Source organism: Photobacterium sp. 1_MG-2023, assembly GCF_030547945.1.
Lineage (GTDB): Bacteria > Pseudomonadota > Gammaproteobacteria > Enterobacterales > Vibrionaceae > Photobacterium.
The window spans coordinates 1-57,671 of the sequence record NZ_JAUORR010000024.1 but is presented as its reverse complement, the minus strand read 5'-3'; the positions used below and the strand labels follow the sequence as shown (position 1 = coordinate 57,671).

The 57,671-nt window shown below is 52.7% G+C and carries 49 protein-coding genes and 1 tRNA gene (1 of these 50 running past the window's edge); 20 read left to right on the top strand and 30 right to left on the bottom strand.

Annotation, left to right across the window (positions count from 1 at the left end):
- The 7 genes from Q4579_RS17995 to Q4579_RS17965 form a co-directional block, all read left to right on the top strand.
- On the top strand, positions 1 to 1,209 hold the 3' end of the coding sequence (locus tag Q4579_RS17995; protein WP_303566061.1) for a DUF4132 domain-containing protein. Its footprint begins 2,424 nt before the window's first position; 1,209 of the gene's 3,633 nt are visible here — the last part of the coding sequence; the start codon falls outside the window, past its left edge; its stop codon occupies positions 1,207 to 1,209.
- Between the two features lie 74 nt (positions 1,210 to 1,283).
- The gene (locus Q4579_RS17990) at positions 1,284 to 4,937 is read left to right on the top strand and encodes a DUF4132 domain-containing protein (RefSeq protein ID WP_303566060.1); all 3,654 of its coding nucleotides are present in this window, start codon (positions 1,284 to 1,286) and stop codon (positions 4,935 to 4,937) included.
- A 64-nt stretch (positions 4,938 to 5,001) separates the two neighbouring features.
- The gene (locus Q4579_RS17985) at positions 5,002 to 6,099 is read left to right on the top strand and encodes an AAA family ATPase (protein WP_303566059.1); all 1,098 of its coding nucleotides are present in this window, start codon (positions 5,002 to 5,004) and stop codon (positions 6,097 to 6,099) included.
- A complete protein-coding gene (locus tag Q4579_RS17980) occupies positions 6,092 to 8,506 on the top strand; it encodes a DUF5682 family protein (protein ID WP_303566058.1) in 2,415 nt (804 codons plus the stop codon). The genes Q4579_RS17985 and Q4579_RS17980 overlap by 8 nt, the downstream gene beginning before the upstream one ends.
- The gene (locus Q4579_RS17975) at positions 8,503 to 9,603 is read left to right on the top strand and encodes a VWA domain-containing protein (protein ID WP_303566057.1); all 1,101 of its coding nucleotides are present in this window, start codon (positions 8,503 to 8,505) and stop codon (positions 9,601 to 9,603) included. The genes Q4579_RS17980 and Q4579_RS17975 overlap by 4 nt, the downstream gene beginning before the upstream one ends.
- Positions 9,604 to 9,634: 31 nt before the next feature.
- The gene (locus Q4579_RS17970) at positions 9,635 to 11,272 is read left to right on the top strand and encodes a hypothetical protein (RefSeq protein WP_303566056.1); all 1,638 of its coding nucleotides are present in this window, start codon (positions 9,635 to 9,637) and stop codon (positions 11,270 to 11,272) included.
- The gene (locus tag Q4579_RS17965; RefSeq protein WP_303566055.1) at positions 11,265 to 11,576 is read left to right on the top strand and encodes a hypothetical protein; all 312 of its coding nucleotides are present in this window, start codon (positions 11,265 to 11,267) and stop codon (positions 11,574 to 11,576) included. The genes Q4579_RS17970 and Q4579_RS17965 overlap by 8 nt, the downstream gene beginning before the upstream one ends.
- On the opposite strand, the gene Q4579_RS17960 is transcribed toward Q4579_RS17965, so the two are convergent.
- Both Q4579_RS17960 and Q4579_RS17955 read right to left on the bottom strand, forming a co-directional pair.
- The gene (locus Q4579_RS17960; RefSeq protein WP_303566054.1) at positions 11,573 to 11,974 is read right to left on the bottom strand and encodes a DUF3597 domain-containing protein; all 402 of its coding nucleotides are present in this window, start codon (positions 11,972 to 11,974) and stop codon (positions 11,573 to 11,575) included. The genes Q4579_RS17965 and Q4579_RS17960 overlap by 4 nt on opposite strands.
- A 229-nt stretch (positions 11,975 to 12,203) precedes the next feature.
- A complete protein-coding gene (locus tag Q4579_RS17955; protein WP_303566053.1) occupies positions 12,204 to 13,784 on the bottom strand; it encodes a S8 family peptidase in 1,581 nt (526 codons plus the stop codon).
- 519 nt (positions 13,785 to 14,303) lie between these two features.
- On the opposite strand from Q4579_RS17955, the gene Q4579_RS17950 reads away from it, so the two are divergent.
- From Q4579_RS17950 to Q4579_RS17935, 4 genes are all read left to right on the top strand, one after another.
- The gene (locus Q4579_RS17950) at positions 14,304 to 15,194 is read left to right on the top strand and encodes a neutral zinc metallopeptidase (protein ID WP_303566052.1); all 891 of its coding nucleotides are present in this window, start codon (positions 14,304 to 14,306) and stop codon (positions 15,192 to 15,194) included.
- Positions 15,195 to 15,437: 243 nt separating this feature from the next.
- A complete protein-coding gene (zur, locus tag Q4579_RS17945) occupies positions 15,438 to 15,884 on the top strand; it encodes a zinc uptake transcriptional repressor Zur (RefSeq protein ID WP_303566051.1) in 447 nt (148 codons plus the stop codon).
- 36 nt (positions 15,885 to 15,920) lie between these two features.
- Positions 15,921 to 16,385: a chemotaxis protein CheX gene (locus Q4579_RS17940; RefSeq protein WP_211646921.1), complete on the top strand. Its 465-nt coding sequence runs from the start codon at positions 15,921 to 15,923 to the stop codon at positions 16,383 to 16,385.
- Between the two features lie 293 nt (positions 16,386 to 16,678).
- The gene (locus tag Q4579_RS17935; protein ID WP_211646920.1) at positions 16,679 to 16,888 is read left to right on the top strand and encodes a cold-shock protein; all 210 of its coding nucleotides are present in this window, start codon (positions 16,679 to 16,681) and stop codon (positions 16,886 to 16,888) included.
- Between the two features lie 71 nt (positions 16,889 to 16,959).
- Here the strand turns inward: Q4579_RS17935 and pgi are convergent, their stop codons facing one another.
- The 5 genes from pgi to Q4579_RS17910 form a co-directional block, all read right to left on the bottom strand.
- Entirely contained in the window at positions 16,960 to 18,612 is a 1,653-nt protein-coding gene (gene pgi, locus Q4579_RS17930) for a glucose-6-phosphate isomerase (RefSeq protein ID WP_303566050.1), read from the bottom strand.
- Positions 18,613 to 19,247: 635 nt separating this feature from the next.
- Positions 19,248 to 19,721: a MarR family winged helix-turn-helix transcriptional regulator gene (locus tag Q4579_RS17925; protein ID WP_303566049.1), complete on the bottom strand. Its 474-nt coding sequence runs from the start codon at positions 19,719 to 19,721 to the stop codon at positions 19,248 to 19,250.
- A gap of 244 nt (positions 19,722 to 19,965) precedes the next feature.
- Positions 19,966 to 20,901 carry a pseudouridine-5'-phosphate glycosidase gene (locus tag Q4579_RS17920; RefSeq protein ID WP_303566048.1) on the bottom strand — a complete coding sequence of 312 codons (936 nt, stop codon included), beginning with the start codon at positions 20,899 to 20,901 and terminating at the stop codon, positions 19,966 to 19,968.
- Positions 20,902 to 20,918: 17 nt separating this feature from the next.
- The gene (locus Q4579_RS17915; RefSeq protein ID WP_303566046.1) at positions 20,919 to 24,803 is read right to left on the bottom strand and encodes an amino acid adenylation domain-containing protein; all 3,885 of its coding nucleotides are present in this window, start codon (positions 24,801 to 24,803) and stop codon (positions 20,919 to 20,921) included.
- Positions 24,804 to 25,121: 318 nt separating this feature from the next.
- Positions 25,122 to 25,607, bottom strand: a complete 486-nt coding sequence (locus Q4579_RS17910; RefSeq protein WP_303566044.1) for a MarR family winged helix-turn-helix transcriptional regulator — start codon at positions 25,605 to 25,607, stop codon at positions 25,122 to 25,124.
- A gap of 157 nt (positions 25,608 to 25,764) precedes the next feature.
- Between Q4579_RS17910 and upp the strand changes: the two genes are divergently transcribed.
- From upp to Q4579_RS17880, 6 genes are all read left to right on the top strand, one after another.
- Positions 25,765 to 26,430, top strand: a complete 666-nt coding sequence (upp, locus tag Q4579_RS17905) for a uracil phosphoribosyltransferase (protein WP_303566043.1) — start codon at positions 25,765 to 25,767, stop codon at positions 26,428 to 26,430.
- On the top strand, positions 26,423 to 27,331 hold the full coding sequence (locus tag Q4579_RS17900) for an EamA family transporter (protein WP_303566042.1): 909 nt from the start codon (positions 26,423 to 26,425) through the stop codon (positions 27,329 to 27,331). The genes upp and Q4579_RS17900 overlap by 8 nt, the downstream gene beginning before the upstream one ends.
- A 12-nt stretch (positions 27,332 to 27,343) precedes the next feature.
- Positions 27,344 to 27,940: an NADPH-dependent FMN reductase gene (locus Q4579_RS17895; RefSeq protein WP_303566041.1), complete on the top strand. Its 597-nt coding sequence runs from the start codon at positions 27,344 to 27,346 to the stop codon at positions 27,938 to 27,940.
- 13 nt (positions 27,941 to 27,953) lie between these two features.
- Complete coding sequence (gene pptA / locus Q4579_RS17890; protein WP_303566040.1) at positions 27,954 to 28,178, top strand: tautomerase PptA; 225 nt, start codon at positions 27,954 to 27,956, stop codon at positions 28,176 to 28,178.
- A 54-nt stretch (positions 28,179 to 28,232) separates the two neighbouring features.
- Positions 28,233 to 28,907: an HAD family hydrolase gene (locus tag Q4579_RS17885; protein WP_303566039.1), complete on the top strand. Its 675-nt coding sequence runs from the start codon at positions 28,233 to 28,235 to the stop codon at positions 28,905 to 28,907.
- 96 nt (positions 28,908 to 29,003) lie between these two features.
- On the top strand, positions 29,004 to 29,264 hold the full coding sequence (locus Q4579_RS17880; protein ID WP_303566038.1) for a hypothetical protein: 261 nt from the start codon (positions 29,004 to 29,006) through the stop codon (positions 29,262 to 29,264).
- Between the two features lie 73 nt (positions 29,265 to 29,337).
- Here Q4579_RS17880 and Q4579_RS17875 read toward each other — a convergent pair whose 3' ends face one another.
- A complete protein-coding gene (locus Q4579_RS17875) occupies positions 29,338 to 30,423 on the bottom strand; it encodes a GNAT family N-acetyltransferase/peptidase C39 family protein (protein ID WP_303566037.1) in 1,086 nt (361 codons plus the stop codon).
- Between the two features lie 75 nt (positions 30,424 to 30,498).
- On the opposite strand from Q4579_RS17875, the gene Q4579_RS17870 reads away from it, so the two are divergent.
- Positions 30,499 to 31,965, top strand: a complete 1,467-nt coding sequence (locus Q4579_RS17870; protein ID WP_303566036.1) for a RimK family protein — start codon at positions 30,499 to 30,501, stop codon at positions 31,963 to 31,965.
- Between the two features lie 216 nt (positions 31,966 to 32,181).
- Here the strand turns inward: Q4579_RS17870 and Q4579_RS17865 are convergent, their stop codons facing one another.
- Genes Q4579_RS17865 through Q4579_RS17855 form a run of 3 tightly spaced genes read right to left on the bottom strand, consistent with a single transcriptional unit; the run spans position 32,182 to position 36,026 of the window.
- On the bottom strand, positions 32,182 to 33,510 hold the full coding sequence (locus Q4579_RS17865) for a hypothetical protein (protein ID WP_303566034.1): 1,329 nt from the start codon (positions 33,508 to 33,510) through the stop codon (positions 32,182 to 32,184).
- Between the two features lie 11 nt (positions 33,511 to 33,521).
- Positions 33,522 to 34,601 carry an alanine racemase gene (alr, locus tag Q4579_RS17860; RefSeq protein WP_303566033.1) on the bottom strand — a complete coding sequence of 360 codons (1,080 nt, stop codon included), beginning with the start codon at positions 34,599 to 34,601 and terminating at the stop codon, positions 33,522 to 33,524.
- Positions 34,602 to 34,625: 24 nt separating this feature from the next.
- Entirely contained in the window at positions 34,626 to 36,026 is a 1,401-nt protein-coding gene (locus Q4579_RS17855; RefSeq protein ID WP_303566032.1) for a replicative DNA helicase, read from the bottom strand.
- Positions 36,027 to 36,281: 255 nt separating this feature from the next.
- Here Q4579_RS17855 and Q4579_RS17850 point away from each other — a divergent pair, with 255 nt between their 5' ends.
- Positions 36,282 to 37,049: a YdiY family protein gene (locus Q4579_RS17850; protein ID WP_303566031.1), complete on the top strand. Its 768-nt coding sequence runs from the start codon at positions 36,282 to 36,284 to the stop codon at positions 37,047 to 37,049.
- Positions 37,050 to 37,137: 88 nt separating this feature from the next.
- Here Q4579_RS17850 and rplI read toward each other — a convergent pair whose 3' ends face one another.
- The 18 genes from rplI to Q4579_RS17760 all read right to left on the bottom strand — a co-directional run bounded on the left by rplI (position 37,138) and on the right by Q4579_RS17760 (position 55,409).
- Positions 37,138 to 37,590, bottom strand: a complete 453-nt coding sequence (rplI, locus tag Q4579_RS17845; RefSeq protein ID WP_303566030.1) for a 50S ribosomal protein L9 — start codon at positions 37,588 to 37,590, stop codon at positions 37,138 to 37,140.
- Positions 37,591 to 37,625: 35 nt separating this feature from the next.
- A complete protein-coding gene (gene rpsR, locus Q4579_RS17840; RefSeq protein ID WP_002539422.1) occupies positions 37,626 to 37,853 on the bottom strand; it encodes a 30S ribosomal protein S18 in 228 nt (75 codons plus the stop codon).
- Between the two features lie 16 nt (positions 37,854 to 37,869).
- Entirely contained in the window at positions 37,870 to 38,172 is a 303-nt protein-coding gene (gene priB / locus Q4579_RS17835) for a primosomal replication protein N (protein ID WP_303566029.1), read from the bottom strand.
- Between the two features lie 7 nt (positions 38,173 to 38,179).
- Positions 38,180 to 38,566 (bottom strand): 30S ribosomal protein S6, encoded by a 387-nt coding sequence (rpsF, locus tag Q4579_RS17830; RefSeq protein WP_303566028.1) that lies wholly within the window; start codon positions 38,564 to 38,566, stop codon positions 38,180 to 38,182.
- Between the two features lie 241 nt (positions 38,567 to 38,807).
- Positions 38,808 to 39,545, bottom strand: coding sequence for a 23S rRNA (guanosine(2251)-2'-O)-methyltransferase RlmB (gene rlmB, locus Q4579_RS17825; RefSeq protein ID WP_303566027.1), 738 nt, complete (start codon positions 39,543 to 39,545; stop codon positions 38,808 to 38,810).
- Positions 39,545 to 42,097, bottom strand: coding sequence for a ribonuclease R (rnr, locus tag Q4579_RS17820; RefSeq protein ID WP_303566026.1), 2,553 nt, complete (start codon positions 42,095 to 42,097; stop codon positions 39,545 to 39,547). The genes rlmB and rnr overlap by 1 nt, the downstream gene beginning before the upstream one ends.
- Before the next feature lie 258 nt (positions 42,098 to 42,355).
- On the bottom strand, positions 42,356 to 42,982 hold the full coding sequence (locus Q4579_RS17815; protein WP_303566025.1) for a tetratricopeptide repeat protein: 627 nt from the start codon (positions 42,980 to 42,982) through the stop codon (positions 42,356 to 42,358).
- A gap of 191 nt (positions 42,983 to 43,173) precedes the next feature.
- Positions 43,174 to 44,472 carry an adenylosuccinate synthase gene (locus tag Q4579_RS17810; RefSeq protein ID WP_303566024.1) on the bottom strand — a complete coding sequence of 433 codons (1,299 nt, stop codon included), beginning with the start codon at positions 44,470 to 44,472 and terminating at the stop codon, positions 43,174 to 43,176.
- Positions 44,473 to 44,595: 123 nt separating this feature from the next.
- Positions 44,596 to 44,787 carry a DUF2065 domain-containing protein gene (locus Q4579_RS17805; RefSeq protein WP_303566023.1) on the bottom strand — a complete coding sequence of 64 codons (192 nt, stop codon included), beginning with the start codon at positions 44,785 to 44,787 and terminating at the stop codon, positions 44,596 to 44,598.
- Positions 44,788 to 44,877: 90 nt separating this feature from the next.
- Positions 44,878 to 45,873, bottom strand: coding sequence for a protease modulator HflC (gene hflC, locus Q4579_RS17800; RefSeq protein WP_303566022.1), 996 nt, complete (start codon positions 45,871 to 45,873; stop codon positions 44,878 to 44,880).
- Positions 45,874 to 45,875: 2 nt separating this feature from the next.
- A complete protein-coding gene (hflK, locus tag Q4579_RS17795; protein ID WP_303566021.1) occupies positions 45,876 to 47,033 on the bottom strand; it encodes an FtsH protease activity modulator HflK in 1,158 nt (385 codons plus the stop codon).
- A 56-nt stretch (positions 47,034 to 47,089) separates the two neighbouring features.
- Positions 47,090 to 48,379, bottom strand: a complete 1,290-nt coding sequence (gene hflX / locus Q4579_RS17790; protein ID WP_303566020.1) for a ribosome rescue GTPase HflX — start codon at positions 48,377 to 48,379, stop codon at positions 47,090 to 47,092.
- Between the two features lie 25 nt (positions 48,380 to 48,404).
- Complete coding sequence (hfq, locus tag Q4579_RS17785) at positions 48,405 to 48,671, bottom strand: RNA chaperone Hfq (protein ID WP_211646900.1); 267 nt, start codon at positions 48,669 to 48,671, stop codon at positions 48,405 to 48,407.
- 85 nt (positions 48,672 to 48,756) lie between these two features.
- Positions 48,757 to 49,692, bottom strand: coding sequence for a tRNA (adenosine(37)-N6)-dimethylallyltransferase MiaA (miaA, locus tag Q4579_RS17780; protein WP_303566019.1), 936 nt, complete (start codon positions 49,690 to 49,692; stop codon positions 48,757 to 48,759).
- Positions 49,685 to 51,709: a DNA mismatch repair endonuclease MutL gene (gene mutL, locus Q4579_RS17775; protein ID WP_303566018.1), complete on the bottom strand. Its 2,025-nt coding sequence runs from the start codon at positions 51,707 to 51,709 to the stop codon at positions 49,685 to 49,687. Before mutL ends, miaA begins: the two co-directional genes overlap by 8 nt.
- Before the next feature lie 13 nt (positions 51,710 to 51,722).
- A complete protein-coding gene (locus tag Q4579_RS17770) occupies positions 51,723 to 53,420 on the bottom strand; it encodes an N-acetylmuramoyl-L-alanine amidase (protein ID WP_303566017.1) in 1,698 nt (565 codons plus the stop codon).
- Positions 53,421 to 53,424: 4 nt separating this feature from the next.
- A complete protein-coding gene (tsaE, locus tag Q4579_RS17765; RefSeq protein ID WP_303566016.1) occupies positions 53,425 to 53,889 on the bottom strand; it encodes a tRNA (adenosine(37)-N6)-threonylcarbamoyltransferase complex ATPase subunit type 1 TsaE in 465 nt (154 codons plus the stop codon).
- A gap of 14 nt (positions 53,890 to 53,903) precedes the next feature.
- Positions 53,904 to 55,409, bottom strand: coding sequence for an NAD(P)H-hydrate dehydratase (locus tag Q4579_RS17760; RefSeq protein ID WP_303566014.1), 1,506 nt, complete (start codon positions 55,407 to 55,409; stop codon positions 53,904 to 53,906).
- A gap of 177 nt (positions 55,410 to 55,586) precedes the next feature.
- Between Q4579_RS17760 and queG the strand changes: the two genes are divergently transcribed.
- Complete coding sequence (gene queG, locus Q4579_RS17755) at positions 55,587 to 56,714, top strand: tRNA epoxyqueuosine(34) reductase QueG (protein ID WP_303566077.1); 1,128 nt, start codon at positions 55,587 to 55,589, stop codon at positions 56,712 to 56,714.
- 881 nt (positions 56,715 to 57,595) lie between these two features.
- Here queG and Q4579_RS17750 read toward each other — a convergent pair.
- Positions 57,596 to 57,671, bottom strand: a tRNA-Gly gene (locus tag Q4579_RS17750).

The following is a 57,671-nucleotide window of genomic DNA, read 5'->3' as shown; positions in this document are numbered from 1 at the left end:
CACGGTGATACCGGCGTGATAAAAGCCCTGGCAACGCTGGTTGAAAAATTTGCCAGCGGCTCGAAACATCAGCTGGCTGGTCACCTGATGAAACTCATGGGACTCAGTGGCCAAACACAAGCCTATATGGAAATCGACCGCATCTGCCGCAATACCAAAAAGCAAAGTGTGAAAGATGCCGCCAACGAGGCCTTTGTCATCGGCGCGAAACAAGCGGGGATCACCAAAGATGAACTCGGCGATCAACTGGTGGACGATCTGGGTTTCGAGGGCGACCAGATCCCGCTTGAATACTGTGGTCAGACCCTGGCACTGATCCTCAATGAGGAACTCAAATTTGTCATCCGGAAACCGGACGGGAAACTCGCCAAAACCCTGCCAAAGCCCAAGCAGGACGATGATGCTGAACAGGCAGAGCAAGCCAAACAGCACTTCAACGCACTGAAAAAGCTGCTCAAAGAGATGGTCGGCCTGCAGGTCAAGCGCATGGAAGATGCCTTCGTCGCCTGGCGAATGTGGTCTTTCGACCGCTGGCAAGATCTGTTTCTGGGCAATCCGGTGATGCACAAAATTGCCAGCCAGCTGGTCTGGGGGGTCTATGAAAACCAGCAGCTTGTCAGCACCTTCCTGCCGAATCCGGAACCAGTCGACATGGAAGATGAGCCAGTTGATATCCCGGCCAGTAGCCAAATCGGCCTGGTGCATCCAAGCGAACTGTCACCCGAGCAACTGGCAGCCTGGCAGGGTTACTTTGACGACTGGAATCTGGAGCCCCTGTTCGGCCAACTGACGCGCGAAGTCGTCGCGCTGCAACCGGCCAAGGGCAATCAGTACCATGTGCCGTGTTTCAGCCGCAAGTCACCATCCACCGTCGTCAACCGACTGCGTAAAAACGGCTGGGCTGTCGGCTCGGTGCGCGATGCCGGCTCTTTTGACGAAATGTATAAAGAGCTGGACGGACTCAACGTCGGGATTGAAATCACCTTCGATGAAAGTATCTGGCATGGCGGATACGGCTACGAAAGTCATGAATCGACCGTCACCGCAAAAACCGTCGAGTTCTACCGCACCGGCCCGCTGCACCGGGGCAGTTATGTCTACGAAGATTTGCAGGATGCAGCCTATGCCAATCTTCGCCTGACAGCCGATGACCTGCCACAACGGGTTGCCCGCGAGCTGCTGCTGGAAGCGAAAAAAGCCTTCCTATAATCATTCCCCTTTTCCAGCCAGTGCCCGGATGGCGCTGGCTGTTTTTTATTTTGACTCACGCTCAGGACAACACCATGAATATCAGCACGGTACTCGACCAGCTCCAGGACAATCCGCTGTGCGATTGCCCGGACGATGTCGAAGCCATCCGAAAAATCCGCGACTTTGTGTACAGCAATGCCGGGTTGAATCAGTTTCAGACAACCCCCAGCTTACCTCCTTTTTATTTAGAAACCTTTCTCAATCAAATGCTGGCAACGCTGAACGATACCCCGGACCACATTGCGCGCTTCCTGCACGCTCTGGTCCTGTCGACCCAAGATCAGCAATGGCTCAAAAGTGTCAGAATCAATAAACTCCGCACCATCATGCCGACATTTTCGGACTGCATCAAAGCCGATTTTTCACTCATGACGGAAATATTCACCGACGACTTCGGCACGGATGCTGGGATCAACCAGCTTCGATCCATCTTCAGAGAGGACGACCTGCGCACATTTTTCGCCGATGAGCGTCATCAAACCCACGGCCACTATCACTGGCCTCACCACCTGTATTGCCGGGGAATTTTATTTCCTGAAATGAAACAGGCATTGGTGCGACGTGACGCCGCGCATTTTGAAGAAGCGCTCATCACTTACCTGCAGGATTTAACCAGTGATTATCTGAACTGTGAAACGTTCCCCGTGGCCGATGAACTGGACAAAAACAAGATCAGCCAGTATCGGGCAGCACTGCCGGTCGAAGCAATCACAGCGCTCACCGAGCTGCTGCGCGGGCAGGGCGACTGGGCGAAGACCCCAGCGCTGATCCGGGCGCATCTGCACCGGAAGCCCCTTTTTCATCATCAGCAGGCCGCTTATACCCTGCTGGAAGCTGACGAAGATTTCACTGATTTATTCCATTTTCTCTACAACAGTAAAGATCCCATCGTCCATCAGTCTGTTGCGGCCAACCATCTGAAGGAACTCGTCTTCCGGCTGGAACCTTCGATTGGGTTTAAAAAACAGCTCAGGTTAGGCTATTTTCCCGAATGCCGGTGGTCGAGCAAACGTGAAGTTCTGGAAGCACTCAATCAAGCCGTGGCCGAAAACCCGGACATTCAGGCGCCCCTCGTTGCGTTCATTGCCCGTTACAGCATTGAACACTATGCCTGTTCGTTCTATCGCATCCCGGCCGATGCACGAAAACCTAACCCGCATGATCAGATTCTGATGGCACTGATTGAAACCTACGGTGCCCAAACCATCTGGGATGGTTTCGAACCGCGCGATGCGATGACTGAACGGCGGGGTGACTACACACTGAACCGACTTGCCGCTGGCGGCCAACTGGCCGCACTGAAAGCCGAACGCGATCGGCAGTGGATCCTGTCCTTCAGCCCGACGCTGACAGCCAATGCACAGGATGCAGCGCAGCTCGCAGATTACCTTGTGACCGGGGAACATGAGGAAGCAAGCAGCACGCTTGCGCTTCGGCTTGCAGAAGACAGCGAATTCCCGCAAGTCTGCTACCTGGAAGATCGGCCGTTGCAAAGCCTCACCCGGGTGATGCTGAACGGGAAAAACAACGCGCTTTTTGCCGACTTCTTTTACGCAGCTGAGCGGAAATTTACAGCGACCCCACATCGCCTGATCTCAGAGATTGTGCTTGAGCGGCCAGAATACCAGGCCATCGCTTTCCCGGTTTACGCCCACTTTGCCGAATCATTTGCCGAATGCAACGACCACCGCTCAGACGAGTATGAATGGCACAACGTCAGATTCCGCCGTCATATCGCGGCCAATGAACTGCACTATCTGCATCAGCATGGCGCGGCCGTCATTCAACAGCTGACCACATTGCCCGCAAGGTTGAAAGCCATTGTGCTGCCGTTATTCAAAGGCCAGATCACGGATCCGGAAGAAGCGCAGCTGCTGGTTACCCTGCTGAAAGACAAGCACAAAGGCGTCATTGCCGCAGTGAAGGACTGCATAAACGCATTACCGCAGCCGATTCGGGCTGCAGTCATCCAACAGATGATTCACGACCTGACGACCTTCAGCGCCCAGCAGGAGGTGCATGCCATCGAACTCATCTGTACAGCTGGCGTGAATATGCAAACCGCCCGTCAGCTGTTTGGCCAAGTCAGTGCCGCGGCTTCCCGTGCCCTGCTGATCGAACATGGTCCGATTGATCTCAGTACCCTATATAACAAAGCTACGGATACCAATACGGCCGGGCAGTTTGACCTCGATGCCTATCTGGCCAGCAACTATCACCCGCCGAAAAAATCACCGGTGGATTTCGAGCCGCTGCACCTGCCGGTCCGGACCGATGGCAAACCTGCACATGATGCGGTCATGCAGCTTTGTCTGATTTATCAGCACCACGAGGGTTATCGCCTCCCTCAGGAAGCCCGTGCCATTGCCAGCGCTTTCACACCCGATTCGCTGGCACAATTCGCGCTGAGTCTCCTCAGCGCTTACGGCGGAAAAATCACAGCCAAAAACAAATGGCTGCTGGCAATTCCGGCCATTCATGGCGATACCCGTGTGATGGAAGCCCTGGCAACGCTGCTTGAAAAATATGCCGGTGGCTCGAAGCACCAGTTGGCGGGTCATACCATGAAACTCATGGGCCTGAGTCACCAGACGATCGCTTTCATGGTGATCGACCGCATCAGCCGCCACAGTAAAAAACAAAGCGTGAAAGATGCCGCCCGGGCAGCCTTTGTCATCGGCGCCAGGCAAGCCGGGATCACGCCTGAAGAGCTCGGGGATCAGCTGGTGGACGATCTGGGCTTTGACGGCGATCAGATCCCGTTCGACTACTGCGGCCAAACCCTGTCGCTGATCCTCAATGACGAACTCAAATTCGTGATCCGCAAGCCAGACGGCAAACTCAGCAAAACCCTGCCGAAGCCAAAACAGAACGATGACGCCGAGCAGGCTGCACAAGCCAAACAACACTTCAACACCCGGAAAAAGCTGCTGAAAGCCATGGTCGAACTGCAGGTGAAACGCATGGAAGATGCGTTCGTTGCCTGGCGAACCTGGTCCTTTGACGGCTGGCGTACGCTGTTTCTGGGCAACCCGGTGATGCACAAAATTGCCGGACAACTCGTTTGGGGCATCTATGAAGATGATCAGCTCATCCGCACTTTCCTGCCCAATCCGACCCCAGTGGATACCGCAGATGAACCGGTTGCGATCCAGCCGGACGCCAGAGTCGGCCTGGTGCATCCGACGGAGCTGTCTTCGGAGCAACTGGCCGCCTGGCAAGGTTATTTTGATGACTGGCATCTGACGCCCCTGTTTAGCCAGCTGACACGAGAGGCGGTTCAGCTCAAGCCGACCAAGAGTACTCAGTACAAAGTGTCAGATTTTGGCCGAAAATCGCCTGCGACCGTGATCAACCGGCTGCGTAAAAACGGCTGGTCGGTTGGTTCCGTCAGGGATGGCGGTTCTTTTGACGAAATCTACAAAGAACTGGATGGCCTCAGTGTGGGGATCGAAATCACCTTCGATGAAGACATCTGGCACAGCAGTGACGGCTACGAAAGCGATGAACCCAGCGTCACCGCCAAAACCATTGAATTTTACCGCACGGGCCAGCTACCGCGGGGCAGTTACGTTTACGACGACTTACAGGACAAGGCATACGCCAACCTGCGTCTGGCGGTCGACGATCTCCCGACACGGGTTGCCCGCGAGTTACTGCTGGAAGCCAAAAGCGCCTTCCGGTAATCCAGACCGGGCCGCCAGCCCCTGACTGGCGGCCCCACAAGCCAAATTCGACGAGAGAAAAACGATGCAAAATGGACAACGACTTCCTGCGGAAACCCTGTATGCCAAAGAGCTGGCAGCACTTCAGTCCGCAGATCAGAACCCGAAGCCATCGGGCTGGCAGCTCAGCCCGCGCATGGTGCGGACCTTCATTCTCGGCAGCAACAACGAGCCGGTTCAGGACACGCCCATCAGCCGCAAAATATACGGCAACGACGCCGCGGTAGAGCGCGCCATCGTCACCTTGATGAGCCAGCAGGGACTGATGCTGGTCGGTGAACCGGGCACGGCCAAATCCTTGCTGTCTGAATTACTCACCGCCGCCATTTCCGGCCAGAGTACCCTGACCGTGCAAGGCAGCGCCGGGCTGTTTGAGGAGAATATCCGCTACAGCTGGAACTATGCCGCCCTGCTCAAAGACGGGCCGAGTCTGGATGCCATGGTTCCCGGTCCGCTCTTTCAGGCCATGAAACAGGGCCGACTGATGCGGTTTGAGGAAATCACCCGCTGCCCGACCGAGGTTCAGGACAACCTGATCCCGGTGATGTCCGACCGTATCCTGCAAATCCCCGAGCTGAAAGACAGCGACGAAGCATACCTGTTGTCCCAGCCCGGCTTTAACATCATCGCCACGGCCAACCTGCATGACCGGGGCGTGAATCAGATGTCTTCGGCACTGAAGCGTCGCTTCAACTTTGAAACCCTGCAACCCATCCGCACCAAAAAACAGAAAACAGAACTGGTGATGACCCAGGTCAATCGTCGCTTACAACAAGATGCGCTGGACATTCAGATCGATCAGGAGACCACCGAGCTGCTGATCACCGTTTTTGACGAATTACGTCACGGTAATGTCTCCGGATTATCGGTGACCTCTCCGACCACACTGCTGTCGCTGGCCGAAGCGATCAACGTTGCTTACAACGCCGCCATCAGCAGTCATTATTTCGGCGACCAGCAAGTTTCCGCTGGGCATTTACCCTCGTTCATGCTCGGCACCATCATCAAAGACAACGAGAAAGACCGGGATTGTTTTCACGACTACATTCGCGTGATTCAACGGCAACGGGCCGATGATCCGCAATGGCAGGCATTTGTGGACGGGTGCCGGAACCATGTCTGATTCATCCCCATTACAGGCCTGTCTGGCAATGCTCCGGGCAGAACCGCAGTTAATCTGGGCACCGGTGCGCCATCACAGCCCGATGTGCAGCTGGCAACTGGGCCGCCTGTTCAGACAGCATCAGCCTGACGTCGTCCTGATTGAAGGACCGCATGACGCCAATTTCCTGATCCCATTCCTGCAGAACGAGCAAACGACGCTGCCGCTGGCGATTTACAGCTATCTGCGGGATAACAGCACCGCCGATCTGTCCGCCCAGTCTGACGACGAGGCCGATGAATCATCGGCGCAAAAACTCAGAGCCAGCCGGGTTTTTATTCCGTTTGCGGACATGTCGCCGGAGTGGCAGGCCATCCGGTTGGCAAAACAGGCGCAGGTGCCCTGCCAGTTTATTGATTTGCCCTATGCCGCGCGAACGCCCGACCATCATGCCGATGCCAAACGGGATCAGTTGCTGTACGACAACAGAAAACTCGAAGAAGGCGAATATCTCGCAGCGTTGCTGGCCGAAAGCCGCTGTGACGACTTTGACCAGTGGTGGGATCGCCATTTTGAATCTGCCAGTGCATTGGCCCCGGATGCCTTCTTCACGCAGATGCACCACTTTTGTCTGATGATGCGAAACCTGTCTGTCGACAGCGATCCGGAGACCCTGAAGCGTGAACAGTTCATGGCACAACAGATTCAACCCTATCTGGCTGAAGGGAAACGGGTTCTGGTGGTCTGCGGCGGCTATCACTGTCTGGGCATCGCCCATTTTCTGGCATCCGACGCCAAGATTTCAGCCTCAGAACCACCATGCGAGCCATTGCCGGAACACTGGGAAACCGGTTCTCACCTGATCCCTTATGCCTTGAACCGATTCAGCAAGAAACAGGGCTATCCGGCGGGACTGACCGATTGCGGCTATTATCATCAGCTCTGGCAACAATTGTCGCGGTACCCGGACGCGCTGCCGGACCAGTTTACACAAAGCTATCACACGGAACTGGCTGCCGGATGGATGAGCTTTCTGAAACAACACCGCCATCCCGTAGCGCTGCCACAACTCACCGACGCACTGGTGATGTGCCAACAACTGTCCGCTTTGCGTGGGATCCCGGCCGGGCGATCCGAACTGCGGGAATCACTGACTGCCACACTGATGAAAAACCACCAGCCTTCGGACACTTATTTCCGCCGCTGGCTGGATGACTTCTTTGATACGCCGGCCATTGGCCAGGTCCCCCCGGGATTACCCGTCGCGCCCCTGATTCAGGACTTCCGGCTGCTGACGTCGCAACTCGGGCTGCCGATAGATTTCCAGGCAGGCACGGTCAGAAAAGATTTGTCGATTTACCGCAAACAGAAACATCAGGCCGTCTCTCAGTTTCTGCATCGCCTGCGTTTTCTGGCGATCCCTTACGCCAGCCGGATTGCCGGTCCAGATGCCAGCGTTCCTGAATCTCTGCATCTGGTGCGGGAACGCTGGCAGTGCCAATGGCAGACCGAAACAGACGCCGCACTGATTGAATCCAGCCATCTGGGCGCCAGTGTCATCGATGCCGCTCGCAACAAGCTGCAAGTCGCGTTTGAACAGGATGACCCCTGCGCGACAGACATGGTCCACCTGCTGTTGCAGGCCATGCAAATGGGCATCCAGCAATGGCTGCTGCCTATCTTTCACCGGGTTCAGCAGCTCTTGGAACAGGAGACCAACCTGTTCGCCCTGCATCAGTCCCTGCACATCCTGCTGACCTGCTATCACGGCAGCGGCATTTTCAGCCGGGTATCGACCGACGATCTGGCCGGGCTCATCCGGCACAGTTTTATCCGGATTTGCACCCGCCTGCCGCGCATCGACCACAGCTATGACGCCCGAACCTGCGCGCAATGGATGGCCGATCTGTCGGCCATGACCCAGCAGTATCCGTCGCTGTGTCCGGCGGTCTATTTTATCGATGCCATTGAAGCCTGTTATCCGCAGGAAGATTCCGCCCTGCTGACCGGTGCTTGTGCTGGTGTCCTGCTCCGCCATGAACGACTGCCCGACTCACTGGAGACTTGTCTGGCCCGGGCATTTTCCCGTCAGCACAGTGAACCCTCGGCCATCGGCGATTTTCTCTTCGGCCTGCTGACCACCAACAAGAATCAGCTGTTCCAGCCCGATCTAGTGTTACCTGCACTGAATCACCAGCTATCTCTGCTGGATGAAACCACCTTTCTTACCTGTCTGCCGGCCCTGCGGCGTGCGTTTACTCAGCTCACCCCCAGAGAAGCCGCAGACTTCAGCCAGACATGCCTGTCAGAACACGTCCCCGGACTTCCCGGACAGACACCAGCAATCACAGAAGAAACACTGCTGGCGGCACAGGCGCTGAAAGAACAACTGCGTCAGACTCAGACGCATTGGGGGATCCCAGTATGAGTACACAAAAAAAACTGTCCCGACGCTGGCGACTGATCCTGGGTAACGCGCACCCGCAGCCGTTATCCGGCGAGGACGCCATCCGGGATGAATGCCTCGAGACCCTGTACGTCAACGAATATCATGACCGCAATGGCTTGTCGGGAGGCACCGCTTTCGGAATGCCCAAACCCGTCACCTGGCTGAATCAGGTCCGGAAAGCCTTTCCTGTGCCAGCCGCAGACATCCTGCAAAAAGATGGGGTTGACCGATACGGCATTCAGGAACTCTTGCTGGATAAAGACATGCTGGCGTCCCTGAAACCGGACATCGGGTTATTGCAGACCATTCTGTCTTTTCGTTCACAGATCCCGCCTGCACTGGAAAATGAAATCGAAGCCATCGTGAAGCAGGTATGCGCCGATCTGGAAGCCGTACTGGCCCAACCGGTTCAGTCCCCTTTTGCCCGTCAGCGGACCCCCTTTCGCAGCAGCCGGAAAATGCCCTTTGCCCTCACGGACTGGCGCAGCAGCCTGATGCGAAACCTCAAACATTATCAGCCGGACGAACAGGTGATCTTGCCGGAGCGGATGTTTTTCTACCAAAGTCAGGTCAGCCAAGTGTGCTGGGACATCCATCTGGTGGTCGATCAGAGCGGTTCCATGGTGAACAACCTGATCCATGCCACCGTCATTGCGGCTATTTTCTGTCGTTTGTCCGTGCTGAACGTCCGGCTGGTGCTGTTCGATACCCGGGTGGTCGACATGTCGGACTTAATTGATGATCCGGTCCGAAATCTCTTGTCTGTGCAGTTGGGCGGCGGCACCGATATCGGCAAAGCCATGCAATATACCCGGGAACAGATCACCCAGCCGCACCGTTCCATCGTGGTGCTGATCAGTGATTTTTATGAGGGCAGCTCCCCGGCCAATCTGTATCAGCAGGTTGCGAAAATGCAGGAAGCCGGGGTGACGCTTCTGGGCCTGACCGCCATGGAGACCAACGGTGCCGCCAGCTATGACCATCAGATCATTGATCGTTTACTCAAGATGGACATGCCAATTGCATCGATGACACCGGAACACCTGAGCCAATGGGTTGCCGATGTGATCCGGTAATCCGTGCACAATACACCAAAGAGAAAACACCATGCACTTATCCGACTGGACCCGCCAGCTCACCGATGAATACCTGATTAACTGGACCAGCAAAGGGCTGTTCCGCCGGGCCGGGAAACTGGCAGACCAAAGCCCGGACATTTCAAGCGCGAATCCGGCGCTGCCGCTGACCCTCAGGATCGACCATGTCGATGTCACCTTATCCGGCACAGATCTGGCGCAATTCACTTGCCAGTGCGGCACGCTGGGCAGCTGCGTCCATCAGCTTGCTTTTTTGCTGAAACTGCGCCAACTGAATGCCACGGACACCACCGTATCGGCGGCACCTTTTGAAGCCGAACGCTGGTGTATCCGCTCTCGCGAGGCCCTCGATCAGGCCTATGGCCGTGGCAACGCGACACAGGCGATCAAGCTGTACCAGAAAGGTGCGCTGGTCACTTTTGAGACTCAACCCAATCATTGCGTCGTCCAGGTGACCCTGCACAGTCAGAAAACCTATCAGCTGCACTTCCCCGCGACCGGCGAATGGGCATCCGTGCTGTGTAACTGCCAAGAGACCCCATGCACACACCGGGCACTGGCAATTCTGGCATTTTCTGTCGCGCACAACACCTTTTCTGCTGAAGCAGACATCGAGCTGGACCGCCTGAATCCGGAGCAGGCCGAACTGGTGAACACGGTACAGGCCTGGCTGCAAACCCTGCTGAAAACTGGCACCACGGAAACACTGAAGGCTCAGATCGATCAGGGTGCCGGTTACAGCACCGAACTCAATCAGGCCGATTTGCCCAAGCCTGCGGCTCTGCTTGGTGGCTTGATCTCGACATTGCGCCTGCTGCAGCAAAAGCACTACCAAGCTTCCCATAGCCGGTTGCTGGAACAAATCGCTGACGTACTGCTGAATCTGAATGCCCTCAGCCAGCCTTTGCTGCCGCAGCCGCTGAGAGAACTTGCCGGTCAGCATCGCCGGTTATATCGCCCGCAATCCAGCATGACGCTCATCGGCTTAAATGCAGTGTTCTGGCAGGATGAACAACGTGGACGGGGGTTCCGGTATTACTGCTATGATCCGCAATCGGCTGAATTCTATACCGTCGCAGCCAGCCGAAAGGCAGGGCTCGATCCGTCGTGGTCACCGCAACAGGGGTTTCACGAGTGCCGGCTGGTGATGCATCCGCTCAGTGCGGCGCAGTTCCGGGAGTTTGAATTTGCAGGGGCGATCAGCGAAGACGGCAGCATCAATGCCGCACAAACCCGGCATGTCCATTTGCTGCGCCCCGTCACCTTCGCCATGCTGCGCGCCCTGCCCGCCCTGTCCATTCAGGCGCAATGGCAGAAACTGGCTGGTAAACTTGTCGCACCAACAGCGCCAGCCCATCGGGATTATCTGGGCTGGGTGGTGACGCAGTCCAGACGGCCTTTACATGCCGAACCGGCTCTGGGTGAATGGCAGGCCAGTTGCCAGAGCCTCTGCGGACATGACATCAGGGTCAGGGTTCCGGCGGATACGATGTCAGCGGATCTGCAGCAGCGCTGGAATGCCGCTACCGACGCGGTCCTGTTTGGCCGCTGGCAAACGGGGCAGGGTCATCCGACATTTCAGTGCATCACCCTGCTCGACGACACCCTCATGCAGCAGCATCACCAGAATGGGCACTCACATGACTGAATTCACCCTGACCACTTTCATTCAGGACTGGCAATTCTGGGCAGAACGTTATCTGGTCCAGGGCCTGAATACTCCGGCAACCTACAATCTTCAACTGGCCCGACACTGGCAGACGCAGGCTGAACTGCTCGGTTTTCCCGATCTGGCCGCGCTGGCTGCTCAGGTAACTGACCCCGTACGCACTGCCAGTGAGCAGGCACAGGCCTTCCAGCAATTGCTGATGAATATGCACCTGCTCAAGCGCCTGACGGTCGCACAACAGCTCGCCGCTTACAGTGAAACGGCGCAGGACGCGCTGGATTAAAGCAGTTCAGGTGGTACGTTTCCGCCGTTATCCGCCAGCTTTTGCAACACGGTTTTGTGCAGCCACAGATTCATTTGTGCGGAGTCCGCCATTTTATCCGCCGGGCAACCCAGCTCAGTGGCCAGCGCTTTCCGGGCTGTGAAGCTGCTGTCGAGACCCAGCAGTTTCATCAGATCAACGATGGAGGTTTTCCAGTTCAATGGTTCTGGATGGCTGCTGGCCATCGCTTCTAATTGTGCCACCACATCCACGGTTTCGGTTGCCGGCGCATCGGGTGGCGATGCCGTATCGGACACCGGGGAATCCGGCGCAAAAGTTACATTCTCGGATGGCGGTGGGGTCTGCGCTGCCTTTTTCCCGAACCCTAATTTGTTGAGAATATCGTTGAATAAACCCATGACTACTCCTCAGGATCCGCAGATCCAGGCCACTGACACCCCTGATGGGGGATAAGAAGGGTCACTGAACTTCACTTGCAAGAAGCGATTCAGCTTGAACAAAAGCTAGCCAAACCACCGGAAAGATGACGTCCCATTTTATCGACAATTTTGCTGACCAAATGCGCAGACAAAAATGCGCCCCGGCCAGATGGCAGAGGCGCATTACAAATAGATGAATTCAAACGAATCAGAAGCTCGCCGTCAGAGAGACGCCATTGTAGGCGTTAAACCCATTCAGCATCACGTGATAACGGCCAGACTGTGTGGGGGTGATGGTGCAGGTTTCGCCGTTGCCATAACGGTAGGGGCGACAGTCCCAGCTGGACTTCGAGGCTTTCTGACCATAACGGACGTAGAGATCCACATCGCCGGTGCCGCCAGACGAAGTGACGGTCAATCGCTTGCCTGCCGGTACATCAATAAAGAAGTGCTGCTCGCTGCTGTACTGACCGCTCAGACCGCTGACTGTCTTGCCATTTTCCAGCTTACCGTCTGTGCCCGGATCCGGATCGCCCGGATCGCCACCACCGACATCCGTACCGCTGTATGCCAGCTTGTTGATGGTATTCCGGGTATCGGTCACTTTTCCGTTTGTGGCACGTTCGGCCAGTAACTGACCCACCTGCGACGGATTCAGACCTGGGTTCTCATCCAGATACAGCGCGGCCACACCGGCAACATGCGGGGTTGCCATGGAGGTGCCACTGATGGTTTTATAACTGCCGTCATACCAGGCGGATGTAATCGACGAGCCCGGAGCAAAGATATCGACACAGTTACCCCAGTTCGAGAAGCTTGAACGCTGATCTGAACGTGTGGTCGAGCCCACAGTCACCCCAGCTGCAACCCGTGCTGGAGAAACATTACAGGCGTCCTGATTTTCATTCCCTGCTGCCAGCATGAAGCTGACACCAGCGCTGATCGCACTGTTAATCGCACTGTCCAGTGCCGTTGAAATGCCACCGCCCAGACTCATATTCGCAACCGATGGTCCGCTGGCATTCCGCTTCACCCAGTCTACCCCGGAGATAACGCCCGACGTCGTCCCAGAACCGGTACAACTCAGGACACGCACACCAACGATATCGACATTTTTCGCCACACCATACTGTGTGCCACCAATGGTTCCTGCAACATGGGTCCCGTGGCCGTTACAGTCGCTCGCATCCGCGTCGTTATCGACAAAGTCGTAACCCGAACGGGCACGATTGCCGAACTCAGCATGTGTTGTGGTCACCCCGGTATCAATGACATACGCCGTGACACCTGTGCCGTTATACTGACTGACGTAATTGCCGTCCAAGGGCAGATTACGCTGGTCCACCCGATCCAATCCCCAGGTTGCATTCGACTGCTGGGCATTGAAGGCTTCAGGGAGCAAAGGGTCGATAGAAATGATCTGATCCTGCTCAATATAATCAACCTGACCGTCCTGACGCAGCGCATCGACCTGATCTTGGGTCAGCTCTGCAACGAAGCCGCTCAGCGCAGTATCAAAAACACGTTTTGCACTGACGGCATGAACGGCGCTCAGGCTTTCCACCTGAGAGGCCACAAAACTGGCACGGGCTGCCTGATCACTGGCAATGAACGCCGGTTCTTTCAGAACCACAATGTACTGATTGGCAATCGCTTTCTCAGGTGCAGCCTGAATCAGTGCCGCCTGATATGTGCCATTCTCCGTGGCCTGCGCATCCGCAGCCCAGACAGCAGCACTGGAGAGCGCCAGTGCAGACGTGATACAGCAACCTAGCATTGTTTTTAGCATGATAAATCCTTTTCCTGATCGTTCCGTTTAGTTGGAATGCTGCCTCTCACCGCGGGCATCCATTCAAAGCTATACGCAACATTTCACTTATGCATCAGCGGATCATTCTGAATTTCTCTGCTGTAACAGAGTGTTTGTGAGTTACATAAAGGATGCGACCCACAACAAAAACTAAATAACGCATTGTTTTAAAAGGGCTGAAAGGCAATAGATGCGATGTATTTTTTCGGTCTGAAAATTGTTCATTTTTGATGACAGATAATAAACCAACAATAAACACTTACATTACAAATAGATAAATACAAAACGAGCAAAAATCACCCAGAAGTTTCGTTTTCCAGAGTTTACAGCAGGAAAAAATTCCATTTCACCATGATTTGATAAGCAGAATATTTTGGCTATGTCCGAAGTGAATCCTCTGGGGTTCTGAAGACAACCCCTTGTCTCAGTGTGTAACAGGAAAAATCCCTGAAATCGATCAGACTTAATCGGTACATCGCCGCTGCTCCGGAGGTTCTTATGCGCTGGCGCAATACCAAACAAAGTACAAACATTGATGACAGGCGGGGTCAGGGGCCTGCCCGTTCCGGCATGGCAGTGGCAGGATTGCTGCGATTTCTGCCTTTTTTACTGCGCACCAAAGTAGGCAAACTGATCTTGGTGGTTGGCGGGATTTATCTGGCTTACCAGTACTTTACCGGTGGTATGAGTACGATGGATGTTCAACAGGCACCAGGGCAGGTACAGCAACAGGGCACGGGCAATGGCCAAACCGCGGCCAATGATGAAAATGCCCAGTTTGTCGCTGCTATCCTCGGCACCACGGAAACCGTGTGGAATAAGCTGCTGAACGGGCAATATCCAGAGCCGCAGCTGGTGCTGTATCACAACATTACCCAAACCGGCTGTGGGATGGGACAGGCTCAGTCGGGCCCGTTTTATTGCCCGGCTGACAGCAAGGTGTATCTGGATCTGAGCTTTATGGAAGAGCTGAAAAAGTTAGGTGCGCCCGGTGATTTTGCGTTTGCCTATGTGATTGCACATGAAGTCGGGCACCATGTACAAAATGTGCTGGGCACCAGTAAACAGGTGGCTCAGTTACAGCAACAAGCCAGTGAAACAGCGGCCAATCAGCTCAGTGTGATGCTGGAACTACAGGCCGACTGTTATGCAGGGGTCTGGGGCTATTATGTTCACAATGACATGCAACTTCTGGAAACTGGTGATTTAGAAGAAGGGATTCAGGCGGCCAGCTCGGTCGGCGATGATCGGCTGATGGAAATGTCAGGCCGTGCCGTTCAGCCGGATGCCTTTACCCATGGAACTTCTGAGCAGCGTGTTGCCTGGTTCCGCAAAGGCTTTGCATCCGGTAACCCCAAAGACTGCGATACCTTTCAGACTCAGCCTTAGTCTCGCGCTTCGCGACATCCCTCCTGTTCTGATCAGCGACTGCGGTGCCTTTGCTCAGCAAAGGCACCGAGTCTTTTGACAATCTTCTCAAACACAATTTCCCGCGCGTTGTGTGTAAAAACTGCTTCGAATGTGATCAGTTACACGAAAATTTTCTCCATATCCGTGCGATTGTGTCTCTCTGAGCTGGGTTTTTGAAATGCTATGATAGACTATGTTGCTCGTCGCTTTTTTTGAGGAAGTATGGCAAATCATATGCAACTGCTGAACCAGGCTCAGCAACTCTGTGAACAACGTGGAGTCCGGCTGACGCCGCAACGTCATAAAGTACTGGAACTGATTCTCTCGCATCGCAGTTCTATCAGTGCTTACGAGCTGCTTGATTTGCTTCGGGCGTCCGAGCCTCAGGCGAAGCCGCCGACTGTTTACCGTGCACTCGACTTCCTGCTCGCTCAGGGTTTTGTTCATAAAGTGGAGTCCACAAACAGCTATATTGCATGCCATTTACCCGAACATGCCGACCATTGTTCACAACTGTTGATTTGTGATGAATGCAGTCATGTGGAGGAATGTCACGACGACGAGCTGGCAAAAATGCTAAAAATAAAGGCACAACAACAAGGCTTTCAGATTGCGCACCATGTGGTGGAAAGTCACGGTGTGTGCCAGGCATGCCAACGTAAGAAGTAGTCCGTTTCCGTTCAACAACAAGGCAACCCGGATCCTATGCGAGCAGAATTTGTAAACCCGTTTCTGGCCTCTCTGCTGAATGTGCTCAAGACCATGGCGTCAATGGAGCTGGCCCCGCAAAAACCTCTGCTGAAAAAAGATGAAATCGCCCGTGGTGATGTTTCCGGCCTGATCGGTATGATCGGCCCGCAAACACGAGGTTCGATGTCCATCACCTTCGATGAAGGGTTGGCACTGGAAATTATGCAGCGAATGCTGGGCGAACGCCCGAATGGCATTAATGATGAAGTGACCGATATGGTCGGTGAAATCACCAATATGGTGACAGGCGGTGCCAAGCGCATTCTGTCTGAAAAAGGCTATGACTTTGAAATGGCCACGCCTGCCGTCGTGTCTGGTCGCGGCCATACCATCACCCATAAAAGTGAAGGTGCGATCATCATCATGCCGTTTGAATCTGAGTACGGCAAAGCCTTCATCGAAATCAGCTTTGACCGCTAAATCCCTTTCAAGCCGTTCGTTTTTCGGGCCAGTACATACTGGCCTGACCGCTCTGCCCATCCGCTTCCCTGTTGTCCCCAGTTCGCGCAAGATAAAAATAACTGAGTTTACAACGCCCTTCTCATCTTTTTGCATATTTCCTTCAGAAAGGATTGCCCCCGGATTCGGTTACGATCTAGACTGGAAATGCTGTTAAGGCATCAACTTGCATACCATGATACCTATCAATAGCATTCGTGTTGCCTGCCTTCGGGTAACGCAAGGAAATAAGATTACAAAGGAAAAATCTTCAAATGAGCAAACTGACAGGAACCGTCAAATGGTTCAACGATGAAAAGGGTTTTGGCTTTATCTCTGGTACTGATGGTAAAGACGTTTTTGTTCACTTCAGTGCAATTCAGGCACAAGGTCGTCGTACCCTGAAAGAAGGCCAAAGCGTAGAGTTTATCGTTACTGATGGCCAGAAAGGTCCGCAGGCCAGCGAAGTGGTCGCCCTGTCTTAACCGAAAGGCATGCGCAATCGATGAAAAACGCCGCAAGCAGCGGCGTTTTGTCGTTCAGCAATCCAGTCCGATTACTGGCGCCATTGCTTAAACGCATTGATCAAACCATTGGTTGAGCTGTCGTGGCTGCTCACAGGCGCATTGTCTGCCAATTCTGGCAAAATCTGATTGGCCAGCTGTTTGCCCAGCTCAACACCCCACTGATCAAAGCTGTAAATATTCCAGATCACCCCTTGCGTGAAGATCTTATGCTCATACATCGCGATCAGCGCACCCAGTGTTTCCGGGGTGATTTGTTTCACCAGAATCGAGTTGGTCGGACGATTCCCTTCAAACACTTTAAACGATACCAGCTCAGCAACCGCTTCCGGAGACTTCCCGGCTGCGGCGAATTCAGCTTCGACCTGAGCGCGGGTTTTCCCGAATGCCAACGCTTCCGTCTGCGCAAAGAAGTTAGCCATCAGTTTCGGATGATGATCGCTGATAGCATTGTGGCTGATGGCTGGCGCAATAAAGTCGCATGGGATCAGCTTGGTTCCCTGATGGATCAGCTGATAGAACGCGTGCTGACCATTGGTGCCCGGCTCGCCCCAGATGATCGGACCCGTCTGGTAGTCCACCGGATAACCGCCACGATCGACAGACTTCCCGTTGGATTCCATATTGCCCTGCTGGAAGTATGCCGCAAAGCGATGCATGTACTGGTCGTAAGGCAGAATGGCTTCAGATTCTGCACCAAAGAAGTTGTTGTACCACAGGCCAACCAGCGCCAGAATCACCGGCAGGTTTTCAGTCAGCGGCGCTTCTGCGAAATGCTTGTCCATGGCATGCGCACCGGCCAGCAGTGCTTCGAAGTTGTCAAAACCGACTGACAGGCAAATCGACAGGCCGATCGCTGACCATAATGAATAACGGCCACCAACCCAGTCCCAGAACTCGAACATATTGGCGGTATCAATCCCGAACGCAGACACGGCATCAGCGTTAGTCGACAGGGCTGCAAAGTGCTTGGCAACATGCGCGGCATCTTTGGCCTCAGCCAGGAACCAGTCCCGCGCCGAGTGCGCGTTGGTCATGGTTTCCTGTGTGGTGAACGTTTTGGATGCAATCAGGAACAGTGTGGTTTCCGGATTCAGATTTTTTAACGTTTCCGCGATATGCGTGCCGTCAACATTCGAAACAAAATGCAGGCTCAGGCGTGTTTTGTAAGGCGCCAGTGCTTCAGAGACCATGTATGGGCCCAGATCAGAACCACCGATACCAATGTTGACCACATCCGTAATTTCTTTCCCGGTGTATCCTTTCCAGTCGCCACCGATAATGCGATCGGAGAACTGCTTCATTTTCTCCAGCACCGCGTTCACGTTTGGCATCACGTCTTCGCCATCCAACAGCACGGGTGTGTTGCTGCGGTTACGCAGCGCCACGTGCAGCACAGCACGGTCTTCCGTCCGGTTGATCTTCTCGCCGCTGAACATCGCGCTGATTGCCGATTTCAGTTCAGTCTGATCCGCCAGTTCAAACAGCTTGCTGAGGGTTTCTTCGGTGATCAGGTTCTTCGAATAATCCAGCAGGATATCGTTGCCGAACGCAGCAGAAAATTTCTCGAACCGCGACGGATCCTTTGCAAACAGCTCACTGAGCTGAAGATCCTGCGCCTGTTCGAAATGAGCAGTCAGTGCCTTCCAGGCCGGGGTTTGCGTGGGGTTAATGTTTTTCAACATAATGACGTTCCTGATGTGTTATTTTTTCACGACAGCAAAAACAAGGCAGCTGCCATAATTTCCTGAATCAACGGCGTTAGCACGGCCAAACTGGCCATAAGCATGGCGATATTTTGGTAAATTTACAACTTATTGTGAATGATGCCACCCACAAACCACCCCCTGCCTTGCTCCAGGTCACGCTTTTGGTGACTCAATCATAGCGGTTATAAACCTGAAGGCGAAAGGAATAATCGGCTGCAGCCGGAAAGAAACGAAGAGAAATAAGCAGCCGACGGACAGCACCTTCAGCAGTAACCATGCAGAAGATGACCCCGTGCTGTTCGAAGGGCTGATGTAACTGAACAACAGATTGTAATACCAATCAAAGTCAGTCAGAGATCAGAAACAGCGTAGGAAAAATGTCTGAGAACAAGGCGGATTTTTTAGATAAGTCCTGATGCTACAATCAAAAAATCTAACGCCGTTATTGAGCATTTGAACAAGCTAGGATGACCACTGATTGACTGTGATTGGTATAAGCGGGGGATGACTTGAGAAAGCAGTCTGGCTGAACGTGCAGAAGTATCCTCTTTGACGCTCAGCCGGATGTCTCATTCATGGCAAAGGCATTCACTTCATCTGCGTGATGTATCTCAGAACGCTTTCAGCGCCAGTGAGATCTGAGACAGCACACGACTGAGTTCCGCCTGGCTGAGAGAATGAAAGGTACGTTTGCAAATCTGATTCAGTGCCTCTTGATATTGAAGCGCGCTCTCCTGTCCTTTCTCCGTCAGTTGAATTCTGACACTGCGGCGATCGATCGGATCAGCATCACGACAGATTAAGGCCTTACTGACCAGAGAATCCAGCCGTCCCGTGATCGTACCGGTGGTCACATCCGTGTAATACGCAAGCCCGGAAGGCGTCATATATCCTTCGGTACTGTGCTTCTGTAAAGCATCTAGAATCGCAAACTCATTGGGGGTGATCTGGTGATATTTGAGTTCAATCTGTTTTAAACGGTTAATATAGCTGACGATGCTCACCATCTGCTGATAAAGGTGCATCGCAGAGTCGCTTTCACATGGCTGGTCACTTGGGCTGTTGATAAAAACTGTTTTTGTCACAGCGTTTTCCTCACTGATGTGTTTGACTTAAGCATACTCAGCATCAATCTTATATCAAAGTATCTTTGTAAAAAGTCATTTCAAACCGGATTTTCTCTGTCGCTTTTGCGATCGATACCTGATTATCCCTGCGTGCCAGGACAGGCCGATCACGAATGAATAGATATCAAGTTGGTTCTGGCCAGTCTTGCGCATCCGCTCATCCAGCACTGACTCAGAACCACAACGTATGCATCTTCTCTGGTTATGGCTGCTGGCGCAGATACCGGCTGTGTGCCACGGCAAGTTCACCCGCCACCCGGGCAGTATTGATCAGCACCGCCTTGTTGGCTTCCGCAGAACGTCCTGCCGTGGCTTTCTCGATGGCCTTCATGATGAACTTCGTCACTGCGTTTCCGGTCACGCCCTCTGTTTCTGCTTGTGCAACAGCCGCTTGCACCACGAGCTGAATATCCTGACTGTCGATGGCATCCTCATCGCGGGTCGGCGTTGTAATCAGCAGGCCAGCGGCACCGGGGAGCGACCGGTTGATTTCAATCGCTCGGGCAATCTCTTCCGCCTGATCCATTCTCTCCGGACTTTTAAATCCACTGCTCTGGCAGTAAAACGCCGGAAAATCATCCGACTGATAAGAAACCACTGGGACACAATGGGTTTCGAGGTACTCCAGAGTCAGGCCGATATCGAGAATATTCTTTGCGCCGGCACAGACGACAGCGACTTGAGATCGTGTGAACTGAATCAAATCGGAAGAAATGTCCATTGAGGTTTCTGCTCCCCGGTGAACCCCGCCAATCCCCGCTGAACTGAAGAAAGGGATACCCGCGAGCTCGGCGATCACCAGAGATGATGCAACCGTTGTCGCTCCCATGCGCCCTGAAGCCAGAATGAAAGGCAGATCTCGGCTTGAGACTTTCGGTATATTCGGAGTCGATGCAAAGCGCTCAATCTGTTCTCGATTCATACCGACCAACACCACACCGTTGTCGATGCCGATTGTGGCAGGTATCGCGCCGCTTTCACGTACGGCAGCTTCGACTTTCAGCGCCGTGGTGACATTATCCGGATAATCCAGCCCGTGAGTAATCACATTCGACTCCAGTGCAACCACGGCCTGACCCGCTTCAAGTGCCGCTTTCACTTCCGGGTGAAACTCAAGTGTTATCATTTGCTTGCTCATACTTCTGTCCTTATTCTTCATTTCTTGATATTCAATTTTTGCTTCAGTTCCTGCACACCCGCGGCTTTCAATACCTGATAATGATCGGCATGCAATTCAAGGTATGTCGGTGTTTCCCTGCTAAAGGCTGGGGCATTTTCCAGGAATGAGTAATGGTCATCCTGCGCTTTGATAATCGTGACCGGCGCATTCAAACGGCGGTTCGCCAGCTCTTCGAACTGATAACTAAAGCCATAAGTCATGGTGACAATGCGAATAATGCGCTTCACCAGATCGGGTTGCAGCATCGGGAAACGCTGACAGATAAATGCCACAAAATCATGTTCCGTACGGCACAATTCCAGACAGCGATCCATCAGCCTACCTTCAATTTTGTGGGCAAATACGGAGAACAAGATGGCCAGAAAAACCGGATTCTCAAAGCTGGCCTCATGTGTGTATGCCTGCTCTCTTTCCATCTGGGTGACTGGTGCACCCGGTGCAAGCAGATAGAGCGCCTCCACAGTCTCGCCCATAGCCTCCATTTGAGCGGCAGTTTCGAAAGCGACCCGTGCCCCGAAGGAGTATCCCCATAAGGTATATGGACCTTCCGGCTGCACCGCTTTAATTTGCTGAATATCTGCTTTGGCCATATCACGAATGGACGCGAGCGGTAATTCATCCGCATTGATTCCCTGAGCCTGAATCCCATAGAAAGCGCGTTCGGTAACCAGCTCATTGGCGAGCAATTTCAGGTTCAGCGGATATCCACCCAGGCCCGGCCAACAAAAAACCGGATTGTCAGCATGCTGATTCAGACGAATCAGTCTCGAACACGGGCTTTGTTCCGAAACATTGTTATCAATCCATTGCGCCAGGCCTGTGACGTTTGGCGTCTGGAATAAGACCTGAAGAGGCATTTTGATGCCAAAGGCGCCATTGATGCGGTTGATCAGGGCAACAGCAGTCAGAGAGTTCCCGCCAGCTTCAAAGAAGTTATCCGTGGCAGAAACAGATTCCCACTTCATAACGCGGCACCAAATCTCTCCAACCTGCTGCTCCGTCTCCGTGGTCAGTGGTACCAGCGCTTGATCGGCATTCATCCGGTTGAGCTCGTCCAGCTGATTCAGTGCCAGATAATCGACTTTTCCGTTGGCAGTCTGCGGTAGTTTGTTTAACAGGAGCACTTTGTTCGGAATCATGTACTGCGGCAACAGCAAGGCCAGTTCGTCTTTGAGGATCTCTGTCGGGCCCTGCATATGTACACGGTCTTCGTGCATGCCTTCACTGAAGTACTGTGCTTCACTGACCGGCCCGCCAACACCAAAATAGAAACTGTCCATCGGAAGCCCCTGCTCCGCAAGAATGGCTCTCATTTTCACGGCAGCCGGCAGGTCATGATTGGTTTTGGAACTGTAGCCGGAAGACATGATCCCAATCAGAGCGGTATTACTCTGCAAACGGTGAAGTGCTCGTCCCAGATGAATGTAATGATTGTCCGTCTCTTCGCCATGACAAACGAGTCCGACACCGAAGCTGGCGCGCTCGAACACTTTCTGATTGATAGCAATCACATCACGCTTTTGCAGCATCTGGTCACTCAGCCACTGCAAATCACCATGCTGGTATTGATAAAGACCGGATGAAAGCCCCTCAACTTTGTCCCCATGCACCTGCACCAGATATTGCGGACTGGCGGGTTGCTGGGTTAGCTGGTATGCCTCAAACCGGTAACTTCCGAGGTAAAAGTCCTCGCTTTTGCCGTCATACCAGGCGGGCAAAGTATCACGTGTGGCAGACACATCTTGAAGTAATGACAGGCCATGTTCGGGCAGTAATTCATCAAACACGCCCAGCATATGTCCGGTTTCCATTTCCAGGACTTCCAGAATGTTGTTCTTATACACGGGCTCAATGGCACCGTACTTTCCGATGAAATGCACATTCAGCGTTGGGGGATACTGTGCTGGCAATGTGTGAACTCTGACCAGGCAATGCTGTGCGGGATGATAGTAGTAAATCCCTGAAGCCATCCCCAGTACTCCGTTGATCTCAAAATACATTTGTGTGGCATACAGGGCACCGGGCGATGCATAGGCATATTTCGGCAGCAGGCGCTCTTCACTGATAAACTGACCAAAGTTTCTCAGCAGACCACCAAACGCCGCCATTGAAAGCGAGTCGACATTGCCGGCAAATTTGGCTGGCACCGGCTGACGTTCCAGCATGTTCAGCAACATCGCTTTGGACACAGGAACCTGACCTTCAAAGAAACGGTAAGTCTTGCGGCCAAAGGCATTCGCTCGTTGCGCTGCCGTTGCTGTTTTCCCTGGCAAAGGCAGGATATCCTCTGTGTCACAGTGGGTCAGATCACGACAGCCTGAGTTCGATAATTGTGCCTTGACCTGAAGCTTGTTCGATTTTGACTGATGATGACTGTCATGATTGCCCTGATCCATCAGAGCCGCTTGTCTTTCATCCAGTTCCACACAGGCAATTAAATTCTGATGGCCGGTCCGCGGATCATTTTTAACCACCATGGCTGCTGTTTTGACCCATTGATGATTTTCGATCGCCAGACGAATTTCATCGAGTTCGACCCGGTAACCCCGCAGCTTGATCTGGCTATCTGCCCTGCCGACAAAATGCGTATTACCCTGCATGTCCTGTTTCACCAGATCTCCGGTTTTATACATCACCTCATGACCGGCCAGATAAGGTCTCGGGTTGGCAACAAACTTTTCAGCAGTCATTTCCGGACGGTGATAGTAGCCTTTCGCAACCTGAGCCCCAGAAATATGCAATTCACCAATTTCACCGATTTCCGCGGGCTGACCGTCTTCTCTCAGTACATGGTACAAAGTATTCGCGACTGGTTTACCAATTGAAATTGCATCCGGATAGTTGGCCAGTGACGCCTGAGAAAGTGTGAAAGTAGAGGAGTTGATCGTACACTCAGTCGGCCCGTACAGATTCGTCAGCTCAGCATGTGGCAGACGCTCGAAAAATTCTCTGGCCAGATTGCGCGTAAGTGTTTCACCACCACTGAACACCTGTTTCAAGCCAAGGCAGTCTGTGAACAACGGATGATCCACCAGCGCCTGCAGCAGTGTCGGAACACACTGCAGCACAGAAACATCATGATTCAGCAGTGTTTCAATCATGGCATCCGGGTCGCGGTAGCAATCTTTGGGGCCCACCACAACCTGACAACCAAATGCGGGCGCCAGAATTTCCCATTGCGCCGCATCAAAACTGGCCGGGGTTTTCTGCAGGATCCGATCATGCTGATCAAAACCAAACTGGTTTTTCATGAAGGCAATCTGGTGCGAAATATTGGCGTAAGTCACCATCACACCTTTCGGCTTGCCTGAACTGCCCGAGGTATAAATGATATAGGCCAGCCGGTCTTCATACTGAAGATCAGCACCCACTGCCTGTGCCGAATCACCTTCACCGGTACTCTCCAGTTCAGACTGAGTCAACACCGTGATATGACGGGGAACAATCGATTGTAAGTGGGCTTTCAGGTGCGCCTGAGTGAGGATCACCTGAACCCCTGAGTCTTCAACCATATACCGGATTCTTTCTTCCGGATATTCAGGGGCCAAAGGAAGATAAGCATGATTGGATGCCAGAATACTCCACGCCCCTGTTACCATTTCTACAGACGGGTCACAAAAGAGTCCGATACACGGTTCATGTGTTTCAATCCGTTGATTGATGTGCTGTGCATTCCGATGAATCAACGCCTGAAAGGCAGCATAATCAACAGCAGTTTCAGAGTCCCGTACGGCAATCTGCTCAGGGTGCGCTTCCACCTGACCGTTCAGCATCGTGAACAAACAGGGCTGATTGATGATCGTGTGTTTCTCTGAATGTCGGCCCGATTGAGTCTCAGACAGGTGTAATAAAGTACTCATAGCAATTTAATTTCCCTATATGCAATTGGTAGTCACGAAAGTAAGATACCGGCATGCTACATTTTGTCAAGCATCTTTTTAAAAAGATACTTAGCTGGAAAATTACTAAAAAAGGAATTGAAGGTAGAAAAAAGCCTGCAGGATTGCAGGCTGAAAGATTATACCAATCTAAGTAAGTCAATGAGCAGAAATAGCGTGGAAAAAATGTTTGAGAACAAGGCAGACTTTTAGATAACCTGTTGTTCCACAATAAAAAATTAACGCAGCCATCGAACATTTTAACAAGCTAGGATGACCAGTGATTCACTGCGATTGGTATTAGGATTCGTTGTTCAGTAGCCAGGCTCTGAGTAAATTGGCTAGTTGCTCCCGCTGCTCGTCTGTCAGCGGATCGAGGATGGCTTTCTCATTGATAACATGCTCTTCAAGAACCTTATCAATCAGAAACTTACCTTCTTTTGTCAGGACAACACTACAGCTTCTTCTGTCTTCCGGACTGGCAATACGTTCAATCAATTCCCGCTTCACTAACTGCTCAATGCGTGTGCTCATTGCGCCGGATGACAGCATCAGTGTCTGATATAGCTCCGTTGGTGTCATCGGTTCATTGAAGCGTCTCAGCGTAGCTAAGATATCAAACTCAACAGAGCTCAAGGCATTGTTTTTAAATACTTTATTAATTTTCTTGTCAATGATTCTGCTCATACGGCTGAGTCGGCCAACCACCCCCATCGGTGAGCAGTCCAGATCTGGCCGCTGATGCTGCCACTGCACCAGTAATCGGTCTACATGATCGTATTGCATTGTTACTCCTTAAACTATTTTTTCAAAAAGATACTTGAAAAAGAGATTTTTCATGAGTATCTTTAAAAACATATCTTTTACGAAAGATACTCAAAGGAAAGCCACAGGCATTCTACCACCAATTTTGTCAGTAACAAGCGCCAAAAGGAAAAGTGTTATGCATCACCAAGGAAAAGTTCATGTCTTACCCGTCACGCCCTATCTGACCTATCTGCATACGAAGATCCGTGACAAACATGCTGACTTAAGGACGTTCACGCATTTCAGTGATCAGGTGATTCGTCAGTTACTGATAAAAGCTTCGGAATTATTGCCCTATTCAGATCAGTCTGTCACCACACCTATCGGCGATATCTATCCGGGAAAAGCGCTATCACAAGGCATCTGCGGTGTTTCCGTTATCCGCGCTGGTGAAAGCATGGAAGGTGAGTTTAAACAGATGTTTCCAGAACAACCTATCGGGAAGATTCTGATTCAGCGGGATAAAGTCACGAAATTACCTGAATATTTTTACTGTCATTTTCCACCGACAATCGCTCAGCAAACAGTCTTGCTGTTTGAGCCGATGCTCGCAACCGGTGGCTCGTTACTGAAAGCGATTGATGTGTTACTGGAACATGGCGTCGCCATCGAAAACATCATTGTCGTGAACTTCCTGACTTCCCCTGCTGGGTTGGATCGGCTGCTGACGACACATCCTGCCATTCAGTTGGTCACCTCGTCTGTAGAAGACGCTATGAATGAAGAGGCCTTTATGCGACCTGGCATCGGCGATTTTGGTGACCGTTATTTTGGAACTTATCTAGGACAAACCCATGAATAAATATCAGACCCTTATGGATGTGGCTTTGACCGCTCTGGCACCCATCGTCTGGGGCAGCACTTATATCGTCACCACAGAATTACTGCCGGATAACCTGCCCCTACTGGCATCCGTGATCCGGGCCCTTGGCGCGGGACTGATTCTGCTGATGTTTTGCAAAATCCGTCCAACGGGCATGTGGTGGGGAAAAATCGCTGTGCTCGGGTTACTCAACATTGGTCTGTTCTTCTATTGCCTGTTTGCTGCTGCTTACTACTTACCCGGGGGGCTCGCAGCACTGGTCATGTCGATACAGCCGTTAATTGTTATGGGTCTGGGCGCCATATTCTTTCAAAACAAACTCAGCCTGACCCATATTCTTTCTGCCGTGGTTGGTGTCTCCGGGATTAGCCTGCTGGTCCTGAACAGTGCCGTTGAACTGAACTGGTGGGGCGTTTTATTCGGCTTAATCGGTACGTGCAGCATGGCACTGGGGATTTTACTGACCAAACACTGGGGGCGTCCTCAAGACATGTCTCTGCTGGGCTTCACAGGCTGGCAGCTGACACTGGGTGGCCTGATGCTGCTGCCTGTTGCGCTTTGGTATGAAGATTTTCCTGAGGCACTGACACTCCTGAATATCTCTGGTTATGCCTATCTGAGCCTGGTGGGCGGGGTCTTTGGTTACTTTGTCTGGTTCCGTGGCATCGAGAAACTCAATCCGGTCACGACGTCTTTCCTTGGGTTCCTCAGCTCAGTGTCAGCCTGTCTGCTGGGCTATGTCATCCTCGGTCAGTCATTTACTCAACTTCAGCTCGTGGGATCCATTGCCATTATTGTCTCGGTTTACATGGCGCGTCCACAGGCTCCAAAACAACCGTCTGTGCCAATGACTGCACCGACAACATCTTCACAGCGATAAGGGAACAGAACAATGAAACTCAGCATTATTTCAGGAAGCCACCGAAAGAACTCATACAGTCTGAAAGCCGCAACCTATTTACAACATCTGGCTCATATTGAAGGCTTTCAGGACGTGAACATCATGGATTTGAGTACCCTTGATTTCCCGTTATGGAATGAGGGGGTCTGGAATGCCAGCGAAGAATGGCGTGACTGGAGAACCCTCGCTTCAGAGCTGAAACAGTCCGATGCCATTGTACTGATTACACCCGAATGGCATGGCATGGTAACGCCAGCCCTCAAGAACTTCATGATGCTGTGTACCTCGGAAGAGCTGGGTCATAAGCCAGTGCTGCTCGCCAGTGTTTCCGCAAGCGTGAACGGCGTTTATCCAATCAGTGAACTGCGGATGACCGGCAGTAAAAATAATCACGCCTGTTTTATCCCGGATCATCTGATTTTCCGTCACTGCGAAAGCCTGCTGTTATCCGATAAAGCGGTCAGTGACGAACTGTTCGACAGCCGGGCACGCTATACAGTCAAGTCGCTGCTGGCCTATGCGAAAGCACTGGGTTCGGTCCGCGAAGCACTTCAAGAAGAAATGCAAAACTTCCCATTTGGTATGTAACAAGGAGAGAACCATGCCACACGTTTCCATCAAACATTTTCCAGCAGAACTCACGCAGGAACAGAAGCAAGGTTTATCCGACGCGATCACGACCGCGATTCAGAACGCACTCCAGTGTGATGAAAAAGTGATCTCAATTGCGATGGAAAGCATCCCCCCACAGGACTGGTCTGCCGCTGTCTATCAGCCTGAAATCGAATCAAAACACCAGCACCTGATCAAACAACCTGACTATTAATCGCCATCATGCCCCGGTGGAGCCGGGGCAATTGGGTCACTGAAGGACTGACTAATGAAACAACATTCCCCTGTCATCATGTTTGATCTGGATGGCACACTGTTCGATACCGCGCAGGCAATTGCCACAGCGTTTAATGCCACCTTTGAAGCCATGCAGTTGCCAGTACTGGAGAATCAGGTTATCTGCGACACCATCGGTTTACCGCTGGAGAAAGCCTTTGCCAATCTTCTGAATCAACCGGAAGACATCCCGGTTGTGGCGGATTGCGTTGCGGAGTATCAGCGTCAGTTCCGGGAGAAAATTCTCCCCGCCGCCAAAACGTTGCTTTTTCCCGGGGTCGATGAAGGACTGCGAAACCTGAAAGATCACCATTTCAATCTTGCTGTCACCACCAATAAATTCTCACGTAGTGCCAACGCATTACTGGCCGCAGCCGGTATCGCAGATTTATTTGACGTGGTTGTGTGCGCCGATGAAGTCCGTGAGAAAAAACCAGCCCCGGAATCCGGGCAGAAAATCCTGGCTCACTTCCGAGCCGAAAAAGAACAGGCCCTGATGGTGGGGGACACCACCCATGACATTTTGATGGCGAATCACCTTGGCTGCAAAGCCATTGCGGTGAATTACGGCATCCATTCTGAAGCCGCGCTTCAAACAGCCAGCCCAACCTGGATGGCAGCTGATTTCCGCAGTGTGGTCGACATCTGCCACCAGCACTTTCACTGAAACAAGATGCTATTCGCTGACATCAGGCTGGGTCAGGAAGTCACAGCCCGTCAGCCAAACCAACATTGAATGAATCACCTCTACAGGAGATGCAATATGGAAAATGTATATACTCTTGTCACATCAACCTATATGGCTCTGGGTTATCTGGCGACAATCTACACCATTGTATTTTTTATCTTTACCGGCTCGACGATTTTCGATCAGGGACACAAGCAGAAGATGCCTTTACGATACAAATTCAGCTTTATTCTTGTCTCTTCACTGCTGATGCCTTACCTCTACGTGGTTTTCGTGAGTGAAATCCTGAACCTTCACCGAACCGGGGCAATCAGAACCGTCCAGCCAAATATTTAACCCCCTCCGGCCAGGCACAGAAAAAGCCGCAACTGCGGCCTTTTCTGTCATCCGAATTCTGCATCTCAGAAGTTCAGGGGTGGATCACCACACACGCCGTGTGTTTCTGACGGCCGAAACCCAGTACCTGACTCAACCCAGCCTTGTTGAGCGGAATATGAGCCCGGTGGCCGATATCCGTTTCGTCTTCCGCATAAGGGTCATGAAAGAAAAAGAACTGCTCACTGACCCCGCTCAGCACGATCCAATGCGGCTCTTTGCTGCCATTAAACCGATAAGTGCTGATCAGCATCAGCAGGCAATATCCCTGCTTGAGCCAGTTTTCAACCTGTTCGACCGTCGGCATCGCATCCACGACAGGAATGCTGGCCGCATCCAGCTGCTGACAGAAATCCTGATGCACCAGTTCAATGATGTCTTTCTTTTTCGGATCCCGCACACTGTCAATAAAAGGCGTGGATAACGACTGAGTCCAGAGTTCAACGGTACATCCCCGGCGAGATGCCGCCAGTGCCAGACCATGACCGCTGCATCCGCCATGGCCGGATGCCATGAAAATGGTGGTGGCTTCCCGCCACAGTTGCATCTCTAACTGACGGCTGGGCTGCACCTGCGGATCCACATACGCCAGGCTCATCATCAAACATGCGGGTCCGCAGGTAAACGGAGTGGTCTGAACATACAAAGGCAACGGCAACAGATGCTTGGCTTCTATCGGGCTCAGACGCTTTTGCATCCGGAGTCCATCCGCCAGATCGTCGTAATAATGGATTAAAACTTTTAATGGTTTATATCCGCATTTTTCATAGAGATTTCGCGCAGCGACATTGTCATTCCGCACTTCCAGCCTTAATGTATTGAAACCGTTTTCCAGTGCCGCCGCTTCACATGCAGAAAGCAACTGCTGGGCAATATGCCTGCCTCGGTAAACGGGATCGACGGCGAGGGAATACAACCGTGCCAACTGGGTACCGCGGTGAAACAACACCAGCCCGTAACCAGCAATGCGGCCTTCATCTTCCGCGATAAACAACACACTCTGAGGCGATACAATAAACCGCCGCATCTGACGGGGCGAAATTCGATCCCCGTCAAACAGCTGAGCCTCAAGAGTATTTAAACTGGCTAGATCATAGAGCTGTGCAATTCGGACTATCATGGACTGATTCACGCTTGAGTGGACTGGTTCGATTTAATCCCAAAATTAGCCGTAAGGCTATAGGTGAACCATAAGATGACTAAAGTCCTCATTATTACCGACAACGACAGTGACTGGCGGCAGTACTTTCCCTCCGACAGGGTTGTCACTGTAGACACATATTTACAGCAGGGTGCTTTTTGTGAAAACAAAGCCACTCAGGTCATCAATCTGTGCCGTGACTACGGCTACATGAGCAGCGGTTATTACTGCTCACTGATGGCGGAAGCGCGCGGACACCGGGTGATACCAAGGGTAATGACAATCAATGATTTGTCTCAGCCTTTTTTGTTGTCGGTACCATCAGACCAACTGGAAAAGGCATTTGCCAGCCAGTTGCTGTCACCGGGGGAACAGTTAGAAGAAAAAATATATTTTGGCCAATCCAAGGTGCCGGGCTTTGAGAAAATTGCACGCCGCCTGTTCGAACATTTCATGGTGCCTGTCATTAAAGTCACCATTCGTCGTTCAGATGCCCACTGGCAGGTGGATCAGATCACTCCCTATCCTTTTCAGGATCTGACTGATCCGGAGCAGGATTTGTTCGCAGAGGCACTGGAGCGCTTTTCGAACAAGGTTTGGCGTTCGCCAAAACCAAACAAAAATGCCCGTTATGATCTGGCGCTGCTGATTGATCCGAACGAGAAGATGCCACCATCCGACAGCACGGCACTGAGCAACTTCAAAAAAGCAGCCAAGCGGCTGGGCATGCGCCTGCAAACCATCACGCCGGATGATTTGTCACGGCTGGGTGAATTTGACGGTCTGTTTATCCGCGCCACCACCAACATCGGTAATTTCACCTACCGGTTCGCGAAAACAGCCGAGAAGCTGGGACTGGTCGTGATGGATGATCCGGAATCCATCATGAAGTGCACCAACAAGGTGTTCCTGACCGAGCTGCTGCGTTTACATAAAGTGCCGACCCCGAAAAGTGCGGTGCTGAAAAGTTTCGACCCCGGCTGGCTTGATCAGGCCGAGAATGAAATCGGCTACCCGATGGTGCTGAAAGTGCCGGATGGTGCCTTCTCGGTGGGCGTGGTCAAGGTGAAAAACCGCGACGAACTGCTGACGCAAATGGATACGCTCTTTGCCCGCAGTACGCTGATCTTAGCGCAGGAATTTCTGCCGACCGATTTCGACTGGCGGATCGGAGTGATCAACCGTCAGCCACTGTTTGCCTGTAAGTATTTCATGAGCCGCGGCCACTGGCAGATTTACCAGCACCACAACAGCGGCCGGGTCAGCTCCGGCGGCTTTGAAACGCTGGATTTGAAGCAAGTGCCGAAGAACGTAATTGATGTAGCGCTCAAAGCCGCCAACCAGATTGGTTCCGGCCTGTACGGCGTCGATCTGAAAGAAGTGAATGGTCAGGTCGTGGTGATTGAGATCAATGACAACCCGAGTATCGACCACCGCGTGGAAGATGCCTTTCTGGGTGATCTGCTCTACGACCGCGTGATGACCGAATTCCTGCGCCGGATCCAGCTGCGCGGCTTCTGATTTGAATGGATACCCCCGCCTAGCCTCCCCCCTTGAAAAGGGGGAAAGACTGACTGAGTTTGCTGCGAGTCTTACGTTTCCCTCCCCTTGGCAAGGGGAGGGTCAGGAGTGAGTTCGTGCGTGTGCACAGATTTGGCGTTGGTGCCCGGTCACCTCGCCTTACCTCCCCCCTTCACAAGAAAGACAAACAGTAACCAATTTGCTGAAGCACCGCGCTCAGAACGGCTGATTCACCATGACGTTAAAACTGCTTTCTTCTTCTCCCCAGGCCATTTCGGCGCGCACCACGATCCCCTCCACCTGAAACCGTACCGCGCCCCCCGCACTCCAGCGCATCTCCTGATTCAGGGTCTTCAGATCGAACTCACCCGCCACCCGGCCCAAATCTCCGAAAACGACCCACTGCCACCAGGGCACGTCATACCATTCGAACACTGGCCAGACACTCAGGGGTTGCCACTCCGGCATGACACGATATTCCAGGCTGTAGCTCAGTGCGCTACGGTCGCTGAAGCGACCCCCCGGATAGCTGCGCAAGCGAAACAATCCTCCCAGACTGGCCCGGGCAAACTCCGGCGGCCGGTGATAGCGCGTTTCCCCCTGAACCTGTTCGCTGTCATTCCAGCTGGGTACATCCGAGAGGTAGGCATTGAACGCAATGACTTGCTGATCGAACCAGTCACCGGCGGGTCCCATATCCCAGAACCAGCTCTGACTCAGTTCCCACTGCCACCAGCTTTCCCGAGCAGAACTGCCGGGATCAGCCGTCACCGTCAGCAAACTGTGTGAGCCCTCACTGGGATTATGTTCATGATTGAGGTTGTCCCACTCCAGCCGTGTTTCCAGCGCCCAGACTTCCTCTGTTTCTGAAAATTCAGTGGGGGGTAACGCATGACGATCGTCATAGCGGCGGCATTGATAAAAAGGACGGAATTCCAGAGAAGTGATACCGCTGTCCCAAGGCGTACTGCCCGTCAGTGGCCGCTTGAGCGCCAGTGCGGCTAACGGATGACTTGTGGCAGATCCGAGTGGAAAAATATATCGGGCGAATAACCGATAGCGGGCATCCTGAGCATTTGTGTTAAGCGCATCCTGCCGGGTGGAATCATTGTCGGCTGCCTCGCCGAGATAGAAATCTGTGTCCTGAAAATCAGCATTGTAGATTTCCGCCCCGAACAACCAGCGGCTCTGTTCATTAAGGCGGAAGTTATCTCCCCGAAAATAGGTCAGCCAGCTCCCGCTGCTGCCTTTGACCCCCGCACCAAACAGAGATGCCTGCGGCTGAAATGCCCCTTTCACCACACCGGCCATGCCCACCGCAAAGCCAAAGTTATCAGTATAAAAAGCAAACGGGACCATGGCATAATCCTTCGCCCAGCTCAGCTCACCATCGGCTTCATATTGGCCTGTATTCACTTTGACGCCATCATCCGCAGCATGAATACCCGACGAAAACAAACAAGCCGCAGCAATCGCCGCGGCTTGTCGTAATACACCTTGCAGAGGTTTGAGATCGGGGTGACGCTTGATGTGATCCCGTGTCATCCGACACCTCCTCACCGATAAGCCATCGCAACCCGGGAGGTCAGTTTGGTCACCAGCTCGTAAGCAATGGTGCCCACATGGGCCGCCACCACTTCCGCAGGCAATCCCTGTCCCCAGAGAACGGCTTCATCACCGACTTGCTCCAGAGCATCCGGCCCCAGATCGACCGTCATCATATCCATCGACACCCGACCGGCAATCGGCACCAGTCTGCCATTGATGAGTACAGGCGTCCCGTTAGGTGCCGTGCGCGGATAACCATCGCCATAACCAATCGCCACCACGCCAATTTTAGTATCACGCTCACTCACCCAGGTGCAGCCATACCCCACGGATTCCCCCTGCTTCAGGGTCCGCACGGCAATCACACTGGAAGTCAGCGTCATCACAGGCGTCATGCCGAAAGATGCCGCCGAGTGGCTTTCTTCTGCAAACGGAGAAATCCCATACATGATGATGCCCGGACGAATCCAGTCGAGATGACTGTCCGGCCAGGCCAGAATCCCGGCGGAGTTGGCCAGCGAACGCTCTCCGCGGCAGCCTTGTGTCAGGGTCAGGAAAGACTGGATCTGTGTGTCTGTCACCGGGCTGTCCAGCTCATCAGCGCAGGCAAAATGGCTGAGATAACGCAACGGCTGCGCGACATTCGGACTGGCATGTAAGCGGTCGACAAACTGCTGAAACTCTTCCGGCCGGACCCCCAGGCGGTGCATCCCGCTGTCAATTTTCAGCCAGACTTTCACCGGCGTATCCAGTGTCGCCTGTTCCAGCGCTTCCAGTTGTTCCAGCGTGTGGACCACGGTTTGAATATTATTGGTCACCAGTACCGGCAAATCGGTTGGGCAGTAAAAGCCTTCCATCAGCAAAATGGGCTTCACCACCCCGCCCGCGCGCAGTGACAGCGCTTCTTCAATACGAGCAACACCGAATCCGTCCGCATCCGGCAGTCCCGCAGCCACCTGCGCCAGACCATGCCCATAGCCATTGGCTTTGACCATCGCGAGCAACTTACAGCCCGGCGTCTGCTGTCTGAGCAGACTGACATTATGGCGCAGGGCCTGAAGATCAATATAGGCGGTCGCGGCTTTCATTCTTTTTCCTACTGCTGGGAGAGATTAATACTCATCATCAAAAGCCGGGCCAGCATAGTTATCGAAACGGGAGAACTGGCCCTGGAAGGTGAGACGCACGGATCCAATCGGACCATTACGCTGTTTACCGATGATGATTTCTGCAATGCCTTTGAGTGCACTGTCTTCGTGATATACCTCATCACGGTAAATGAACATGATCAAGTCCGCATCCTGCTCGATGGCACCGGATTCACGCAAGTCCGAGTTCACCGGACGTTTATCGGCCCGCTGCTCCAGCGATCGGTTCAGCTGCGACAGCGCAACCACGGGCACATTCAGTTCTTTCGCCAGTGCTTTGAGGGAGCGGGAGATTTCAGCAATCTCCAGGGTCCGGTTATCCTGCAGACCCGGTACACGCATCAGCTGCAGGTAGTCGACCATGATGAGGCTGAGTCCGCCATGATCCCGGGCGATACGACGGGCCCGGGAGCGAACTTCTGTCGGTGTCAGACCCGAGCTGTCATCGATGTACATGTTTTTCTTTTCCATCAGGATGCCCATGGTCGACGAGATCCGAGCCCAGTCCTCGTCGTCCAGCTGGCCGGTCCGGATTTTGGTCTGATCCACCCGAGACAGCGACGCCAGCATACGCATCATGATTTGCTCCGCGGGCATCTCCAGTGAGAAGATCAGCACTGGCTTTTCCTGCTCCATCGCGGCATTTTCACACAGGTTCATCGCAAAGGTGGTTTTACCCATCGACGGACGGGCCGCCACGATGATCAAATCTGAGCCCTGCAGACCGGCGGTTTTCTTATTCAGATCGGTAAAACCGGTTGAAACCCCGGTTACACCATCCTGCGGCGACTGATAGAGCAGCTCAATCCGCTCCAGCGTCTTCTCAAGAATGGAATCAACATTCTGCGGACCTTCATTTTCATTGGTCCGCTGTTCGGCAATGGCAAACACCTTACTTTCTGCCATATCCAGCAATTCTTCACTGGTACGGCCCTGCGGATCATAGCCGGCATCCGCAATTTCATTCGCCACGCCGATCATGTCACGTATCAATGCGCGCTCACGCACAATGTCGGTATAGGCAATAATGTTTGCCGCAGAAGGCGTATTTTTTGCCAGCTCAGCCAGATACGCAAAACCGCCGACATCGTCCAGTTGATCCAGCTGTTCCAACCGCTCCGACAGCGTAATCAGATCCAAAGGCTGACCTGATTCCAGCAGCCCGGCAGCGGCTTCAAAAATCATCCGGTGCGGACGACTGTAGAAGTCTCGCGAGACAACTTTTTCGGCGACGCTGTCCCAGCGCTCATTATCCAGCAACAGGCCGCCAAGGACCGACTGTTCTGCTTCCAGAGAATGAGGCGGCATCTTGATGGCGTCCATCTGACTGTCTTTTGCTCGATTGGATTTACTGTTTTCTGCCATAACCACTTGCACGATTGAACTGAATCCGGTCGGTTAGTATACCTGAACATCCTTGCCAGCAGGCAGCCGTCGCATCAAAAAAGACCCGCAAATATTCACCCTGCCTAATCTTACGGCAGTTCAGGAAAATATATGCCGAATCCCCTGACATCCTGACGATTCGCTGACATTTTTAGGCTAGACTGCGCGCTTATGCTGATCCGCACTTTTTTGTGTGCCAGTTGTCATTTCTTGTGTCAGTAGTTGGGAGGACACTTGGCAAAATCTTGCATACTGCTTTCAGCGATGACTGCAGGTCTGCTTCTGGCTCCCCATGCCAGTGCTGAGGATGTACCTGAACTACCGCCCATCACATCCCCCTGGACCAGTGAACTGGAACTGGGGTATCAGTCGCTCTCCGGCAACTCGAATACAAAATCACTCAATACCCGTTTGGCTCTGACCTATGTAAAAGATCAGTTCCGCCAACAGGTCGAAGCCAAGTATCTGCTGGCCGAAGAGGATGGTGAAGAAGAGAAACGCAAAGGCCAGATGGAGCTGCAAAGCGACTTCATTATTAACGAACGTGCTTATGTACTGGGCAACACCAGCTACATCGACGATAAGTATGGCCCGTATTTCAAAGATTTCACTCTGGCGACCGGTATTGGTTACCGGGTATTCCGGCTGGAAAACCTGCTGATGGAAGTCGAAGCGGGACCGGGTTATCGCCATCAGGAACCCAATATCGACGAGATTGACGATGATGACATCATCGTGCCGGAAACGGTCGATGAACTGATCCTGCGGGGCAGTACCCGGATGATCTGGAAGCCGTCAAAAGATGTCGAACTCAGCTTTAAGCTGACCGGCATTGCAGGAAACAGCAACAGCACACTGGAAAGTCAGGTCTCGATGACCAGTGCGATTTCAGAGCACATCGCCATCAAACTCAGTAATACCCAAAAGCTGAACAGCTGGGTTCCGGACGGCCTGCAAAAACGCGATGGCACCATGACCATTAATCTGCTGTTCCAATACTGAGCCGTTTCTCCTGCCACGTTTTACCGGGCTTCAGAGACAAAAAAACCAGCCCGGAGGCTGGTTTTTTTATGGACGAAATTACGACTGATTACTCAGCAGCAACAACGTTCACGTTTACGGTTGCGAATACGTCAGAGTGCAGCTGCAGGCTGATCTCAAATTCGCCAGTTGTGCGCAGTGCACCTTCTGGCAGACGTACTTCGCTCTTCGCTACTTCAACGCCAGCTGCAGTCACAGCGTCAGCGATGTCACGCGTACCGATAGAACCGAACAGTTTACCTTCGTCACCCGCTTTAGAAGCAATCACAACGGCTTCCAGAGCGCTAACTTTCTCAGCACGCGCTTGAGCAGCAGACAGTTGCTCAGCAACTTTTGCTTCCAGCTCAGCACGACGTGCTTCGAACACTTCAACGTTCGCTTTAGTCGCCATAACTGCTTTACCCTGAGGGATCAGGAAGTTACGAGCATAACCAGCTTTAACGTTTACCTGATCACCAAGGCTGCCCAGGTTACCGATTTTATCAAGTAGAATAACTTGCATTATCTTGTCCTCTTAAACTTAATGAAACCGGCCAATTACTGATGTTTGTCAGTGTATGGCAGCAGAGCCAGGTAACGTGAACGCTTGATAGCGCGTGCCAGCTGACGCTGGTACTTCGCACGAGTACCGGTAATACGGCTTGGTACGATTTTACCAGCTTCAGTGATGTAGTTTTTCAGAGTTGCTACGTCTTTGTAGTCAATCTCTTGTACGCCTTCTGCTGTAAAACGGCAGAATTTACGACGACGGAAGAAACGTGCCATGGGCTTATCTCCTGAACTAAATTTTTTCAATGTGATCGGCGTGCAACACTAACTTACCAATGCCATTCCGGCCGGTTTGCCACGAGATGAATCCCCCGGCTTTAATGCTGCTTCCGACAGCTAAATCTTGAGTGAGTATTTGCTGACCTTTGCCGCTGACTACCACGTTGATGTAACAATACACCTGACGGGGTAAGCCCGCTTCCACCTGACTGGAACGATGCTCAAGCACAAAGTGACAATGAGGTACGCCGGCCGGGGACTGACTTCGTTTGGGATGCTTGGCAATGGTGCCAGACAACTCCAGACGATTGGTCATTCAATGATTACTCAGCTGCAGCTTCGTCTTCAGATTGTGCTTCTGCACGCTCTTCACGACGTGGGGCACGCTCTTCTTTAGCCTTCATCATTGGAGATGGCTCAGTGATAGCGCCTTTAGTGCGCATGATCATGTTACGGATCACTGCGTCGTTGAAGCGGAAGTTAGACTCCAGCTCGTCGATAACAGACTGCTCTGCTTCAGCGTTCATCAGAACGTAGTGAGCTTTGTGCAGTTTGTTGATTGGGTAAGCCAGTTGACGACGGCCCCAATCTTCCAGACGGTGGATCTGACCGCCAGAATCTTTGATAGCACCAGTGTAACGCTCGATCATGCCAGCAACTTGCTCGCTTTGATCAGGGTGCACCATAAATACGATTTCGTAATGACGCATTTGTTGCTCCTTACGGATTATTCAGCTTCCCTGTTCGGCTCGGTTATCCTGGGGAAGCAAGGAACTAAGGGTATAAAACCGAGAATTTAGGCGCGAGATAGTACAGAATTACACCGACAAGCGCAACTAAAACTGTGGCTGCCGAGCACCAATCAGCGATCTTTTTCTATCCCATAGAAAACGCCACCCAATTGGGTGGCGCTTCAGCTGGCAGTCAGGCACGGCGTGCACTGAGATTCGCTTATCCCTGACGCTGTCGCACGGCCTCAAACAGGCAGATGCCGGTCGCCACGGAAACATTCAGACTGGAGACAGAACCAGCCATCGGGATTTTAATCAGATCGTCACAGGTCTCACGAGTCAGACGACGCATGCCTTCCCCTTCAGCACCCATCACAATGGCTAATGGACCGGTCAGTTTGCTCTGAAACACATCATGCGTCGCTTCACCGGCGGTTCCGACAACCCAGACGCCTTTTTCCTGCAGCGCCCGCAGGGTACGAGCCAGATTCGTCACCCGAATCAAAGGCACCACTTCTGCCGCACCACAGGCAACTTTCGAGGCGGTAGCGTTCAGTTGTGCAGCCCGATCTTTGGGCACAATCACGGCGGCAACACCGGCAGCATCTGCATTACGCAGGCAGGCGCCAAGGTTGTGAGGATCGGTCACGCCGTCCAGCACCAGTAATAACGGATTCTCGCCCTGAGACACAATGTCATCCAGATCGTTTTCGTTGTACTGCTTACCCGGCTTCACACGGGCCACAATCCCCTGATGGCTGCCACCATCGGCTTTGTCATCCAACGCTTTACGGCCCGTTTGCTGAATCGTCACGCCCAAACGCTGCAGCTCATTGAGCAGCGGCAGCAAACGCTCGTCCTGACGGCCTTTCAGCACAAAGACTTCAATGAAACGTGCCGGGTCGGAACCCAGCACTGCGCTCACGGCATGAATGCCGAAAATCATATCATTACGCATTATTTGTTCTTCTTCGCCGCTCGTTCTTTCTTACCGGCCCGCTGCTTGCGCGCTTTGACCGATTTCTTTTTCGCCTTATCTTTTTTCTTGTCTTTCTTATCTTTCTTGTCTTTCTTGCCGTCTTCACTGTCCGGCCGCGGCACCATACCCGATTTCAGTTGCTGACGCACGGAGCTACGCTCTTTTTTTGCTTCCGTCCGGTGCTCCTGCTGGGCTTCACCGTCTTCGACCCGGAATACTTTCAGGTTCTGACGCTTCAACCCTTCTGCTTTCCGCATCCGCTGTTGCTTCTCTCGGGTCTGAGCTGTTTTGCCTTTCCGGCGAACTTGTCGGCCACCGCCCACCAGTTCAAAATCAATCTGGCGATCGTTGAGGTTGATGGCCGCCACCTTCACTTGTACGGCATCACCCAGACGATAGATCTTCCCGGATGCATCCCCCACCAGGCGCTGACCAATCGGATCAAACTGATAGTAGTCATTATCCAGATTCGAAATATGCACCAGGCCATCAATGTTCAGCTCATTGAGCCGCACAAAGAAACCAAAGCCGGTCACATTGGCGATCACCCCGTCAAATTCATCACCGACGTGGTCCTGCATATATTCACACTTGAGCCAATCGGCCACATCGCGGGTTGCATCATCAGCTCGGCGCTCTGTCATGGAGCACTGTTCGCCCAGCACATCCATATCATCAAAGGAATAATGATAGCCGCCGGTCGGTGTCCAGCGATCTTTATTCGTGCCGTTTTCTTTCGCAATCAAATATTTGATTGCACGATGCAACGCCAGATCCGGATAACGGCGGATGGGTGAGGTAAAGTGGGCGTATGAATTCAGCGCCAGACCAAAGTGACCGATGTTGTCTGCCTGATAAACCGCCTGCTTCATCGAACGCAGCAGCATGGTTTGAATCAGTTCTTTATCCAGACGGTTCTGAATGGCAGCGGCCAGATGCGCGTAATCGCTTGGTGCTGGCGTCAGTCCGCCGGTCAGGTTCAGACCCAGTTCGCCCAGAAAATCCCGGAATCCGGTCAGGCGCTCTTCGCCCGGAGTATCGTGTACACGGTACAGTGCAGGCTCTTTGGCTTTTTCCACCAGCTTAGCCGAGGCCACATTGGCCAGGATCATACATTCTTCGATGATCTTGTGGGCGTCGTTCCGCTCGGTGGGCACAATACGATCAATTTTCCGGTCCGCATTGAAGATGAATTGCGTCTCTACGGTTTCAAACTCAATCGCACCACGCTCTTCCCGCGACTGCTTGAGCACCTTGTACATATTGTGCAGCTCTTCCAGGTGCGGAACCAAAGGCGCATAACGCTGGCGCAGATCTTCATCACCTTCCAGCATCTTACTGACCTTGGTATACGTCAGGCGCGCATGAGAATTCATCACGGCTTCGTAATGCTTGTAACCCGACAGCTTACCCGATGCAGAAATCGTCATCTCGCATACCATGCACAACCGGTCGACCTGTGGGTTGAGGGAGCACAGGCCGTTCGACAACACCTCAGGTAACATCGGAATCACCTGAGACGGGAAATAAACTGAGTTTCCGCGCTGAATCGCTTCTTTATCCAGGGCTGAATCCGGACGCACGTAATAGCTGACATCCGCAATGGCAACCCACAGACGCCAGCCACCGGATTTTTTCTTCTCACAGTAGACGGCATCATCAAAGTCGCGGGCGTCTTCACCGTCAATGGTGACCAGCGGCAAATCACGCAGATCAACCCGGCCTTTTTTGGCCTCTTCCGGCACTTCTTCGCTCAGTGTCGACACCTGTTTCTCGACTTCGTGCGGCCAGACATGCGGAATATCATAGGTGCGCAATGCAATGTCAATTTCCATCCCCGGCGCCATATTCTCGCCCAGGACTTCAACAATCTTACCAACCGCATTGTACTGACGAGTCGCCCGCTGGGTGATTTCAACCACCACCACGTTCCCCATCCGGGCACCCATCCGGGCATCCTGCGGGATCACGATATCTTGTGCGATGCGCGAATCATCCGGCACCACAAAGCCCATCCCGTCTTCAATAAAATAGCGGCCGACAATCTGGCCGCTGTTTTCCTGCAACACGCGGACAACCCGTCCTTCCCGACGGCCGCGCTTATCTACGCCAGCCACCTGAACCAGAACGTAGTCCCCATGGATCACGCCACGCATCTGATGCTGCGGCAGCAATAAATCATCCTGACGGGCCATTCCGCTGCCTTCCGGACGCAGGAATCCAAACCCATCTTTATGGCCAATCACATGGCCTTTGATCAGATCCAGTCGCTCCGGCAGGGCATAACACTGGCGTCGGGTATAAACCAGCTGACCATCACGCTCCATCGCCCGTAAACGGCGACGCAGCCCTTCATACTGGTCTTCGCCTGATAACTTCATTTCAGCAAACAGCTGATCCCGGTTCACCGGCGTACTGAAGCCACGAATCACTTCCAGAATAAATTCGCGGCTTGGAATTGGGTTTTCGTAATTTTGAGCTTCCCGCTCACGGAAAGGATCGACAGGTAAATCAGTTGTACCTTTGGACATAAAATCATCCGTATTGGCAGCCAGATAACCTTAAGTATATCCCTGCCGTCATTAATTAGTGGGGAGCAGATCAAGATCCACTCCAATAAAAGAATTCGTTGTCTGCGAGAAAATCAGTCACTTGCACGATTTTCTGGCGTGCTGCCGGTATCTGGCAGCCTCGGCTACGCGACAAAAAGAGTGCCGCTCAGATCACATTCTAAGCGCTAACTGCCTGAAAAGATACCGCAGCCATCATCTGCTGCGGTCAGAGGAAGGTTACCAGAAGCTTTCGCGACGTTTGGCGCGAGCGATGACATTTGAAGGCATCCGCTGCTCTAAACGGCCACGAAGCTTGGTGATCTTTTGATGTACCTGACGATCTGCCGTGGCGGTCTGATACAGCCAGCGGTAGGCATCTTCATAATCTCTCGGGCTGCCAAAATCGTTCAGCAACAGCTCTGCCAGCTGAATCCGAGCGCGTAAATCGCCCATCGATGCCGCTTCACGCAGATAAGGAATCGCTCGTTCCTGATCCTGCTGTACCAGCGTGCCTCTGGCGTAATAGCGACCCAGCTGCTCCAGTGCGGACGGCAGTCCCTGACGCGCGGCCGTTTCCATGTAATACAGGCCCAGATCAACATCCCGGCTCACGCAGACCCCCCAGGCCAGCATATCGCCATACAGAAATTGATAAGCAGGCGACTCAACCCGTTCGGCACGGGCTTCAATGTCCTGAACCAGCTGGCAGTCATCCGCTCTGACGCGCTGCAACTGCTGGTTGCCTTCAAACAGATGGATCAATTCCGCCTCTGAGTACAAAGGCACAGCATCCCCAACATCTGTAATCGCTTGCGCTGGCAACACTGCCAGACAGGCTGAAAGCACCACTGCTCGCAGAAACATCCCGCTCTCTCTATTGATTGATACATCAGACGACACTGCCGCAGCCTCGGTTCTGTACGACTGAGGGTCTGACGGCAGTATGAAGTCTATCGGCTGGCATGCATCAGACTTTAGACAAAATTTAAGAAAGCGGAAAACAAAAAGCCAACCTTTCGGTTGGCTTTTGAGCATCAGGTCAACTCACAGGGCGATTAGCCCGCGTATGGGTGAACCTTGATAATCGTCTCGTTACGGTCTGGGCCCGTTGAAATCAGATCAATTGGCACACCCGTCAGTTCTTCCAGACGTGCAATGTAATTCAGCGCTGCCTGTGGCAACTCATCCAGTGTTTTCACACCGAAAGTATTTTCATTCCAGCCCGGCATGGTTTCATAGATTGGCTCGATGTTTTCAAATGCATCCGCAGCCATTGGAGAAACAGTCAGGATCTTACCGTCAGGCATTTTGTAGCCAGTACAGATCTTGAGTTCTTCCAGACCATCCAGCACGTCCAGCTTGGTCAGACAGAAACCCGTTACGGAGTTGATTTGAACCGCGCGACGCATCGCAACCGCATCAAACCAGCCACAACGACGTTTACGACCTGTGGTCGCACCAAACTCGTTTCCTTTCACGCCCAGATGCTCACCAATCGCGTCATCCAGCTCGGTCGGGAATGGGCCAGCACCCACACGAGTACAGTAAGCTTTCGCAATACCCAGAATGTAGCCCAGGTAACGCGGACCGAAACCAGAGCCAGGAGCAACACCACCAGCTGTGGTGTTTGAAGACGTCACGTACGGGTAAGTCCCGTGGTCGATGTCCAGCAGCGTGCCCTGAGCACCTTCGAACATGATCTTGTCACCACGCTTACGCGCATCATCCAGCTCCTGAGTCACATCAATGACCATCGAAGTCAGAATGTCAGCCTGAGCCATGACATTTTCCAGCACTTCGTCGTAACTGACAGGCTCAGCATTAAAATAGTGCTCCAGCTGGAAGTTATGGTAAGCCATGACTTCCTTAAGCTTCTCGGCAAATGCTTCTTTGTCGAACAGGTCGCCAACACGCAGGCCACGACGTGCGACTTTATCTTCATAGGCAGGGCCGATACCACGACCAGTGGTACCAATCGCTTTCTTACCACGCGCCAGTTCACGCGCCTGATCCAGAGCAATGTGGTACGGAAGAATTAGCGGACAAGCTTCTGACAGGAATAGACGCTCGCGAACCGGAATACCACGGGCTTCCAGTGGTTCCATTTCTTTTAGCAGTGCATCTGGAGAAAGGACGACACCGTTACCGATAATGCATTTCACGTTGTTACGCAGAATGCCTGAAGGGATTAAGTGCAGGACAGTTTTTTCACCGTCAATGACAAGGGTATGACCCGCGTTATGGCCACCTTGGTAGCGAACTACATACTGTGCATCTTCAGTCAGCAGATCAACGATCTTGCCCTTACCTTCGTCACCCCACTGGGTGCCGAGAACGACTACATTGTTTGCCATCTTTCTTCGTCTATCAGTAGTTAAAAATGGATTCTAGCACCTTCCAATTTTGCTTGCAGTCATTTTTTGACCATGAGCCAGAAAATTCCTAAGGCATGGTTCACGAATCCCTTTCGTGAAGATTTACAGTCGGCTGTACATGATATAAGCAATCACGACACCAGCGACCACTAAACAGCCACCCATCCGACGCAGGTTGACGTCATTTTGCTGACTGAGCTGACGCACCATCTCGCGCCAGCCTCTGGGTGCCAGTAAAGGGCCCAGACCTTCCAGAATCAGAACCAGCCCGAAGGCAAGCCAAAATACAGTCATCTCTCATTTCCTTGTATGGGAACACCCTCGAATCGCAGGCAAAAAAAAGACAAGGCCGAAGCCTTGTCTTTCAGTTCAGTCCAACAGGTGTTAATTCACGCTGTTTGACTCCTTCATGTACTTGAAGAAATCGCTGTTCGGATCCACAACCAGAATATCCTGTTTCGAGCTGAAGCTATTCTCATAGGCTTTCAGAGAACGTAGGAAGTTGTAGAACTCCGGATCTTTGTTGAATGCTGTTGCGTAAATATCTGCAGCTTTTGCTTCAGCATCACCACGCTGAATCCGGGCAACACGCTCTGCTTCAGTAATAATCTTCGCAACTTCCAGCTCGGACTGCGCACGAATAACTTCAGCTTTTTCACGGCCCTGAGAACGGTGCTTACGGGCAACCGACTCACGCTCGGCACGCATCCGGCGGTAGATGGATTCGCTGATTTCATCCGGCAAATTAATTTTCTTCATCCGGAAATCAACCACTTCAATGCCCAGATCACGGGCACTAATCTGCGTTTCCGCCAGCACATCTTCCATGATCTTGTCTCGCTCACCTTCCAGTGCTTTCTTCGGTGCTACTTCTTCGACAATTTCCGAAGCTATCGCGACACTCTCGTCGGAAGGCGCCGCATCTACATCAACACTGTTGCCACGATCCGGACCGGAGACGATCTGTTTGATCTCTTTCGAACCAATCTGAGCACGCAGGCTGTCAACCACTTTCCGCTTCAACAGACCTTCTGCAGTCGCGGTATTGCCGCCACCCGTTGCCAGATAGTACTGACCGAAGTCCAGAATCCGCCACTTCACATAGGTGTCAATGATCACGTCTTTTTTCTCAGACGTGACAAAGCGGTCGGCCTGATCATCCATGGTTTGGATACGGGAGTCCAGGGTACGAACCCGGTCAAACACCGGCACTTTAAAGTGCAGACCCGGCTCATAAACACGCGCCATATTGGATGTGTCATCTTTGATGATTCGGCCAAAGCGAACCACGATCCCACGCTCACCTTCCTTCACCACGAAGACGGACATCAACACCACTGCGATGAGAATGACCACGAGCGGGATAATTAACTTACGCATAATTAATATCTCCCCTGACGACCAGTGTCAGCACGAGGTGCCACCGAAGATGACGATGCTTCTTCAGACTTTTCAAGCTCAATACCATAGGTGTTGGACGGTATTGTCTTCTTGCTACCCTGCTCCGTCTGATTCATCAATTTATCCAGCGGCAGATAGAACAAGTTACCGCCACCCGCGTTTGAATCCACCATCACTTTGCTCGTGTTGCTGTAAACACGCTCCATGGTATCCAGATACAAACGCGTACGCGTGACATCTTTTGCAGCCTGATACTCTGGCAAGAGCTTCTCAAACTGAGCGACTTCACCCAGTGCACCATTCACGACACGCTCGGTGTACCCTTCAGCTTCTTTCTTCAAACGCTCAGCACGACCCGTTGCTTTTGGCAGAATGTCGTTGCTGTAAGCTTCCGCTTCACGGACAAAACGCTCTTCATCCTCTCGGGCAGCAATCGCATCATCAAATGCGTCTTTCACTGCTTCCGGCGGACGTGCCGACTGGAAGTTCACATCAACGACCAGGATCCCCATATCGTACTTATCGATAATTTTATCGATGTCCGTTTGAGTATTTGCACGAATGGTCTGACGGCCACGAGTCAATGCTTCATCCATGGTGGAATCACCAATCACCGCACGCAGGGCAGAATCCGTGGCCTGACGCAGACTGTCATCAGCGTTGGTCACGCTAAACAGATACTTTTGCGCATCCGAAACTTTATACTGAACTTCCATTTCAACTTTCAGCACGTTCTCGTCTTTTGTCAGCATCAGACCTGAGCTGCGCAGCGAGCGAATCGCCTGGACGTTCACGAGTTCAACATCATCAATGAAAGTCGGCTTCCAGTTCAGACCTGGATCAACCATTTCATAGAATTTACCAAATCGCAGCACCACACCGCGCTCGGCTTCGCCGACGGTGTAAAAACCAGAGAATCCCCAGATCGCAGCTGCGATCACAGCAATTACCCCTAAGCCGACAGCACCGCCGCCGCTAGAAGGTCCACGCTTGTTCCCAAAAATACCACCAAACTTACGACTCAGCTTCGCAAAGACTTCATCGAGATCAGGCGGCCCTTGATCACGGCCACCACGATTATTGTTCCCCCAAGGGTCCTTATCGCGGCCACCGTTGTTTCCAGGCTCATTCCACGCCATTATAGAACTCCATCAATATGATATGACGACAGTTTTTTTATTACTCTAGCAGTCCATCAGGCCAGGATAAAGTCATCCAGCCCCTGCTCCTCTCTTTTTTGCAGCCGTGCCCACTCTGCCAGCGGCAAACGCACATCCAGAATCAGACAGCCATCTTGCTCGTACTCTTCACGGACAATCGCACCTAACTGGTAAAACTTACTGCGAAACCGCCCGCTGACCGCAGGCGGTAAACGCAATGTATGCGTCACCATGGTGCCGGCCAGACGCTCCGTCAATGCCGTAAAGAGTAAGTCGATCCCCAATCCATCACGGGCAGATACCCAAACCCTGCGCGGAATGCCATCCTCGTCACGTTCAATCCGTGGCTCGGCGTTTTCCAGATTATCGATCTTATTCATGACGACCAGCATCGGTACATCATGGGCATCAATTTCTTCCAGGACAGTGTTGACCGCGTCGATATTCTCGCGGTAACGCTCGTCACTGGCATCCACTACATGCAAGAGCAGCGTGGCTTCCTGTGTTTCCTTCAATGTAGCCTTAAAGGCAGCCACCAGATCATGCGGCAGGTGGCGGATAAAGCCCACCGTATCTGCCAGTATGCTGGTGCCGACATCGTCCACTTCGATTTTACGCAGGGTCGGATCCAAGGTCGCAAACAGTTGATCCGCGGCATAAACCCCGGCATCGGTCACCCGGTTAAACAGGGTCGATTTCCCGGCGTTGGTATACCCCACCAGAGACAAAGTCGGAATTTCCGCCCGGTTTCTGGCCCGACGCCCCTGATCACGTTGCTTGGAGACTTTGTCCAGACGACGCAATATCGATTTAATTCGTTCACGCAGTAAACGGCGGTCCGTTTCCAACTGAGTTTCACCCGGACCACGCAAACCTATCCCCCCTTTCTGACGCTCAAGGTGGGTCCAGCCGCGGATCAATCGGGTAGAAATATGACGTAACTGTGCCAGCTCGACCTGCAACTTACCTTCGTGAGTGCGTGCGCGCTGAGCAAAGATGTCCAGAATCAATCCGGTTCTGTCCAGAACACGGCATTTGCACAGCCGTTCCAGGTTTCGCTCCTGGGCTGGCGAGAGTGAATGGTTGAAAATTACGATCTCAGCGTTCTCCGCTCTGACCGCATCGGCAATTTCCTGTGCTTTACCTTCTCCCACGTAATACTTAGGGTGGGGAGCCTGTCGGCTGCCTGTAATCACACGCAGCGTGTTGACTCCCGCCGAGGAGACCAGCATTTCCAACTCGCTGAGATCTTCCCACTCCCCTTCTTGCGTGAAGTTGATATGAACAAGAATTGCCTGTTCACCGGCTTCATAACGGTCAAACAAGCAATCAACTCCTTATCGAAGAATCTTATTCTTCTGTTTTTTCCTGGCCACGTTCTGGGGACTGACGATCACCGGAATGGTGATGGTTGACCGGACGAGCCGGCACAACAGTCGAGATCGCGTGCTTATAGACCATCTGGTTGACCGTGTTTTTCAGCAGGATCACGAACTGGTCAAATGACTCAATCTGGCCCTGGAGCTTAATACCATTGACCAAGTAAATAGAAACCGGGATTCTTTCACGACGCAGCGCATTCAAAAACGGGTCTTGTAGAGATTGCCCCTTAGCCATTCTTTCTTTTCCTTATTTGATTGTAGTTGTATGTTTCAATGAACAAAATTAACAATACGCAAAGCAGGATGAGTATACACGTTAATCAAACCTCACGGCTAACGGAGTTTGTGACTGTTTGTAACGCTTTCTCTACATCACTGCTATCCAACCAGGCCAAATCTTTCCAGCTGCGAAGCCAGGTAATTTGACGCTTGGCTAACTGACGAGTTGCACAGATACCACGATAAATCGCTTCATCAAGTGTGCAGTTCCCATCAAAGTAATCCCACATCTGGCGGTATCCAACACAGCGAACTGACGGAAGATCCGGATGCAGATCCCCACGCTCATACAGTGCTCGAACTTCCTGTTCAAAGCCTGCGGTGATCATTTTGTCAAACCGCTGCTCGATCCGTTGATGCAAGATAGCCCTATCCTTGGGTGTTATCGCAAATTGGTGAACCTGATAAGGTAATGTTTCCCCCTGCGTTTGGGTCAACTCAGTTAAAGTTTTACCTGAAATTCGGAAAACTTCCAATGCCCGTGACAGTCGTTGGGGATCATTTGGATGGATCCGTGTCGCAGAGACAGGATCTATCCGTTGCAATTCTTCATGCAGAGCTTGCCATCCCCGTGATATCGCTTCCTGCTCAATCTCAGCACGAATGGTCGGATCTGCCTGTGGTAATGGTGAAAGTCCTTCCAGCAACGCTTTGTAATAGAGCATTGTGCCGCCCACCAATAGAGGAATGCGACCAGCCTGAACAATATCTGCCATTTCTTTGAGTGCATCGGCACGAAAATCGGCGGCTGAATAACTTTCTGCCGGATCCAGAATATTGATCAACCGATGCGGGGCTTGTGACAGCTCCGCAGCATCCGGTTTCGCCGTACCGATATCCATATCACGGTAGATCAGCGCCGAGTCGACACTGATGATCTCAACGGGCAATTGCTGCCGCAGGCGAATCGCCAGATCGGTTTTACCTGAGGCCGTCGGCCCCATCAGAAAAATGGCCTGAGGAAGAGGTTTAGTCATGATGAAATGCTTCTAAAGCCGGCTGCAGGTCAACCGGACGCAGCAACCGGGAGTAATAAGTTTCCAGGGCTGGGCCCCATAGCTGTTCCAGCTCACCCAGCAGGCTGATAGCCTGAGATAGGGAGAAGCTCGTGAGTGCTGCGGCCAGTTGCCCAGAAAGCCAGTCGAGCAGCGATTCCCAGGACTCATCTTCACTGAGCTGATCACCACTTTCTGCCAGCTTTTCGAGCCTGCCGAGCATCGCGGGAATTAAATTCTGCAGATTTTGCTGCCGCAGTGGTTGGCTGACGGCCAGAACCACCAGCTTATCCTGCCCTTTGCTGCGCAGCTGAACTCCCAGCTTTTGCAACACGTCGCGGTGCTGTTCAGCGACCTGAATTTGCACCTGTGAAGCCGGTATCGCCAGCGGGATCAACAAAGGCTGGGGCTTCAACCCGTCCTGACGGGCAAATCGCAGTTGGCCTTTTGCCCGGAGACGTTCCGCTTCCGGCAGAGACAGCAAAGCCACCCCGTCACCATAACTGAGAAGCAGATACTGGTCTGCCACCACGGTCAGCGCTTTTCCCAACGCCTGAACAGGCTGCTTGAACACAGGTGTTCGTGGTTTGGCCGGCGGTGTATCTCGCCAGGCATTCACGCTTGCTTCAGACTGCGGTGAATGACTTGGCGCACTTTCTTCCGGCGTCTGCATCAGTGACTGATACGCAGCCACCTCCGCTTTGGAAGGCGAATCATGGCCAAAGGCGCGAGAAGGTGGCGTCCGGCTGCTTGTTTGTGTCCGAGGCGCTGTAGTGACGGGGGCGTCCCTCGCTTCCCGGCGACTTGCTGGCTGAGGTGCATGCGTTGGCTCAGGGGCATCCTGAGCCAGCCAATCCTGTGCAGGTGCCTGCCGGGGGTAAGCTGGTGTGTTGGCAATGGCTTTCGAGGCCGTGCGCGTCGCAGGGGCCGGTTCACGCACCTGATAAGCAGCACTGGCCGAGGCCCGTTCCGGCGCCGCATAGCGTTGCACGTCACTGGCTTCACTTTGCTGTAACGCACTCTGGACACCCTGATAAATAAAATCATGGACCAGACGGGCCTGGTGAAACCGGACTTCGTGTTTGGCCGGGTGCACATTCACATCGACCTGATGGGGATCAATATCGATATAGAGCACATAGGCGGCATATTGCTCTGACGGCAATGCACCTTCAAAGGCCTGACGGATCGCATGATTAATCAGCTTATCCTTCATCATCCGGCCGTTGACATAACAGTACTGAATATCGTTCTGTGCCCGTGCACCCTGAGGGGTGCAGACCCAGCCAGACAGCCGCAGCTCACCATGACTCAATTCCAGTGACATGGCATGCTGCAAAAAGCCCTGCCCGCATACCGCAGCCACACGGCGTTCCTGCTGAGCCTGAGTTTCTGCGGCCCGGTACTGTCGGATCAGCTTGCCATTATGGCGCAGCAAAATACTGACATCAAACCGACTTAAGGCGATGCGTTTAAGTAACTCATCAATATGAGCGAACTCGGTTTTTTCTGTGCGTAAGAATTTCCGGCGGGCTGGGGTGTTGAAAAACAGATCCAAGACTTCAAGTGTCGTTCCCACCGGATGTGCCGCGGGTTTGAGCTGTACTTGCATATCCCGGCCTTCGGCATACGCCGACCAGGCTTCTTGCTGCGACGCCGTTCTGGACGTCAGCGTCAGGCGGGAAACAGAGCTGATACTGGCGAGTGCTTCACCCCGAAATCCCAGGCTGGCAATGGCTTCCAGATCATCCAGCGTCGCAATTTTCGAGGTGGCATGACGGCTGAGCGCCAGCTCCAGTTCATCTTTCGCGATGCCCTGACCATTATCGCGGATCCGGATCGTCTGGCTGCCACCTTTGTCGATGTCGATTTCAATTTTAGTTGCCCCGGCATCCAGACTGTTTTCCACCAGCTCTTTCACCACGGAGGCAGGACGCTCCACGACTTCACCGGCGGCAATCTGGTTCGCAAGCCTGGCGGGTAATATCTGAATCGGCATAATCGCTCTGCAACTAACTGCTAGGAATTTTGAGTTTCTGGCCGACGGCCAGTGTATCTGAGCGTAGCTGATTTGCATCTCGGATACTACTGACGCTGACCCCGTAATGGGAGGCAATCTTACCGAGGAACTCCCCCCGACGAACGGTATGCTCAACCATTTTGCGCTCTACCGGGATTTTCAGTTTCTGACCAATCGCCAGTTCATCTGACCTGAGCCGATTGGCCTGACGAATGGTCCCGACAGATACCTGATACTGGCCAGCAATCTTACCCAAAAATTCACCGCGCTGCACGGTATGCACAACATTGCGCGTCAGGATGGACGTTACAGCGCCTCCACTCCCGGCTGGTGCACTGTTACCCGCAGGGATTCGCAGCACCTGACCCACTTTCACAACATTGGAACTCAGTTGGTTCATCCCGCGGATCGCACCGACCGTGGTCCGGTATTTATCCGCAATCACACTCAGGGATTCCCCACTGGTAACTTTGTGCCGAATCCCGTGTTTTCGTGCGGCAAATAATGTGCCTTCCGGCGGCTTCTCGTTGAAATAAGCCAGAACCCCTTTGTAAACCGCATCCGAAATCTTGTTCTGATGGCTGAGATTGTTCAGCAAACGCTCTTCTCTCGGATTCGTGATAAAGCCGGTTTCAACCAGCAGTGACGGGATATCTGGCGACTTAAGGACCGCCAGACTGGCGTGCTCTGGTTTCGATTTGTGCAGTTTCGTCACTTTGGCCAACTCGCCCAGCACACGGCTCGCCACATCATAGCCTTCTTTCTGGGAGTGACTGAACTGCAGATCCAGCACGGCCATACTCAGGTACTGATCATCCTGCCCGCCGGACAAGACATCACCGCCGCCCAGCAACTCAGACTGCTTCTCGTGCTGCTCCAGCCAGCGACCAATTTCAGTGTTGGCACGACGGGTGTTGAGCACCCAGACTGACGCGCCCTGCGGCTGCGGCTTATGGAAACCGTCTGCATGAATGGATACCAGCAAATGGGCTTTATTCTTACGAGCAATCTCAGACCGTTTGTTGAGATTGACGAAATAGTCTCCCCGACGGGTCATCACCGCTTTCATACCCGGCGTCGCGTTGATCCGAGCAGCCACTTTCTTGGCAATGGTCAGCGTGACATTTTTTTCGTATTTACGGGTCGGACCGATCGATCCCGGATCCTCACCGCCATGTCCGGCGTCGATCGCCACGATGATATCGTCACTGCCATAAGGCATATGGATGCTGTTGACAGGTTTCGACGGTGATTTCGTTTCAGAGACCGCTGGCTTTTCCGGCTTTCCGGCATGCGGCAGATCGACGACCAATCGGTGACTGTAATGGCCATCCGGCGTGGGTGCCAGTTTAAATATGTTCGGAGACGTGCCGGTTTTAGTCTCCAGCACCAGCCGGTAAGTACCGCTCTCCGGTGCGCTGCTGCTGCGGATTTTTGTCAGCACGTCACTATCCTTCACCACAACAGGTAGCGAGGCTTTCAGTGATGTCTGTTTTAAGTCGACGACCAAACGATTGGGTTTGGTCAGCGTGAAATAGGTGAAAGTCGGTTCTTCCTCCATGTCCAACACGACCCGGGTTTCATCCGGGGCTGGCCAGACACGAATCCCTTCTAATTGATTCGCCAGAACGGATCCACTGCTTACCCCGGCCAACCAAACCAATAAAGAAAAACTTCTGCGCCACCCCATTGAATCAACTCTGCTCCAGTGTCTGAATTAACGCCATGCCGTAACCATTATTGGCTGTCACTTCCACCTCACGGTGTTCATCAATGTAACGGAACTCAAGATCCAGATCCGGTGAAGGCAGCAGCCCGGTCCCTTTTTCCGGCCATTCCACCAGACAGATGGCATCCGGGGTGAAATAATCACGAATCCCCATAAATTCCAGCTCTTCCGGATCCGCCAACCGGTACAGGTCGAAGTGGTATACCTGCCAGGGCGGCAGTTCATAAGGTTCAACCAGCGTATACGTCGGGCTTTTCACATTACCCTGATGGCCAAGCGCACGGATAAAACCGCGGCAAAATGTGGTTTTGCCAGCACCCAGGTCGCCGTGCAGGTAGATGGTGGTCTGACGCTCACAAGCCTGCGCCAATTGTTGACCAAAATTCACGGTTGCCGCTTCATCGGCCAACACAAGTTTCAATGTCTGCATTGTTGTCGTTGTCTTTATCTTAGATTTATCAATTGTCGAATATACGCAAAGAGGTCGCTTGCCAGCAAGCCTCGCTCTCCGGCTTCGGCAGCCAGATCAGCCGCGCGGCTGTGAATCCATACGCCAGCACGCGCAGCCTCAGACAGCGTCAACCCTTGTGAACGCAAGCCGCCAATAAGTCCGGCCAGCACATCTCCCATCCCACCGGAGGCCATCCCCGGATTTCCGGCCAGACACACGAAATGCTGCTGACCATCATCAATCAGGGTTCCAGCCCCTTTGAGCACAACCACACCGCCATAACGGCGCTGCAGGCTTGTCACCGCTTCAAAACGATCAGCTTCAATATCAGCCACACTTAGCCCGAGTAAGCGCGCAGCTTCTCCTGGATGAGGCGTCAGAATCCTGTTGTCTTTATAGTCAGGCGACTGAGCCAATAAGTTCAATCCATCCGCATCCAGAACCAGCGATTGATCGTCTCTTAACTGCTTGAGATGGTCAAAGAGTGCGCTGCCCCACGAATTTTGCCCCAGTCCGGGCCCCATCACAATCACATCCGCCCAGTTCAATCTGGATGTCAGCCTCTGTTCTGCGTCGGGACATCCGGATTGCCAGCTTTGGGTCATTATCTCAGGTCTGGCGGTCAGGATTGCCAATACATTGTCAGTATGTGTTATCGCTGCTGTCAGGCCTGCGCCACTTCTGGCACTGGCTTCTGCGGCCAGGCGAATTGCGCCGCCCATGCCCTGATCGCCTCCCAAACATAGGACGCGACCAAAATTGCCTTTATGTGCGATCTTCGATCGGGGTGGCAGCCAGTTCAACATATCCTGCGAATCAATCCGCAACGCTGCCGGTGACTCAATCTGCTTCAGCGTTTCTGCCACGCCGAGTCCAGCATACCTCAGCTCTCCCCGGTATTGCGCAGCCTGTCCGGTCAGCAACCCCTGTTTCATCCCGACGAGCGTCACGGTTTGACGAGCATGTACCGTCTCTCCCAGACAGCGCCCGGTATCGGCACAAAGGCCCGATGGAATATCTACCGCCACCACAGGTTTACCGGCGGCATTGATTGTGGTGATCAGCGCGGCAGCATCAGGCCGGACCGCTCCTGTCAGACCCGTACCGAGAATGGCATCAAGAATGACTTCAGATGACTCGGGTATCTGCACTTCTGGTGACTCAATCCGACCACCGCAGGCCAACCAGGCATCGCGGGCGGCAGCAGCATCGCCTTTCAGATTCTCTGAATCACCCAATTGCCAGAGCACCACATCCATCCCGTGCAATTTCGCCAGCCGGGCGACAATATAGCCGTCTCCCCCGTTATTACCTCCGCCACAGCACACGCACAGTGACTTTAAAGCTGGATACGTTTCCCGGATCACTTCAAACACAGCCGCACCGGCACTTTCCATCAACCGGTACATCGGCCAGCCCAGCCGTCGGGCAGCGATCTGCTCGCCCTGACGGATCTGGGCTGCACGATAAGCGACAGTAGGTAAAGCGTTCTGCGTCATGATCTGTGGTTTTCCGCTCATCAACAGTTGTGGCATATACTCTAAAATAGTGCCGAAAAGCGCAGAAAGTCACAACGACCCTTACATTATTTTTCACTGCAACGGGTTATTTTTCCCAGTCTGAACTGTGCTACACTCCGGCCCCCGATTTATCCATCAAGCGGCTGTGACATGACCATCGACTTCCATCAACTCGCACAAGACATCAAACGCTGGGGAAAAGACCTTGGTTTTCAGCATGTCGGGATCTGCGATGTGGATTTGTCGAAGCATGAGGCACAACTGCAGCGCTGGCTGGACGCCGGATACCACGGTGAAATGGACTGGATGGCCCGCCACGGCATGATGCGGGCCCGCCCGGCTGAATTACTGCCGGGAACTATCCGGGTGATTAGTGTGCGGATGAATTACCTGCCGCCGGAGGCCAGTTTTGCCCAAACACTGAAGCAACCGCAAAAGGCGTATATCAGCCGCTATGCACTGGGCCGGGATTACCACAAACTGGTTCGCAACCGCCTTAAGAAACTGGGTCAGAAAATTGAACAGGCCGTCGGTCCCTTTGGGTATCGCCCATTCGTGGATTCTGCCCCGATCCTGGAGCGCCCGCTGGCAGAGAAAGCCGGTTTGGGCTGGACAGGCAAACATTCGCTGATTCTCAATGAAACGGCAGGGTCCTGGTTTTTTCTGGGTGAGCTGCTGATTGATTTACCTTTACCGGTCGACAGCCCGGTTTCAAACCAATGCGGCAAGTGCGTCGCCTGCATGACCAGTTGTCCGACACAAGCGATTGTGGCGGAAGGCGTGATTGATGCCCGTCGCTGCATCTCCTATCTCACCATTGAACTTGATGGTCCAATTCCTGAAGCGTTTCGCGAAGCCATGGGCAACCGGATCTATGGCTGTGACGATTGCCAGCTGGTGTGCCCCTTCAATCGCGAATCAGACATCACAGAAGAGCAGGACTACCACTGCCGGCCACAACTCTATCAGCAAGATCTGCTGACGCTGTTTCAATGGGACGAAGCGACCTTCCTGAAAAATACGGAAGGATCCCCCATCCGGCGGATTGGCCACCTGAAATGGCTGCGCAACCTCAGCGTTGCCATTGGCAATGCCCCCTACGACCCCGCCTTACTGGACGCCCTGATCTCACGCCAAGGGCAAGATGCCATGCTGGATGAGCACCTGGACTGGGCTATCGCACAGCAACTAACAAAACGTGAAGCCGTAGCGGTTGAGGTGCTGCCAACCAAAACCAAGCGCCTGATTCGGATTGTCGAAAAAGGTCTGCCCCGCGACGCCTGACACACACGCCAAACAGCCCGGATTCAGCCTCAGGGAGAGTCACGGGCTACAAAACGCGATCCTGATCAGCTTTTCTTGTATGTGGAAAAAAATTTCAATTGCACCAATTTGGTTCTGAACAGTGGTTATTAAACACAAGCCGCAAGGGATCTCTAAAATAATGTTATTCACGATGATCACTATATGATCAGGCTGTTTACAACTTTAGAAAACGACCAATTAAACCAATAAAAAACAACCACTTACAGCAATCAGGTAAATGTTACAATCAGTGGATTGTGGGGATATCTTTAGAAACACACAGAGTTATACACAAGCAGACAACACATGTCATCAACCAACTTATCCACATGGCATGATATGTGGATAAGTCTGTGCATCATGTTATGCAACGAAACAGATTAGACCGGTTCTCTCAAAGAAACTTGCAGTTCAACAAGAGTCACCATGTTTGGAAGATGATGTGCAACAAAGCACAAGTGTAGCTCAAATTTCTACACTGCAACTTTGATTGTCATCATTGATGGTCGCCAATACTTCTCAGTATGGGAATACAGAGCATCTTATTCTCAGACAAAAAAACAACCTGACGGCTGTTTCTCTGATTTGGGATGATGTTGATATTGCTCATAGAGCTGAGGCGGCTGGGACTTCGTCCTGTTGAACCTCACGAGGCAAAGTTCAACTGGCCTCTAAGATCATTACTTCACAGTAATGCTTTGATCTTCAGATTTTTTCTTCAAATCTGGAATTTGGAGCGACACACGAGCTTCCTGATCTTCGAGGAAACAGCGTGACCTCAACCCCGGCAAGCTGTGCTTGACCAACTGAGTGAGTGTCGCATCTTCTTTCGCCGTTCAACACGGTGATAGCTTTAAATCTGGAGCGACACACGAGGTTCGAACTCGTGACCTCAACCTTGGCAAGGTTGCGCTCTACCAACTGAGCTAGTGTCGC

Coding starts and splice junctions, on each gene's coding strand:
- Q4579_RS17870 (WP_303566036.1), top strand. CDS start 30,499: ATGACTAAAGTCCTCATTATTACCGACAACGACAGTGACTGGCGGCAG.
- Q4579_RS17960 (WP_303566054.1), bottom strand. CDS start 11,974: ATGGGTTTATTCAACGATATTCTCAACAAATTAGGGTTCGGGAAAAAG.
- Q4579_RS17815 (WP_303566025.1), bottom strand. CDS start 42,982: ATGTTTCTGCGAGCAGTGGTGCTTTCAGCCTGTCTGGCAGTGTTGCCA.
- zur (WP_303566051.1), top strand. CDS start 15,438: ATGGCAAATCATATGCAACTGCTGAACCAGGCTCAGCAACTCTGTGAA.
- Q4579_RS17865 (WP_303566034.1), bottom strand. CDS start 33,510: ATGACACGGGATCACATCAAGCGTCACCCCGATCTCAAACCTCTGCAA.
- Q4579_RS17935 (WP_211646920.1), top strand. CDS start 16,679: ATGAGCAAACTGACAGGAACCGTCAAATGGTTCAACGATGAAAAGGGT.
- Q4579_RS17770 (WP_303566017.1), bottom strand. CDS start 53,420: ATGGGGTGGCGCAGAAGTTTTTCTTTATTGGTTTGGTTGGCCGGGGTA.
- Q4579_RS17980 (WP_303566058.1), top strand. CDS start 6,092: ATGTCTGATTCATCCCCATTACAGGCCTGTCTGGCAATGCTCCGGGCA.
- rlmB (WP_303566027.1), bottom strand. CDS start 39,545: ATGCGTAATGATATGATTTTCGGCATTCATGCCGTGAGCGCAGTGCTG.
- Q4579_RS17895 (WP_303566041.1), top strand. CDS start 27,344: ATGAAACTCAGCATTATTTCAGGAAGCCACCGAAAGAACTCATACAGT.
- pptA (WP_303566040.1), top strand. CDS start 27,954: ATGCCACACGTTTCCATCAAACATTTTCCAGCAGAACTCACGCAGGAA.
- Q4579_RS17985 (WP_303566059.1), top strand. CDS start 5,002: ATGCAAAATGGACAACGACTTCCTGCGGAAACCCTGTATGCCAAAGAG.
- Q4579_RS17970 (WP_303566056.1), top strand. CDS start 9,635: ATGCACTTATCCGACTGGACCCGCCAGCTCACCGATGAATACCTGATT.
- rpsR (WP_002539422.1), bottom strand. CDS start 37,853: ATGGCACGTTTCTTCCGTCGTCGTAAATTCTGCCGTTTTACAGCAGAA.
- rplI (WP_303566030.1), bottom strand. CDS start 37,590: ATGCAAGTTATTCTACTTGATAAAATCGGTAACCTGGGCAGCCTTGGT.
- Q4579_RS17920 (WP_303566048.1), bottom strand. CDS start 20,901: ATGAGCAAGCAAATGATAACACTTGAGTTTCACCCGGAAGTGAAAGCG.
- tsaE (WP_303566016.1), bottom strand. CDS start 53,889: ATGCAGACATTGAAACTTGTGTTGGCCGATGAAGCGGCAACCGTGAAT.
- rpsF (WP_303566028.1), bottom strand. CDS start 38,566: ATGCGTCATTACGAAATCGTATTTATGGTGCACCCTGATCAAAGCGAG.
- Q4579_RS17880 (WP_303566038.1), top strand. CDS start 29,004: ATGGAAAATGTATATACTCTTGTCACATCAACCTATATGGCTCTGGGT.
- Q4579_RS17855 (WP_303566032.1), bottom strand. CDS start 36,026: ATGGCAGAAAACAGTAAATCCAATCGAGCAAAAGACAGTCAGATGGAC.
- Q4579_RS17955 (WP_303566053.1), bottom strand. CDS start 13,784: ATGCTAAAAACAATGCTAGGTTGCTGTATCACGTCTGCACTGGCGCTC.
- upp (WP_303566043.1), top strand. CDS start 25,765: ATGCATCACCAAGGAAAAGTTCATGTCTTACCCGTCACGCCCTATCTG.
- Q4579_RS17915 (WP_303566046.1), bottom strand. CDS start 24,803: ATGAGTACTTTATTACACCTGTCTGAGACTCAATCGGGCCGACATTCA.
- Q4579_RS17805 (WP_303566023.1), bottom strand. CDS start 44,787: ATGACTGTATTTTGGCTTGCCTTCGGGCTGGTTCTGATTCTGGAAGGT.
- Q4579_RS17975 (WP_303566057.1), top strand. CDS start 8,503: ATGAGTACACAAAAAAAACTGTCCCGACGCTGGCGACTGATCCTGGGT.
- Q4579_RS17940 (WP_211646921.1), top strand. CDS start 15,921: ATGCGAGCAGAATTTGTAAACCCGTTTCTGGCCTCTCTGCTGAATGTG.
- alr (WP_303566033.1), bottom strand. CDS start 34,601: ATGAAAGCCGCGACCGCCTATATTGATCTTCAGGCCCTGCGCCATAAT.
- Q4579_RS17875 (WP_303566037.1), bottom strand. CDS start 30,423: ATGATAGTCCGAATTGCACAGCTCTATGATCTAGCCAGTTTAAATACT.
- pgi (WP_303566050.1), bottom strand. CDS start 18,612: ATGTTGAAAAACATTAACCCCACGCAAACCCCGGCCTGGAAGGCACTG.
- mutL (WP_303566018.1), bottom strand. CDS start 51,709: ATGCCGATTCAGATATTACCCGCCAGGCTTGCGAACCAGATTGCCGCC.
- hflC (WP_303566022.1), bottom strand. CDS start 45,873: ATGCGTAAGTTAATTATCCCGCTCGTGGTCATTCTCATCGCAGTGGTG.
- Q4579_RS17950 (WP_303566052.1), top strand. CDS start 14,304: ATGCGCTGGCGCAATACCAAACAAAGTACAAACATTGATGACAGGCGG.
- miaA (WP_303566019.1), bottom strand. CDS start 49,692: ATGACTAAACCTCTTCCTCAGGCCATTTTTCTGATGGGGCCGACGGCC.
- Q4579_RS17965 (WP_303566055.1), top strand. CDS start 11,265: ATGACTGAATTCACCCTGACCACTTTCATTCAGGACTGGCAATTCTGG.
- rnr (WP_303566026.1), bottom strand. CDS start 42,097: ATGTCCAAAGGTACAACTGATTTACCTGTCGATCCTTTCCGTGAGCGG.
- Q4579_RS17900 (WP_303566042.1), top strand. CDS start 26,423: ATGAATAAATATCAGACCCTTATGGATGTGGCTTTGACCGCTCTGGCA.
- Q4579_RS17760 (WP_303566014.1), bottom strand. CDS start 55,409: ATGACGCAGAACGCTTTACCTACTGTCGCTTATCGTGCAGCCCAGATC.
- Q4579_RS17910 (WP_303566044.1), bottom strand. CDS start 25,607: ATGCAATACGATCATGTAGACCGATTACTGGTGCAGTGGCAGCATCAG.
- Q4579_RS17810 (WP_303566024.1), bottom strand. CDS start 44,472: ATGGCAAACAATGTAGTCGTTCTCGGCACCCAGTGGGGTGACGAAGGT.
- hfq (WP_211646900.1), bottom strand. CDS start 48,671: ATGGCTAAGGGGCAATCTCTACAAGACCCGTTTTTGAATGCGCTGCGT.
- Q4579_RS17990 (WP_303566060.1), top strand. CDS start 1,284: ATGAATATCAGCACGGTACTCGACCAGCTCCAGGACAATCCGCTGTGC.
- Q4579_RS17885 (WP_303566039.1), top strand. CDS start 28,233: ATGAAACAACATTCCCCTGTCATCATGTTTGATCTGGATGGCACACTG.
- hflK (WP_303566021.1), bottom strand. CDS start 47,033: ATGGCGTGGAATGAGCCTGGAAACAACGGTGGCCGCGATAAGGACCCT.
- priB (WP_303566029.1), bottom strand. CDS start 38,172: ATGACCAATCGTCTGGAGTTGTCTGGCACCATTGCCAAGCATCCCAAA.